This is a genomic window from Ruegeria sp. SAZD011 (assembly GCF_059612545.1).
On sequence record NZ_JBXWQU010000021.1, the window covers coordinates 1 to 57,671 of the forward strand.

Genomic DNA, 57,671 nt, shown 5'->3' on the forward strand with positions numbered 1-57,671 from the left:
ATATACAGACGATCAATCCGTCGAAACGAACCAAACCGCCCACATATCTCTTCAGTCATCCAATAATGTCAAAGAGCACTGCCACCCGAAGGCCAAAAACAAGACCGATGCGCCAATCCCTCAGCGCGCCCGCCCCGCTCATTCCTCGAATGCCGCCGTCTCTCCAGCGTGTCCGGCCGTCTCTCCGACCCGTCCGCAGCACCTCAGCGCCGCCGGTGAAGGGGGTTCTAGGCCCAACCAAAAAGAGTCGCAAGCACAAAAATACAAAAATCTCAAAAAATCTCAAAATAAGGGGAAGCCATTGATTTATCATAATTTTCTAAGAAAGCTCTGGTTCAGCCTCCTGCAAATCATCCGGCGACCCGGTAAAACAGGTGTCTTGCGGTTGTGTCACGGATGTATCCTCCTGCCCACGCCTGTGGCGCCACCATCGCTCATCCAGCGTTCCCTTGCAGTTTCGGCGATGGATCGCCCTATCTGGCCCGGCTGGTCGGGCGTTCCCCTTCTCCATGATCGATAAACGGGGCAAGGCTCGCCGTGAACGTTTCCAGGAAATCCAGAACGAGGGGAGACAGGCTTCCGGTGACCGGCCGCAAGAGCGAGAGGCGATGCGTGATCCGGGGAGCAAAGGGGCGGATCACCAGACCCCGGTCACGATACTGCTCAGCGTCCAGTGCCGAGAGCACCGCCGCTCCCTGACCCTCGGCCACAATGGTGCAGGCCGTAGTGAACTGACGCACCTCGATCCACGAGGTCAACTCTACCTCGCAATCGGTGAAAGCCTGCGCCAGACGCCGATAGAAGGGGCTGTCGCGCCGGGAATGAATGATCTTCTCGCCGCGCAAATCGTGCGGTGTGATCTCGCTGCGTTCCGCAAGCGGGTGGCCCGGCGGCAGGATACAGACGGTGCGGATCGGTATATCCGTGCTCTCGGTGGCTGGATGCCCCGAGAACCCATCCGTGAGCGCACAGTCGTATTGCTGGCCGACGATCCATTCCAGGATGCGTTCCGGCCGGTCGGGTTCCAGCGTAACGGTAACGCCCGGCCTGTCCTTCAGAAACGCGGTCAGGACCTTCGGGAGATGGCTTGTGGCGAAACCCGGCAAACAGGCGATGCGCAGATGGCCTGCGGTGCGGTCCTTGAGATTGTGGCGCAGGTCTTCGAGATGGGCGAGCCCCTCGAAGACACGATTGATCTCGGCCAGCATATAGCGCGATTCGGGAGTCGGGCGCATACTGCCGCCCTCGCGCACGAAGAGCGGGAATTCGACCGAGGCCGAGAAGTCCGCAAGCAACCGGCTCGCGGCGGGTTGCGAGATTCCCAATTGCTGCGCTGCACGTGTGATCGAGCCCGTCTGGGCCACAGCGCGAAACGCCTCCAACTGTCTGAGCTTGAAATTCAAGACTTTCCCCTTTCTTCGCGCATGCAGCAATCAGGTCATGGATCACCCAACCATAACATTATACTATGCGAATGTTCATAAAACTTTTGCTTGAGTTATTTTTTTCCCTGCGCAACCATCCGCCCGTCCATGAACCCCGGGAGGTTGATATGACTTGTAAAATCCTGACACTGAGCGCATCGGCGCTGGTCCTGACGACCGGCATGGCCTTTGCGCAAACCGAAATCCAGTGGTGGCACGCGATGGGTGGCACCAATGGCGAGCGCGTCGACAAGATCGCCGCCGACTTCAATGCCAGCCAGTCCGAGTACAAGGTCGTGCCGACCTACAAGGGCAACTATACCGAAACCATGACCGCTGCCGTGGCCGCCTTCCGCGCCAAGGAACATCCGCATCTGGTGCAGGTTTTCGAGGTCGGCACCGCCACCATGATGGCCGCGAAGGGCGCGATCTATCCTGTCGAGCAGCTGATGTCCGACGCGGGCGAGCCGTTCGACAAGTCCGACTATCTGCCGGCGGTGATCTCGTATTACCAGACCCCCGAGGGCGAGCTTTTGTCGATGCCCTTCAACAGCTCGACCCCGGTCCTGTGGTACAATGCCGACGCGCTCAAGGCCGCCGGCGTCGAGGTGCCGAAAACCTGGGACGACATGAAGACTGCCGCTCAGGCGCTGGTCGACAGCGGCATGGATTGCGGTTTCTCCTTTGGCTGGCAGTCCTGGGTCATGATCGAGAACTACTCGGCATGGCACAACATGGCCATGGGGACCAAGGAAAACGGTTTTGCCGGGTTCGACACCGAGTTCACCTTCAACAATGAAAAGGTCGCCGCGCGCCTTGACGATATCGCAGCGATGAGCAACGGCAACCTGTTCAAATATGGCGGTCGCCGGGGTGACAGCCTGCCGATGTTCACCAATGGTGAATGCGGCATGTGGATGAATTCGTCGGCCTATTACGGCTCGATCAAGGGGCAGGCGCAGTTCGAGTTCGGCCAGACCATGCTGCCGCTGGACACCGCCGTAGCGGATGCGCCGCAGAACTCGATCATCGGCGGCGCGACGCTCTGGGCACTGGCCGGGCACGATGCCGAGGAATACAAGGGTCTGGCCAAGTTCATGACCTATCTGTCCTCGCCCGAGGTGCAGGCCTGGTGGCATCAGGAGACCGGCTATGTACCGATCACCACAGCTGCCTATGAACTGTCCAAGGAGCAGGGCTTCTATGACAGCAACCCCGGAACCGACACCGCGATCCAGCAGCTGAGCCTGAACACTCCTACCGCGAATTCGCGCGGGATCCGGTTCGGCAATTTCGTTCAAGTCCGCGACGTGATCAACGAAGAGCTTGAAGCGCTCTGGGCCGGTGACAAGACGGCAGCCCAGGCACTGGACGCAGCGGTCGAACGCGGCAATGGCCTGCTGCGCAAGTTCGAACGCTCGGCCAACTGACCTGAGCCTGCAAGACCCGGCATCCGGCGGTATCAGTCCGCCGGATGCCCCGCCGTTTCCGGCCCTGAGACGACGAGACCCCGATGCTCAAACGTGTCCATTTTCCCAGCTCGCTGCTACCCTATCTGCTGGTGGCACCGCAAATCCTGATCACGCTGGTCTTTTTCATCTGGCCCGCCAGTCAGGCGGTGTATCAGTCGTTCCTGATCGAGGATGCGTTCGGCCTGTCGACCGAATTCGTCTGGTTCGAGAACTTCGAACTTTTGGTCGACGATGAGCAGTATCTGCAAAGCTTTGGCCGGACGATCCTGTTCTCGGCCGCCGTCGCGGTTCTATCCATGGGCAGCGCCCTGGTGCTGGCCGGTTTCGCCGACCGCGTGGTGCGTGGCGCGACCACCTATCGTACGCTGATGATCTGGCCCTATGCGGTGGCACCGGTGCTGGCCGGGGCGCTTTGGGTGTTCATGTTCAACCCGACACTGGGCATCTTTCCTTTCCTGCTCGATATGGTCGGGATCGACTGGAACCACTATCTGAATGGCACCCAGGCGATGATGCTGGTGATCTTTGCTGCCGCTTGGAAGCAGATTGCCTATAACTTCCTGTTCTATCTCGCCGCCATGCAGTCGATCCCGCGCTCACTGATCGAGGCGGCGGCGATTGACGGCGCCGGGCCGGTGCGCCGCTTTGTCGATCACATCTTCCCGCTGATCTCGCCCACCACCTTCTTCCTGCTGGTGATCAATGCGGTCTACGCCTTCTTTGACACGTTCGGCATCATCCATGCTGTCACCCAGGGTGGACCGGCCAACGCGACCACGATCCTGGTCTACAAGGTATACAATGACGGGTTCGTCGGTCTCGATCTGGGCGGTTCGGCGGCGCAATCCGTGATCCTGATGGTCATGGTGATTGCCATGACCGTGGTCCAGTTCCGCTATATCGAACGCAAGGTGGAATACTGATGGTCGAAAATCGCCCCATTCTGAATGTCATCACCCATCTTGTCCTGATCCTCGGCATCGTGATCGTTGCCCTGCCTATCTGGATCACCTTTGTCGCCGCCACCCATGATGCGGTGCGCATGACACAGGCGCCGATCCCGATGCTGCCGGGCGGGCATTTCTGGGAGAATTTCACCCAGACCCTCTTTGGCTCTGGCCTGAGCGGAACCGAAACTGCCCCGGTCTGGCGAATGCTACTCAACAGCCTGGCGATGGCAATGATGATCGCGCTTGGAAAGATCGCGATCTCGCTGATCTCGGCCTTTGCCATCGTCTACTTCAAGTTTCCCTTCCGCATGTTCTTTTTCTGGCTGATCTTCGTCACCCTGATGCTGCCGGTCGAGGTGCGCATCCTGCCCACATTCGAGGTGGTGGCCGATCTGGGCATGCTGAACAGCTATTGGGGGTTGTCGATCCCGCTGATCGCCTCGGCCACGGCGACGTTCATGTTCCGACAGGTCTTTTTGACCATCCCCGACGAGATGCTGGAAAGCGCCCGGATCGACGGGGCAGGCCCGCTCAGGTTCTTCTGGGATATCCTTGTTCCGCTGTCCCGCACCAATATCGCGGCGCTGTTCGTGATCCTCTTCATCTACGGCTGGAACCAGTATCTGTGGCCACTGCTGATCACCACCGATACCGACATGACCACCATCGTGATGAGCATCAAGCAGATGCTGGAGGCGGCGGAACAGTCGCCACAATGGAACATCATCATGATGACCGCGCTGCTGGCGATGCTGCCACCGGTCTTTGTGGTGATCGCAATGCAAAAGCTCTTTGTTCAGGGCCTGACAGAGACCGACAAATAGGCAGACGACCATGGCATCCATTACTCTCGACAATCTCGTAAAGGCCTATGGCGACACCGAGGTTCTGCATCATGTGGCGGGCCGGATCGAAGATGGCGAGTTCATCGTCATCGTCGGCCCGTCGGGCTGCGGCAAGTCCACGCTCTTGCGCATGGTCGCAGGGCTCGAGACCGTCACCGCCGGGCAGATCAGCATCGGCGATCGCGTGGTCAATCAGCTGGAGCCTGCCGACCGCGATATCGCCATGGTGTTCCAGAACTATGCGCTCTACCCGCATATGTCGGTGCGCGAGAACATGGCATATGGGCTCAAGATCCGGAAGATTTCCAAGGACGAGATTGCCCGCCGCGTCGAAGAGGCCGCCGATATCCTGGAACTGCGCCCCTATCTGGATCGCAAGCCGCGGCAGTTGTCGGGCGGCCAGCGGCAGAGGGTCGCCATGGGCCGCGCCATCGTGCGCAATCCGCAGGTTTTTCTGTTCGACGAGCCGCTGTCGAACCTTGACGCCAAACTGAGGGTGCAGATGCGGCTGGAAATCCGCAAGCTGCAACAGCGTCTTGGGGTGACCTCGATCTATGTCACTCACGATCAGGTCGAGGCGATGACACTGGGCGACCGGTTGATGGTGCTGAATGGCGGTTACGTGGAGCAGTTCGGCACGCCGATCGAGCTTTATGACCGCCCCGCCACGACCTTTGTCGCCGGCTTCATCGGCAGCCCGGCGATGAACTTTCTGCCTGCCACCGCCGCCGAAGGTTCCGTCACCCTGGCCAATGGCGCCCGGATCGCGGGGGCTGGCACGGCGCAGGGGGCGGTCACGCTGGGACTACGGCCCGAACACCTGTTGCCCGACGATGACGGGCCGGTGCGGGTACGTGTGGAGTTGGTTGAACAGCTGGGCGCAAACTCGCTGCTGCACGGCCAACTTGACGGAACCGAGACAGAAATGGTGGTCAGCATGCCTGGTCACATGTCGGCGGCTGCTGGATCGGTGATGAGGTTCACCCCGACGGCTGACAGCCTGCACCTTTTCGATCCCGAAACCGGAAAGCGGATCAAAGCATGAGCACGTTTGCCCAACTTTCTGGGCTTCGCGGCGGTGCAGGCGTCGTGCGCGTCATCGGGCATCGCGGTGCGCGCGGGGTGATGCCGGAGAACACGCTCGAAGGCTTCTCCTTCACGCTCGCCACCGGGGTTCAGGTGCTTGAATTCGACGTGGTGATGACAGCTGACGGCGTGCCGGTCGTGACCCATAACCATCACCTCGCCAATTCGGCGACACGCGATGCGCAAGGCCGGTGGCTTACGGGAGCGGAGCGGAAGGTCGCCGAGATGACCTTTGCCGAGATCCGGTCCCTTGATGTTGGCGGCCTCGACGGTCGGACTGCCTACGGCAAACGCTTCCCCGACCAGGCCTTTCTGAGCGGTATCCGCGTACCCAGACTGGGCGACCTGCTCGACCTATGCGCAAGCCATGGCGATAACGCACCCTATCTGCTTCTGGAACTGAAATCGGATCCTGCGCTGATGCGCGACGACGCCGCGCGGGCCGATCTGGTGGCCGCCGCGGTGACCGATGTCCGACGCTACCGGTTGGAATCACGCACAGTGATGCACAGTTTTGACTGGGCACTACTGGACGAATGCCGCAGGCAGGCGCCGGATCTGCCGACGTCTTACCTCTCACAACTGCCGGAAAACGCGGATGACCCGGGAGAGGATTCGGCCAAATCGGTCGGACCCGACTATCAAGGACTGACCACAACCTTGCCACAGACGGTCGCAGCTGCCGGGGGCCAGCTGTGGTGTCCCTATTATCTGGACGTGACGCCCGAACTGGTGTCTGAGGCCCATGATCTGGGTCTGTCGGTGCTCACCTGGACCGTCAACGAAACCGACGACATCAGGCGGTTGGTCGCGACCGGGGTCGACGGGATCGTGACCGATTACCCGGGTCGAACACAACGGATTCTGATTGATATGGGGCTGACCTGGAACTGACGGAATTCTGCAAGAATTCCGCTTCGGAAAATTCAAGAATTTTCCGGGTCGTTTTCCGATCCGGAAAACGACGAGAGACATGCCGGCCCCACGACAACGCGGAGCCGGATTCGTTTCGGTTCAGATGTCGAACTTCACACCCTGCGCCAGCGGCAGTTCAGCGGAATAGTTCACCGTGTTGGTTTGCCGACGCATATAGGCCTTCCAGGCGTCCGAACCGCTTTCGCGGCCACCACCGGTCTCTTTTTCTCCGCCAAACGCCCCGCCGATCTCCGCTCCTGAGGGGCCGATATTGACATTGGCGATACCGCAATCGGAACCGGCCGCCGACAGGAACTGCTCGGCCTCGCGCATGTTCAACGTGAACACGCAGGACGACAATCCCTGTGGCACATCATTCTGGATCGCAACCGCTTCATCGAAATCGTCATAGCCCATCACATAAAGGATAGGGGCAAAGGTTTCGGTCTTTACCGTGGCGCTCTGCCCGGGCATCTCGACGATGGCGGGCTGCATGTAAACACCGCCCGCTGGCACACCCTCGGTGACGCGAACGCCCCCAAAGACCACGCCGCCCTCTGCCTCGGCCGATTTCAGCGCTGCGGTCATGGCTTTCCCCGATGCCTCGTCCACCAGTGGCCCGATGAGCGTTCCCTCGGCCAGCGGATTGCCAATGGGCAATCCTGCATAGGCCTTCTTCAGGCGCGCGACCAACTCGTCCTTGATCGAGTTATGCGCGATCAACCGGCGCAGCGTGGTACAGCGCTGACCGGCGGTTCCCACCGCCGAGAACACGATGGCGCGAACCGCCATTTCCAGATCGGCCGAGGGGCCGACAATCATCGCATTGTTGCCGCCCAGCTCCAGAATGCACTTGCCGAACCGTGCCGCTACAATGGGCGCCACGGCACGACCCATGCGCGTCGAACCGGTGGCCGAGATGATCGGCACCTCCTCGCTCTCGACCAATGCCTTGCCCAGATCGGCCCCACCGATCAGGGTCTGCAACAGTCCCTCGGGCGCATCGCCGAACCGTGCGACCGCCCTGTCAAAGATCTTCTGACAGGCAAGCGCCGTCAGCGGGGTCTTTTCCGACGGCTTCCAGATCACCGGATCGCCGCAGACAATCGCCAGCGCCGCGTTCCAGGACCAGACGGCAACGGGAAAGTTGAAGGCCGAGATCACGCCGACCGGTCCGGCCGGGTGCCAGGTTTCCATCATCCGGTGACCGGGGCGTTCGGATGCGATGGTCAGGCCATAAAGCTGCCGCGACAAGCCGACAGCGAAATCGCAGATATCGATCATCTCCTGCACTTCGCCCAGCCCTTCGGAGGTAATCTTGCCCGCCTCCCAACTGACCAGCGCGCCCAGCGCCTCTTTCGAGGCGCGCAGTTCTTCGCCCAGCAGGCGGATCAACTCACCCCGGCGCGGCGCCGGCACACTGCGCCAGCTCGTGAAGGCCGATTTGGCCCGGTCCAGCACCGCACCCATTTCGGACAACGGCGTTTCATGTACTTCGCCCAGCACGCGCCCATCTATCGGAGAGGCGACGCGGATGCTGCCCCCGGTCAGGTCGGCGGCACCAACGCCCAGTTGCTGCAATACGGTTTCAGCGGTCATGACGATATCTTTCATGTTTCAAGCAGCCTTGTTCTGTGCAGTCAGATCGCCCGCCCGATACAGGCGGCCGAATTCGGTTTCGAGGAAATCGGCGAACTTGACCTGTTCCTGCCGGACAAACCCTTTGGCGGGCAGCGTTCCGGTCCGCATCAGGTCGACCACGCCCAGCACACCGGCGGCGGTGGTGATCTGGATCGCGCTCCAGACCTGGCCGTCGATGACGCGGGAATAGGACTTGTTGATCAGGCTCTTTTCACGCAGCTGGCCGCCGATCCGCCCCTTGGCGGTGCAATAGACCAGCACCACATCCTGATCGGTGCGCGGCAACGCCGTTTCGAAAATGTCCTTGAGCAGGTCGCGGCGGCGCTCCAGCCCCAGATCGTTCAGAAGCAGGCGCAGGATATCGCGGTGCCCCGGATAGCGGATCGAGCGGTACGAGACCGCGCGCGCCTTGCCGTCCAGCGTTTCGGGCAGCGTGCCCAGCCCGCCCGAGGTGTTGAAGCATTCGTACTCCACCCCGTCATGGCCGAGGATCTCGTAATCCTCCAGCGGCGCGGTCTTGACCAGCTGGCCATTCACGATGGCATCGCAAGGGTTGCAGTATTCGTTGATCAGCCCGTCGGTGGACCAGGTCAGGTTGTATTTCAGCGCATTGGTCGGGTAGAGCGGCAGTGCCCCCACCCGCATGTGCAGGCTGTCGATCTCGTCGAACTCAGCCGCCAGTGCCGCCCCGGCGATGCCGACAAAGCCCGGTGCCAAACCGCATTGCGGCATGAACGCGGTCTGGCTGTCCTCGGCCAGGGCGCGCACCGCATTTGTTGCGGCCACATCCTCGGTCAGGTCGAAGTAATGGGCGCCAGCGGCCTTGGCCGCCTTGGCGATGACCGGCGTCAGAAAGAAGGGCGCGGCAGAGATTACCGCATCGAACCCGCCCAGCGCCTTGGCCAGCCCGGCCTCATCCTTGGCATCCACCTGTTTGGTTGCAACCCCCATCCGGTTCAGCACCGCCAGCGCGGCCAGATCATGATCTGCCACGGTGACCGAATAATGGGATGAAGTCTTGAGCAAAGCGGCGATCATCTGGCCGATCTTTCCGGCCCCGACGACACAAATATTCCAGCGCATGGCACGTCTCCTTGATACTTCTATCAGGATGGCGTGGCGGCTGTTCGATCTGTAGGGAGCAGAGTGTCGAAACGACTCGGATATCCGTTGTTATGACGGGTTTCTTGACATTATGTCAGGTTCGATCAATCCGCCGCCCAAAGACCACAAATGTATTTGTACGCAAGATGCCGGGAATGGCCCCAACTTCGTCGACCAGAATGTCCAGATCCTCGATCCGGGGCGCCTCGGCCGAGAGCAGCAGATCGTATTCGCCATTGATCGACAGGCACAGCTTGATCTCGGGATAGGATTCGAGCCGCTTGACGATGCGCGTGGTCTCTTTCTGCTGCACTTCCAGCAGCACGACGACCTGAACCTTGCTTTCATCCTGGGGTTCGCGCAGCACCACGGAATAGCCCGCGATCACGCCGCGCGCCTCCATCCGGGTGATGCGTTCGTGCACGGTGGTGCGGGCCACGCCCAGGCGCGTGGCGATCTTGGTGGTCGATTCGCGCGCATTGTGTTGCAGCGCCGCGACGATCTGACGGTCAAGCTGGTCCATGCCACTTCCTTGCCCCGCCGGATGGGGCGGCGCAAGGATTATCACGTGTGGCTTACAGTTCCAGAATGGTGCTGCCGGTGGTCTGGCGCGCTTCAAGTGCGCGATGGGCATCGGCCACCCGATCCAGCGGGAAACGCTGGTCGATCCGGATCTTGACCTCGCCGCCCGTCACCTTGCCAAACAGACGTCGCGCCATCGCCTGACAGGCGGCATGGTCGGCAATATGGGTAAAGAGCGTCGGGCGGGTGATCTTCAGACTGCCCTTTTGACCAAGGATACCAATGCTGATTGGCGGCACCGGCCCCGAGGCATTGCCAAAGGAAATCATCATGCCCAGTGGCTTGAGGCAGTCCAGCGACCCTTCGAACGTGTCCGCGCCGATCGAATCCATTACCACGTCGGCACCCTTGCCACCGGTCAGCTCTCGTACCCGATCGGTGAAATTCTCGGTCCGGTAATTGATGACATGGGTCGCCCCATGCGCCTTGGCCAGCGCGCATTTCTCGTCGCTGCCCGCCGTGCCGATCAGGGTGATGCCTTCGGATTTGGCCCATTGGCAGGCGATCAGGCCAACGCCGCCCGCCGCAGCATGGAACAGCACGGTATCGCCCCGCGACAAAGGCATGGTGCGATGGAAGAGGTAGTCGACCGTCAACCCCTTGAGCATCATCGCGGCCGCCTGATCGAAGGAGATCTCGTCAGGCAGCGGGCAAACCTGCGCCGCCGGCATCACCCGCGCCTCGGTATAGGCCCCCGGAGGGGTGGCGGCATAAGCGGCCCGGTCGCCCGGTTTCAGATGAGTGACCCCCTCGCCCACCGCCTCGACGACACCGGCCGCCTCCATCCCCAGCGCATGGGGAAGCGCCAAGGGATATAGCCCCGTGCGCTGATAGACGTCGATAAAGTTCAGCCCGCAGGCATGATGCCGGATACGCAATTCTCCTGGCCCCGGATCCCCCACGGGCAGGTCACGCAATTGCAGAACCTCGGGGCCGCCAAAGGCCTCGATCACCACGGTTTTTGCCGTCTCGCTCATCTGGGTCCTCCCTCGTTCGGAATAACCCTAGCAGGCGCGCCCGCCGGGACAAGCCGGACGGGCGGGATTTCAGGCGACCTTGAGAACGATCTTGCCGATATGACCCGAACTTTCCATCCGCGCATGGGCGGCGGCGGCCTCGCTCAGGTCGAACTCGCTATCCATGACCGGTGCAACCCGCCCCGCGTCAAGCAGCGGCCAGACCGCTTCGCGCAGGTCGCGGGCGATATCCGCCTTGGCCAGATCGCTTTGCGGGCGCAATGTGCTGCCGGTCAGGGTCAGCCGCTTGACCATCATCAGGGCAAAGTTCAACTCGACCACAGGCCCCTGAAGGAAAGCGATCTGCACCAACCGTCCATCCTCGGCCAACGCTTTGACATTGCGAGGAATATAATCGCCGCCCACCATGTCGAGGATCAGATCGGCGCCACCCTCGGCCCGCATCACCTTGACGAAATCCTCGTCGCGATAATTGATTGCCCGCTCGGCACCCAGGTCCAGGCAGGCGCGGCATTTGTCATCCGATCCGGCCGTGGCAAAGACCCGCGCGCCAAAGGCATGTGCCAGCTGAATCGCGGTCGTGCCGATCCCGCTGGACCCGCCATGCACCAGAAACCGCTCGCCCGCCTTGAGCCCACCACGGGTAAAGACATTGGACCAGACGGTGAAGAAGGTCTCGGGCAGGCACGCGGCCTCGCGCATGCTCATGCCTTGCGGTACCGGCAGGCAATGGGCGGCGGGCGTCACCACATAATCGGCATAGCCACCACCGGGCAGCAGCGCGCAGACCTTGTCGCCCACGGCAACATCTTCTGCACCCGGCCCCACCGCGACCACTTCGCCCGAGCATTCCAGCCCTGGCAGGTCACTGGCGCCGGGTGGTGGATCATAGGCCCCCGCCCGCTGCAACGCGTCGGGCCGGTTCACGCCGGCATAGGCGACCCTTATCACCACCTGGCCGTGGCCTGGCTGCGGCATAGGGCGCTGGGCCAGTTGCAAGACCTCGGGCCCGCCGGGTCGGGTGATTTCAACCGCACGCATCATTTCTGTCATGGACTGCATTCCTCCTGATCCTTGCCAATTGCCTAGCATCCGGACGGAAGCAGGCAAACAGCAAAGGCGCCGCAGCACGATCGTTGCAACGGCGCGCCCCGATCCTGGTCGAGTCATGCTCGGGCATCACTCGGATGTCGGGAACCGGTTGACATTCATTCAGGGCCTTTTGGGGCCGGCTGGTATTGTACCACTTGCTTATGTGAAGCGTGGCGAGCCTGAGTAGATGCAGATCTGTTCGATGCCATTTCTGCATTGCCACCGCTGCCCGTTCCGGCTCGTTGTCTGATCGGGTGTACGCCTCACGATCCATATTTCCGGCGAACCGGACAGAGCGCAACGTGACTTCGGCCGGCGCCGACCTTGGTTCGGACGCACCGGCGTCAATCCCGTTTTTGCACCCAGGTACTGGCCCGACCTTATGGGTGTAAGGACACTGGCTCAGAAATCCAGGTTCTCTACACTCAACGCATTCTGCTGAATGAACTCGCGGCGCGGTTCGACGGAATCGCCCATCAGCTTGGTAAAGATGTCGTCGGCCTCGACCATGTCATTGACCCGCACCTGCAACAGGGTGCGCGCATCGGGATCCAGCGTGGTTTCCCACAGCTGTTCCGGGTTCATCTCGCCCAGACCCTTGTAGCGTTGCAGCGTCAGGCCCTTTTCGCCCTCGTCCAGGATCGCCTTGAGCAGAGTCAGCGGGCCGTGAATCGCCTGGGTCCGGTCGCGGCGCACCAGCATCGCGGGCTGGGTATAGATCTCCTGCAAGCTGCGGGTAAAGCTGCCGGTCTTGCGCGCCTCGCCCGAGCGCAGCATCGGGCCGTCCAGCGTCCGCACCTCTTCGACGCCGCGCAGGATGCGGGCCAGCCGGATACCGTGATCCTGAGTGATCCGGCCCAGCCAACCGCGCTCATACTCCAGCGCGATCAGATCGAGTCGCGCGGCAACCTTGTCGGCCACCCCTTGCAGGTCGGCATCGACAGCACCGGCGACAAAGGCACCGGCCACGGCGGCCTGTTCCAGGATGTGGCGGGGATAATGGGTCGGGAAGGCATCGAGCACGCGTTTCAACTGACGCGCCTCATCCACCACGCGGGCCAGATCCTGGCCGACGATCTCTTCGCCATTGCCCAGCTTCAGCACCGCGCCCTCGACGCCCTGCTGGATCAGATAGTCGTCCAGCGCCGCCTGATCCTTGAGATAGACCTCGGACTTGCCGCGCGCGACCTTATACAGCGGCGGCTGCGCGATATAGAGATACCCGCCCTCGATCAGTTCCGGCATCTGCCGGTAGAAGAAGGTGAGCAGCAGGGTGCGGATATGCGCGCCGTCGACATCGGCGTCGGTCATGATGACGATCTTGTGGTAGCGCAGCTTGTCGATGTTGAATTCATCCCGCCCGATACCGGTGCCCAGCGCCATCACCAGGTTGCCGATCTCCTGGCTGCTGAGCATCCGGTCGAACCGCGCCCTCTCCACGTTCAGGATCTTGCCGCGCAGAGGCAGCACCGCCTGCGTACGACGGTCGCGCCCGGTCTGGGCCGAGCCGCCGGCGCTGTCACCCTCGACCAGGAACACTTCGGTCTTGGACGGGTCCTTTTCCGAACAATCCTTGAGCTTGCCAGCGAGGTAGTTCACATCCATCGCCGTCTTGCGCCGGGTCAGTTCGCGCGCCTTGCGGGCGGCCTCGCGGGCCAGCGCGGCCTCGATGATCTTGCCGACGATCTGCTTGGCCTCGTTCGGGTTCTCCTCGAACCACTCAGCCAGTTTCTCGTTCACCAGGTTCTCGACCGCCGGGCGCACCTCGGAGGAAACCAGCTTGTCCTTGGTCTGGGACGAGAATTTCGGATCGGGCACCTTGACCGACAGCACACAGGTCAGCCCCTCGCGCGCATCATCACCGGTAAAGTTGATCTTTTCCTTTTTCGCGATGCCGCTTGATTGGGCATAGTTGTTGATGGTGCGCGTCAGCGCGCCACGAAAACCTGCGACATGGGTGCCGCCATCGCGCTGCGGGATGTTGTTGGTAAAGGGCAGCACCGTCTCGTGATAGCTGTCGTTCCACCACATCGCGATCTCGACGCCGATATCGTCGCGCTCGCCCTTGAAATAGATCGGCACCGGCATGACCGGCGTTTTCGAGCGGTCCAGATATTTGACGAACTCGCGCACGCCGCCTTCGTAGAACAGCTCGGTTTCCAGCCGCTCGGCCGGGCGCTCGTCGATCAGGATGATGCGCACACCCGAGTTCAGGAAGGCGAGTTCGCGCAGGCGCTTTTCCAGCGTCTCGAACACATAGTCGAGGTTCGAGAATGTTGTGGTCGAGGCAAGGAAGCGAACCTCGGTCCCTGTGCGGTCGCCGCACTCTCCGACCACCCGCAGATGTTCGACCGTATCGCCCCGCTCGAACCGGGCGACATGCTCCTTGCCGTGGCGCCAGATACGCAATTCCAGCCAGTCGCTGAGCGCGTTCACCACCGAGACACCCACGCCGTGCAGACCGCCCGACACCTTGTAGGAGTTGCTGTCGAACTTGCCACCCGCATGCAGCTGGGTCATGATCACCTCGGCGGCCGAAACCCCCTCTTCGGCGTGTATATCCACCGGAATCCCACGACCGTTATCGGCGACGGAAACGCTGCTGTCGGCGTGAATTCTCACCGTTACATGGTCGGCATGGCCCGCCAGCGCCTCGTCGATACCGTTATCGACGACCTCATAAACCATGTGATGCAGGCCCGAGCCGTCATCGGTATCGCCGATATACATCCCGGGCCGCTTACGCACGGCCTCCAAGCCCTTGAGAACTTTGATGGAATCGGCACCGTACTCATTTCCGGGTTGCTCGATTTCGGACATTCGCGCATTCCTTCGTATTTTTGTGATTTTATACGAAACCTGCAGGGGAATGTCACGGCCCGGGCCTGATTTTCAGCAATTGTTTCAGGCTGCTTTCGCACCCATCTGCGCCGCCTTTCGCAACCATTTTCCAACCCGGTCTCCACCGGCGCCCGTCGCGGGTGCGAAGGTGGAGAAACGAGCGGGTTTGATCCCGACAAAACCCAGGATTTGGCGAGCCAACACCTTCTTGATCGCGTTGGAATAGAACAGGCCCAACAGCATCGCAGGCGTGTCCGACGTCATCAGCACCCGCGCCGTGCGCCCTGTCAACAGCGGCGCCGGGACACCCATGAAATTGGTATTGCGCGTGTCAAAGGCCCGGCCCGGCAAGAGCGCGCGGTCGAACAGCCCCTTCAGCTTGGCCGGGATCGCCCCCCACCAGAGCGGCGTCGCCAGCACCACGTGCTCCGCCCATTCCAGATCGTTCAGAAACTCCTCCAGTTCGGGTTCCAACGGCTTGGTGTTTTCATATCCACCCTCACCGTAATCCATATCGAAGCGCATCTGGGATAAGTCATGATAGCGTACTTGGTGCCCACCGTCGCGTGCCGCCCCCGCATAGGCCTCGCACAGTGATTTCGACAGCGACGTTTGGCCCGGATGGCCGTTGAGAACGATGATTTTCCGAGTAGACATTTGCGCAGACCCTCTGCAAAAGTGACCTTGGTCAATTTAAATACGTCAAAGTTGACCGTGGTCAATATTAATTATTGACCACGGTCAACTTTTTGAAAGGATGCCCATGACCCGCCCGCCGCAGAAACGCCGCCTGGAAACCCGCGCCCGCCTGTTAGCAGAGGCCGCGCGCCTGATCCAAGCGCAGGGATATGCAGGGCTGCGGGTCGAGGACGTGGTCGAGGCCGCTGGCGTCGCCAAGGGCACGCTGTTTTCCCATTTCACCGACAAGGATGGATTGTTGGCCGTCCTGATCGGCGCCGAGGTGATGCGCCTGATCGACGACATGGAGGCCGCCACCCGCCCCCAGGACCTGCCCCAGTTGATGGAGCGATTGTCCCCCCTGCTGGATTTCGTGGCCAGTGACCGGGTGATCTTTGACTTGCTGCTGCGCTATTCCGGCTCCACCGGCGCCGAACGGGACGAGGTGGTGACAGAGGGATTTTATCGTCAAATCGACCTCTGGTCGGGTTGGATCGCCAGTATGCAGGCGACGGGCGCAATTCGCGATGACCATCCCCCCGCTCTGCTGGCCGAAGGCATTCAGGCCTTTCTCAACCAGGTCATCGCGATCCGTTTCTGTCAGGGGGATCAGGCCACCGGAACGCCCGCCGAGGCCTTGCATCCCTTTCTGGCCGCCTGGCTGATCACGTAAAGGGCAGGATCAACCCCACCACGATCAGCATGGCTCCTGCCGTCAGGTTCATCCGTCTCAATGCGCGGGGCGAGTTCAGCACTCGCCGCACCCGATCGACAAAGGCCGCCAGCATCAGGTTTCCCACCAGTGGTACCACCTGAGACACCGCCACGATGGCGACAAGGTCGGTGGTGGTGATATCGGACAGATCAAAGAAGCCCGGCAAAATCCCCATATAGAACAACACCGCCTTGGGGTTCCCCAGGATCACCACCAGCCCCGCCAGAAACCCGGCCCAGATACCAGGCCGGGTCAACCGGTTGTCACTGGCGATGGTCCGATCTGCGTTGCGAATCGTGACGATCCCCAAGGTGACAAAGACCAGCACCGCAACCACCTTCAGCACCAGCGCGATCTGGGTCGAGGCAGCCGTGATCCAGCCGATACCCAGAACCGCCAGAACAGGCCACAGGCTGTCACCCACCACGACACCTAGCGTCAGAGGCCACGCCGCCTGAAATCCGCCCGACAGGGTACGCGCCGTCAATGCCAGCCAGACCGGGCCAGGCGTCAGGAACAGCACGAAAACCGCCCCCGCATAAAGTGCCAGGTCGATCGCCGAAAGCGTCATGTTTCTACCATCTCCGATTCACCGTTATGCTCGACCAGCGCTATGGTCTGCGCTCGCGTGCCGAGTTCGGCAAACAGTTCAGGCCCGGTACCGGTCATCCAGGCCTGCGCGCCCAGGGCACAAATCTCGTCATAAAGCACCGCGCGGCGACTGGCATCCAGATGGGCCGCGATCTCGTCCAACAACAGCACGGGCGGCGCCCCCACCTGTTGGGCCAGGGCGCGCGCATTGGCCAGGATCAGCGAGACCAACAGTGCTTTCTGCTCGCCGGTCGAACAATCACTCGCGGGCACCCCCTTGGCGGCATAGACACCGTACAGGTCGCTGCGATGCGGTCCAACCAATGTGCGCCCTGCCGCCAGATCGCGAAACCGGCTTTCGGCCAATGCCTCGCGCAGATCACCCTCGCTTTCCGGCAAGGCTCCTTCGGTCTGGGTCAGTTCCAGATCGGCTACCGGAAAGGCGGTTTCGGCCTGGGTCTGTGCCGCAGCCAACGCGGTTAGGGCGCTCTGGCGCGCAGCGTGAATTCGGTGTCCAGCCGCTGCCATCTGCGTTTCCAGCGCTAGATACCAATGCGCATCGCGTACCTGTTCGCGCAGCAGACGGTTGCGCTCGCGCATGGCCTTTTCATAGGTCAGTACAGCCTCGGCATGATCGGGCTCGAAACTCATGGTCATCCGGTCCAGGAATCGCCGCCGCCCCTCTGGCCCCTCGATCCACAAACGGTCCATCGAGGGCACCAGCCAGACCATCCGCACCAACCGGCCCAGCGCCACCTGGCTGGCAGCCTTGTCGTCGATCCGCACCTGACGCGCAGCGCCGCCCTCGGACCAGGTTTCAACTTCGTGCCGCTCGCCCCCAACGACGATCTCGGCGCTCAGCTTCCAACCCAGCGCTTCGGGGCGCCGGGTCATCTCGGCGGCGCTGGCCCGGCGCATGCCGCGCCCGGGCGAGAACATCGACACCGCCTCCAGGATATTGGTCTTGCCCGCGCCGTTGGGTCCATGTATTGCCACGGGCCGCGCGTCCAGCTTCAGCCGCAGCAACCGATGCGACCGGAAATGCGAGATCGTGATTGCGGTCAGGGCCAGTGCCATGACCCCTCCCTTCTTCTGTTCGAAAATACCTCCGCCGGAGGCATCGCGCGTCAGCGCGATCAGACGCGCATCGGCATGACCACGTAGACCGCGCTCTGATCATTGCCTTCGCGCATCAGGGTCGGATCCCCCGAAGAGTTGAACAGGAACACCGCGTTTTCGCGATCCACCTGGCTGGCAATTTCCAGCAGGTATTTCGCGTTGAACCCGATCTCCAGCCGCTCGTCGCCATAGGCGACGGCCAATTCCTCTTCAGCCGCACCGCTGTCGGGTGCGTTGACCGACAGGACCAGCTTGTCCTCTTCGAGTTGCAGCTTGACCGCGCGCGAACGCTCCGAGCTGACGGTGGCGACCCGGTCCACTGCCTTGGCGAATTCCGAGGCATCCACTTCGAGCCGCCTTGTATTCGCCTGCGGGATCACGCGAGTATAGTCGGGGAAGGTGCCGTCGATCACCTTGGAGGTCAGCGTGATGTCGGGTGTGGCAAAGCGGACCTTGGTCTCGCTTACCGATACGGCGATGTCCATCTCGTCATCGTCCAGCAACTTGCGCAGTTCGCCCACGGTCTTGCGAGGCACGATGACGCCGGGCATGTCCGTCGCACCTGCCGGCAGGTCCGCGTCGATCCGGGCCAGCCGATGACCATCGGTGGCTACGCAGCGCAGCACCTTGCCGCCATCGCCATCGGCCACATGCATGTAGACACCGTTCAGGTAATACCGGGTCTCTTCCGTCGAGATGGCGAATTTGGACTTGTCGAACAGACGCCGCAGAACCGCAGCGTTGGCGGTGAAATTCGACTGGTACTCCGACGACGCCATCACCGGGAAATCCTCGCGCGGCAGAGTGGCCAGCGAGAAGTTCGAGCGACCGGCATCGACGGTCAACCGGCCAGCCGCCGCATCTGCGGTAAGGGTGACCAGCGCTCCGTCCGGCAGCTTGCGCACGATCTCGTGCAGCGTTGTGGCCGATACGGTGGTGGCGCCAGGCCGTTCAATCATCGCGGGCGCCTTGTCGACCACTTCGATATCCAGGTCGGTGGCGCGGAACTGGACCCCTTCGCCTTCGGCCTCGATCAGCACATTGGCGAGGATCGGGATCGTGTTCCGGCGCTCGACAACCGATTGCGCTTGCGCAACGGCCTTGAGCAGGGCGCCGCGTTCGATGCTGATCTTCATGTCCCTTCATCCTCCGAATGGGCCGGGAAGGGCAAACTAGCGGGTTCCCCCTTCGACACAAGGCTTTTTTGGTTTTCTCGGGCCTAACGCCAACAGCGTCAAGAGGGCGCCCCCAGATGGGGCGCGATTATGGCATGGTTGCAATTCGGGAAAAGTGCTCGCGTAGCAGAAGCCCAATGGGCTTGCTGCGCGCATAGCGAAGTGCGGGATGGCCTTGCGGCCACCCCGCCTGGCCTCACGCCTCTAGCGCGCGGCGCAGCATCTCGACGTCTTCGGCAATCTGGCCGTCGGTCAACTTCAACTCTTCGATCCGCTTAACACCGTGCATTACCGTCGTGTGGTCACGCCCGCCAAAGCGGCGCCCGATCTCGGGCAGTGACCGGCTGGTCAGCTGCTTGCACAGATACATCGCCACCTGACGCGGCCGCGCGTAAGAGCGCAGACGTTTCGGGCCGATGATATCGCTCAGGCGGATGTTGTAGTAATCCGAAACTTTGCGCTGGATCTCCTCGACCGTGATCTTGCGCTCAGAGGCGCGCAGGACATCGGCCAGGCAATCCTGGGTCAGTTCCATGTCGATCTCGCGTCCGACCAGCGAGGCAAAGGCAAAGAGACGGGTCAGCGCCCCTTCGAGGACCCGCACATTGGTCGAGATCCGATGCGCCAGAAACTCCAGCACCCCATCCGCGATGACCAGATCGGGATAGGTGCTGCGATACATCTGCACCTTGGTTTGCAGAATGCCCAGGCGCAGCTCGTAGTCGGTGGGATGCAGATCCACCACCAGGCCGCATTGCAGGCGCGATTTCACGCGATCCTCGAGATCCTTGATCTCGCCCGGCGCGCGGTCTGCCGAGATGATGATCTGCTTGTTCTGGTCCACCAGCGCATTGAACGTGTGAAAGAACTCTTCCTGAGTGCTGTCCTTGCCGGCAATGAACTGCACATCATCCACCATTAGAACATCGACCGAGCGGAACAGATGCTTGAAATCCATCATCCGGCGCTCGCGCAGCGCCTGTACGAACCGGTACATGAACTGTTCCGCCGACAGATAGAGCACATTCAGTTCGGGTCGCTTCACCTTCAGCTCCCAAGCGATGGCATGCATCAGGTGGGTCTTACCCAGACCGACCCCGCCATAGAGGACCAGCGGATTGAAGGTGACCGGGCCTCCTTCGGACACCCGACGCGCGGCGGCATGGGCCAATTCGTTCGGCTTGCCGACCACAAAGCTGTCAAAGGTGAACCGCGGGTCCAATGGCGCGGCCTGCAACCCGTCCAACGCGTCAGAGGTCTCGGAAACACGCTGGGTCGGAGCCTCGGGCGCAGCCGCTGGCACTGAGGCGGGCCGCGCCGTGCGGGCTGGTCGCATCGGCGAGTTTGCAGCAACACGAAAAGCCAGTCTCTGAACCGCCTCTCCGGCGTTGTTCAGTTCGTACAGAATCAGATCCGAGAAGTTCTGGCTGACATAGTTCCCCATGAAGTTGGTCGGAACCGTAAAGACCGCGACCCCATTCTCAAGCGCCTGAAACTCAAGCGGCTCGATCCAGGTCGTGAAATTGTTCTGCCCCACCGTCTTGAGCAATTTCTGACATAGCAGTCCCCATTTTTCTTGTGTCATCCAGCGCCTCACGCGTCCCGTTATCTGGCCGATTCCGGCCTTATTACCCATCAGTTTCGGCCAGTGGCCCGCCACGGTTCACTCAAAGCGCGCATAACAGCCCCTGCCACCCAAATCGGGCGCAAGCTGTCAAACAAGCATAGGGTTACGCATCGGCAACAGGTCATGACTGCCCCGAAAGGGCGCAGATCAAAACCTGTTACAAATACATAACACACTCAAATAGACAGGGTGGAAGCCCGAGCAGCTCGGTCCCCACAGAGATCGAAAGCGATGACAATCGTACGCTTTCGCCTTCCTTTCACGTGACCCGATGCCCGTCGGACCGTCGTGAAGGACGCCTGTCCCCCCAAGCGAGTGAATCGCTGGAACAGTGGTAGCAAGTCGGTCTGCGGAGCGGCAACGAAACTATGATGTTGACTCGGGATTCACCTGCAAAGAATCTCTCGCAGTTGCGGCACCGGGACCTCGCTGCAACAGGCACGAAAAAAGGCGCTGCAGATGCAACGCCTTTTTCCAAAACCCCTTTCGGGGATTCGGGATCAGCCTCAGCCCAGCGCTTTGACGCGCGAGGACAGGCGGGACATTTTGCGGGATGCGGTGTTCTTGTGGAACACACCCTTGCTGACGCCGCGCATCAGTTCGGGCTGGGCCGCGCGCAGAGCGGCGGTTGCCGCATCCTTGTCACCCGAGGCGATGGCCTCTTCGACCTTGCGCAGGAAGGTACGGATGCGCGAACGGCGGGCTTTGTTGATGGCGAAGCGCTTTTCGTTCTGACGGGCGCGCTTTGCTGCCTGGGGCGAATTTGCCATGTTTTCTGACCTTTACTCGGGTTCGGTTCTGTTCATGTCACGCAATGACGCCCCTCTCCCGGATCAGTCTCACCGGTGTGATTCTAGCCAGAGCGGGCCCCACGCGCATGTATGACGGCGGCATGTAACGAAAAGGGCGGCAAAAGCCAAGCCCCCATCCGCCAAAACGTCAACAGGCGGGACCGCGCCCGCCTGTTGCACTGATTCCTTGACGCAACGTCACTTGTCGCGAAACTGTGCCGCCCGTTTTTCCAGGAACGCGGCCATGCCCTCTTTCTGGTCCTCGGTGGCGAACATCGAATGGAACACGCGGCGCTCGAACAGCAGCCCCTCGCTCAGCGTGGTCTCATAAGAGCGGTTGACCGCTTCCTTGACCGCAAAGGCGCTAATCATCGACTTCTCGGCAATCTTCTGGGCCGCGCTCAGCGCCTCTTCGACCAGCTTCTTGGCAGGCACCACGCGACTGACCAGCCCGGCGCGTTCGGCCTCTTCGGCATCCATGAAGCGCCCGGTCAGATTCAGGTCCATCGACTTGGACTTGCCCACCAGCCGGGTCAGGCGCTGGGTGCCGCCAATACCGGCGATCACGCCCAGATTGATCTCGGGCTGGCCGAACTTGGCGGTGTCCGCCGCGATGATGAAATCGCACAGCATCGCCAACTCGCAGCCACCGCCCAGCGCGTAACCCGCCACTGCCGCGATGATCGGCTTGCGGATGGCGCTGACGCGGTCATTGGCGGCCGCGAACAGGTTCTCGCTATACACCTCGACATAGGTCTTCTCAGACATCTCGCGGATATCGGCCCCGGCGGCAAACGCCTTGTCGCTGCCGGTGATCACGATGCAACGCACCTTGTCATTGCCATCGGCCTCTTCCAGCGCGGTGCAAAGCTCGCCCAACAACTGTGTGTTGAGCGCGTTCAGCGCATCGGGACGGTTCAGCCTGATCAGGGCTACGTGGTCTTCAACTTCGACGATGATCGTCTCAAAGGCCATGGGGCTTTCGCTCTCGGTTGTTCCGTTTCGAAACGATTCCTTATCATGGGCGAGAGATGGTTCAAGTTATCTTTGGCATTGCGCGCAGTAGAAGGATGAGCGACCCGACTGGGTGATTCTCTGCACCGTGCCGCCGCAACCCGGACGGCGACAGGGTTCCCCCTCGCGCCCGTAGACGTCGAAACTGTGCTGAAAATATCCAAGCTCGCCATCGGCTTGCCGAAAATCCTTCAGCGAGGATCCACCCGCTTCGATCGCCTCGGTCAGCACCTGACGGATGATTGGCACCAGCGCGGCCACCCGGACGGCAGCGATCTGTCCCGCCTTGCGACGCGGCGACACCCCAGCGCGGAACAGCGCCTCGCAGACATAGATATTTCCCAGCCCCGCGACGATTCCCTGATCCAGCAGGGCGGATTTGGCTGGGGTGTTCTTGCCCTTGAACGCGGCGATCAGGTGGTTTTCGTGGAAATCGTTGCCCAGTGGCTCAGGTCCCAGCACCATCAACAGCTTGTGATCTTCGGCGGTCGCGGTCGGCATCAGGTCCATCGCGCCGAACCGGCGCGGGTCGTTGAAGGTGATGCGGGCGCCGTTGTCCATGTGAAACACCACATGGTCATGTTTCTGCGCCGCAGGGTGGGTGTGCACGAACTGCCCCAGCGGATCGCCCGACACGGTCATCCGCCCCGACATGCCCAGATGGATCAACAGCGTCTCGCCCCCCGACAGATCGGCCAGGATGTATTTCGACCGCCGCCGCAAGCGCTCCACCCGCTGACCGGTCAGCCGCTCGGCCATCCGCGCAGGAAAGGGCCAGCGCAGGTCGGGCCGGTTGACCTCGGCCCGCGCGATCACCGCCCCCTCCATCGCGGGGGCCAATCCGCGCCGCACGGTCTCGACCTCGGGCAATTCAGGCATTAGACGCTCCTCATCCAAAGGGCCGCATTGTGCCCCGGTCTCAGCACCCTATAACAGGGGCGAAATGCGAGGAACGGCAAGACCCATGTCCGACAGATCCGACAAGACCACCCATTTCGGCTTTGAAACCGTGCCCGAGCATGAAAAGGCGGGACGGGTACAGGGCGTGTTCGGCTCGGTCGCCTCGAAATACGATGTCATGAACGATGTGATGTCGATGGGCATTCACCGGGTCTGGAAAGACGCGATGATGGACTGGCTGGCGCCGCGACCGGGCCAGCGGCTTTTGGATGTGGCGGGGGGGACCGGCGATATCTCGTTCCGGTTCCTGAAACGCGCGGGCCATGGCCATGCGACCGTTCTGGACCTGACCGAGCCGATGCTGGTCGAGGGCCGCAAACGGGCCGAGGCCGACCGCATGGCCGACAGTCTCGACTGGGTGGTGGGCGACGCCATGGCGTTGCCGTTCGAGGATAACACGTTCGACGTCTACACAATCTCTTTCGGCATCCGGAACGTGACCCGCCCGCAAGAGGCGCTGAACGAGGCCTACCGCGTGCTGCGCCCCGGTGGCCGCCTGATGGTGCTGGAGTTCAGCCAGTTGCCCAATGACGGGCTGCAAAAGCTCTATGATCTTTACAGTTTCAACGTGATCCCGCGCATGGGTCAGCTGATCGCCAATGACCGTGACAGCTATCAGTATCTGGTGGAATCGATCCGCAACTTCCCCGATCAGGAAACGTTCCTGGGCATGGTCCAGGCGGCGGGCTTCGGCAATGCCAAGTACCGCAACCTGAGCATGGGCATCGCCGCGCTGCATTCCGGCTGGAAGATCTGATCCATGCGCGGCCCCCATAACATCATCCGCCTGATCCGCACGGGCGCCACGCTGGAGCGCAACGGCGCCATGGGCGCGGTGCTGGATGCGTTCGACGCGCCGCGTCCGCTCCGCATTCTGGCCCGCGCTCTTGGCAAGCCGTTCCAATGGCTGGGCTTCAAGGGTGACCCCAGCTTGCCGCCGGCCACCCGCGCACTGATGGCGATGGGACCGGCCTATATCAAGTTCGGTCAGGTGCTTTCGACCCGGCCCGACGTGGTGGGTCAGGATCTGGCCGATCAGCTGCGCGTGTTGCAGGACCAGCTGCCACCCTTTCCCCGCGCCACCGCCATGCGCGAGGTGGAGCGGGAGCTGGGCCGCCCTCTCCCCGAGATGTTCAGCGAGTTCAGCGAGCCGATTGCGGCAGCGTCCATCGCCCAGGTGCACCGGGCGCGTCTGGCCGACAGCGGCGAGGATGTGGCGGTCAAGGTGCTGCGCCCCGGCATCGAGCGCGCCTTTCGCAAGGATGTGGACGCGTTCTATTTCGCCGCCCGCATCGTCGATCTGTTTGCCCCCGGCGCCCGCCGCCTGCGCCCGATGGAAGTGATCGAGCATTTCGATGGCGTGGTGCGTGGAGAGCTGGATTTGCGGCTGGAAAGTGCGGCCGCCTCGGAATTCGCCGACAACACCAAGGGGGATGCCGGGTTCCGCCTGCCGCCGGTGCGCTGGTCGCTCTCGGCGCGACGGGTGATGACGCTGGGCTGGGCCGATGGCGTGCCGTTGGGCGACAATGCCGCGCTGGACGCCGCCGGACACAACCGGCGCGATCTGGGTGAGCGGGTGCTGCGCCTGTTCCTGCTGCACGCGCTGCGCGATGGCTATTTCCATGCCGACATGCATCAGGGCAACCTGAAGGTCGCCGCCGATGGCGATATCATCGCTTATGACTTCGGCATCATGGGTCATATCGACGAATATACCCGCCGGGTCTATGCCGAGATCCTGTTCGGCTTCATCCGCCGCGATTACAAACGCGTGGCCGAGGTGCATTTCGAGGCCGGTTACGTGCCCGCCACCCAGGATGTCGACGAGTTTGCCCGCGCCTTGCGCGCGGTGGGCGAACCGATCTTTGGCATGGATGCGACCCATATCTCGATGGGTCGGCTGCTGAGCTACCTCTTCGAGGTCACCGAACGCTTCGGCATGGAAACCCGGACCGAGCTGATCCTGCTGCAACGCACCATGGTCGTGGTCGAGGGCGTGGCCCGTTCGCTCGACCCTCATATCAACATCTGGGAGGTCGCCCGCCCGGTGGTCGAGGATTACATCAAGCAATCCATCGGACCGCGCGCGGTGCTGGCCGATCTGGGCAAGACCGCGCTGGTGGTGGCCCGCTTCGGCCCGCGCCTGCCCGATCTGGTCGAACGGGCGCTGGTGGCGCAGTCGCAGCCGGGTCTGGACGAGAAACCGGGTCGCAGCACGGCGTTCTGGCCTGCCTTGGGTGGCGCGCTGATCGGTGGCGGCGTGGTGCTGCTGGCGAGCCTGCTCATGTGAGCGAGTGACAGGCGACGCCATCGTGCTAGGCTGCGCCCATGGCTCGCACCAATCCACATCGCCCCTTTGTGCCTGATCCCGAACAGGCAGCCCTTGCGCCCGGGATCAGCGGCAATGACATCAACGGGCTGGGCGAAGCAACGTTTCGCCGCCCGCGCATGGTCTATTGGGCACCCGACCCGGACGACATCCCGCATGGGCCGCTGCAACACTATTTCTACCGGCAATCGGCAAAAGAGCCTGACTTTGCCACCAGACGCGCCGCGCGACAGGCGGTGCTGGACGCCCCCCTGCCACCACTGGCCGACACCACAGTCATTCGCGCGCCCGCGGACTGGACTGCCGCGCTCGCACAATTCGTGGACAGCGGCGCCTGTGACCTGACCGGCGTCGCCGAGATGAACCCCGACTGGGTCTTCGAAGGCCACGAAATAACGCAATCCCGCGTCATCATGATCGGCGTGGCCCATGATTACGACGCCATCGCCACCGCGCCCAAGCCAAGCGCCGGGCTTGAGGTGATGACGCAATATACTCGCGCCGCACAGGCCGCCAAAACCATCGCCGGATGGCTTCGCCTGCAAGGCTGGCAGGCCGAGCCGCTGACCGGCCCGATGACCGGCGCGCTGGCGATGATCCCGCCCGCGCTGGCCTGTGGCTTTGGCGAGTTGGGCAAGCACGGGTCCATCATCAACCCCGATCTCGGCGCCTCGTTCCGCCTGTCGGCGGTGCTGACCGACGCGCCTTTTGCTCCAACGCCGGCGCAGGATCACGGTATCGACGGATTTTGCCAGAACTGCCGCATCTGTCAGGACGCCTGCCCGCCCGAGGCGCTGCTCGCAGAGAAACAAACCGTGCGCGGCGCGCGCAAGTGGTATGTCGATTTCGACAAATGCCTGCCCTTCTTCAACCAGACCCACGGCTGCGCCATCTGTATCGCCGAATGCCCCTGGTCGCGTCCGGGCATCGGCCCGAACCTGGCCGCGAAGCTGGCCCGGAAACGAGAAAGGGACGCGACCGGCTGATCGCGCCCCTGCTTCATTTCGCCCGAAATACTCCGGGGGTCTGGGGGCAGCGCCCCCAGCCTCTCCGCTCAGAGCCGCTCGATGGCGATGGCGATGCCCTGACCGCCGCCGATGCACATGGTGATCAGACCCTTGGACCCGCCGGTGCGCTCCAGTTCATAGAGCGTTTTCAGCGTGATGATCGCACCGGTCGCGCCGACCGGGTGACCCAGCGCAATCGCGCCACCATTGGGGTTCACCTTGGCCGCATCCAGACCCAGTTCCTTGTTCACCGCCAGTGCCTGGGCGGCAAAGGCCTCGTTCGATTCGATCACGTCGAAATCACCGATGCTCAGGCCGGTGCGGGCCAGCAGGTTCTGCACCGCCGGAACCGGGCCGATGCCCATCACCTCGGGGCGGACACCGGCATGGGCATAGCCCAGAATGCGGGCCTTGGGCTTCAGCCCGGCCTTTTCCGCCGCATCCGCCGTGGCCAGCACCATCGCCGCCGCACCGTCGTTGATGCCGCTTGCGTTGCCCGCCGTCACCCGGCCATCCTTCTTGAACACCGGTTTCAGCCCGGCCAGCACCTCGACCGAGGTCGCCTTGGGGTGCTCGTCCACCTTGAAATCGACCATGTCGCGCTTGACCTTGACCTGCACGGGCGTGATCTGACCGTCGAAATGGCCCGCCGCGATGGCTGCGGCCGCGCGCTCCTGCGAGGTCATCGCGAACTGGTCCATGTCCTCGCGGCTGATCTGGTGTTCATCGGCGACATTCTCAGCGGTCACACCCATATGCCCGGTACCAAACGGGCAGTTCAGCGCACCCAGCATCATGTCGAGCGATTTGACGTCGCCCATCTTGGCGCCCCAGCGGGCCTGGGTCATGATGAACGGGCTGCGCGACATGCTTTCGGCACCACCGGCCACGGCAAACTCCGCATCCCCCAGCATCAGCGACTGCACCGCCGAAACGATGGCCTGCGCACCGGACCCGCACAGGCGGTTGACGTTCATCGCGGGCGTGCCGTTCGGGATACCCGCCTGCATCGCGGCAACCCGGCTCAGATACATGTCGCGGGGTTCGGTATTGATCACATGGCCGAACACCACATGGCCGATCTGGGCGCCTTCGACGCCCGAACGTTCCAGCGCCGCCTCGGTCACGACGGTGGCCAGGTCGATGGGCGCTGTCGAGGCTAGCGCCCCGCCAAAAGTGCCGATGGCAGTACGGGCACCGTCCAGAATCACGATATCGGTCATGTTATCCTCCTCAGGGTTTCGCCCATTATGCACCCGCAGCATGGTTTGTCGCCTGAGACGTGCCGTCACGCCCACCCTGCCGGGAATTGACAAAATAGAGCGCGCGGCGCAGAGATTCCGTCATGACGGAAAACCCCGACGATATCCTGAACCGCCTGCCCGCCCGCCTGAAAGAGGCGCGTCGCGCCCAAGGTCTCTCGCTCGAGGCGGTGGCCAATCTCAGCGGCGTCTCGCGCTCCATGGTCAGCCAGATCGAACGGGGTGAAAGCAGCCCGACCATCGCCACGCTGTGGAACCTGACGCGCGCGCTTCAGGTCGATTTCGCGGGCCTGCTCGAGGCCGCCGAAGCCGCCGACCGCATTGACACCCTGCGCGCCTCCGAGGCGCCCAGCATCGACAATATGGGCCAGGGCTGCCGCATCCGCATCCTGTCCCCGCCCGAAGATGCCGGCGGGCACGAGGTCTATGACATCAGCTTCAAACCGGGCGGCGCGCTGAACAGCCAGCCCCATGCGCGCGGCACCCGCGAACAGCTGACCGTGCTCGATGGCGCAGTGCGTGTAACCTCGGGCGCCGCGATACAGGATCTGGGCCCGGGCGATACCGCGCGCTATGCCGCTGACATTCCACACAAGATCAGCGCCACCGGCGACGGACCGGCGCGGGTGTTCCTGATCGTCAAGACCGCCTGAGCGCCGCGCAGGCGCGGGTCAGCCGCGCTCCAGCTCCTCGACCGTCATCAGGGGAAAGAAGCTGCCCGAGGACCACAGGCCGAACCAGCCATCCTCGACCGCGCCCAGATCCATCAGCCGATAGAAACTCTTGCGGTCGATCAGCGCCTCAAGCCCCGCGCGGATATGAACATATGGCGCGGGTTCCCCGGTCGCGGGGTCCTGCGCCATGCGGATCGGGTTGTCCGCCCCCGCCACCGCGCTGTCGCCCACATGGGTGGTAAAGGTCAGCACCTGATCGCACCCCTGCCCAGCCGCCTCGACATCCACCGCAACAAAAGGCGCGTCATCGACGCGAATCCCGACCTTTTCGACCGGGGTGACCAGATAGTACCGGTCCTCTTCACGCTTCAGAATCGACGAGAACAGCCGCACCATCGCGGGCCGGTTGATCGGCGTGCCCTGATAGAACCACGTCCCGTCCCGCGCGATACGCATGTCGATATCGCCGTTGAACGGTGGGTTCCACAGATGCACCGGGGCCGGCCCCTTGGATTTGATCGCCCGGGCCGAGGCAAGAAGGCCGTCCGCCGAAGGTTTCACAGGCTTTTGTCCGCTCATTGTTTTTGCCATTTGCTGTCAGCGCGATACACTCATACCCATATAGTTGCCGCGGAGGGAAAACCATGTCCGAACCTGCCGACCTGCTCGGGGAAATCGACGCGCTTGGCATCAAGCTGCAAGAAGCGCGGGCCTCGATCACCCGCCGCTTCATCGGCCAGGAGCGGGTGGTGGACCTGACCCTGACCGCGCTCTTGTGCGGTGGACATGCTCTGCTGATCGGCCTGCCGGGGCTTGGCAAGACGCGACTGGTCGAGACGTTGTCGACCGTCATGGGCCTGCATGGCAACCGCATCCAGTTCACGCCCGACCTGATGCCCGCCGATATTCTTGGCTCCGAGGTGCTGGACACCGCCGAGGACGGCAGCCGCCGGTTCCGCTTCATTCCCGGTCCGATCTTCTGCCAGCTTCTGATGGCGGACGAGATCAACCGCGCCAGCCCCCGCACCCAGTCGGCGCTGTTGCAGGCGATGCAGGAAAAAACGGTCACCGTGGCGGGCGAGAACCGGCCGCTGGGCACGCCGTTTCACGTGCTGGCGACCCAGAACCCGATCGAGCAGGAAGGCACCTATCCCCTGCCCGAGGCGCAGCTGGACCGGTTCCTGGTACAGATCGACGTCGATTATCCCGACCGCGCGACCGAGCGCGAAATTCTGCTCGCCACCACCGGCACCGAAGAGGCCGAGGCCCATCAGGTGATGACCCAGGCCGATCTGCTGGCCGCGCAGGTGCTGCTGCGGCGGATGCCGGTGGGCGAGTCGGTGGTCGAGATGATCCTCGACCTTGTGCGCGCCTTCCGTCCGGACGAACCGGGGGTCAGCGACCGGGTGCGCGACACCGTGGCCTGGGGTCCCGGCCCGCGCGCGGCGCAGGCGCTGATGCTGACGGTGCGGGCGCGGGCGCTGCTTCAGGGCCGGCTGGCGCCCAGCCCCGAGGATGTTCTGGACATGGCCCGCCCGGTGCTGAGCCACCGGATGGCGTTGAACTTTGCCGCCCGGGCGCGGGGCGACACCCTGGCCGACCTGATCGACGAGACAGCAACCAGCCTGACCCGGGCCGAGGCCGCCGCGTGAGCGTCGCCCCCGCCCTCAGGCATCGTGCCGAAACCGCCGCCGCCCCGCTGCCGCCTTTGCTGGCGCGGGCCGAGCATCTGGCGGGCACCGTGCTGCTGGGCGATCACGGGCGCCGCCGCGCCGGGCTGGGCGATGATTTCTGGCAATATCGCCCGGCCCAGCCGGGCGACAGCCGCCGCATGATCGACCATCGCCGCTCGGCCCGTGGCGACCAGCAATATGTGCGCGAGCGCGAATGGCAGATCGCGCAGTCGGTGATGCTGTGGGTCGATCAGGGCGCCTCGATGCGTTTCAGTTCGGACAAGCGGACCGAGACAAAGGCCGACCGCGCCCGGCTGCTGGCGCTGGCGGTGGCGATCCTGCTGGTGCGAGGCGGCGAGCGCGTCGGCCTGACCGGCACCACCCTGCCGCCCCGCCGCGGCAATGCCCAGGTGCACCGGCTGGCCGAAGCCTGGTCGCGCGATGCCGAGGCCGACTATGCTCCGCCCGAACACCGGGCCATGATCCCGCATGCCCGGGCGCTGTTCGTTTCCGATTTCCTCGGCGACCTCAAGGAGGTCGAGCTGGCGCTGTCCAAGGCCGCCGATCGTGGCGTGCGCGGGGTGTTGATGCAGGTGCTCGACCCCGCCGAGGAAAGCTTTCCCTATCGCGGGCGTACCCTGTTCGAAAGCGTGGGCGGTACGCTCAGACATGAAACACTCAAGGCCGGAGAGCTGCGCGAGCGCTACCTGATCCGGCTGGCCGAACGTCGCGACGCGTTGATGGTGCTGACCCGGGCGACCGGCTGGCAACTGGGCCTTCACCATACTGGCGACAGCGCGCAATCGGCGCTGTTGTGGCTGTGGCGCGCCCTGGACGGGAGAGTGCGATGACGGTTCTGGGCGGCATCGGATTTACCGCGCCCTGGCTGCTGCTGGCGCTGGTGGCATTGCCGATCCTTTGGCTGATCCTGCGCGCGGTACCGCCAGCACCGATCCGCCGGCTGTTCCCGGCAGTCAGCCTGCTCCTGGGCTTGCGTGACGACGAAAGCGTGTCGGACAGAACGCCCTGGTGGCTGCTCTTGCTGCGGGTTCTGGCGGTGGCGGCGGTGATACTGGGTCTGGCCGGACCGGTACTCAATCCCCGGCAACAGGCCGACGGAGACCAGCCTCTGCTGGTGGTGATGGATGGCAGCTGGGCCGGGGCGGCGCGCTGGACGCAACAGATCGACCTGCTCGAAGCACGGCTGACCGAGGCAGGTCGGGCCAACCGTCCGGTTGCTGTACTGCGGCTGGGTGCGCCCGAGGATCTGGTGTTTCAATCCGCCGCCGCCTGGCGCAGTCGGCTGCCGGGTCTTTCGCCGATGCCCTGGCAACCGGGTCAGGCCGAACTGGCCGCCGCCGCGCAGGCAGTCGGCGCGCAGGCGGGCGGGTTCGATACACTCTGGCTCGGCGACGGGCTGGATTACGCGGGTCGGACCGAGTTGCTCGAAACGCTCAGCGCGCGCGGCGCGGTGACCGTATATCAGTCGCCGAACCCGGTGCTGGGGCTGCGCCCGGCTACATTCGCCGATGGCGCCGTTCAATTGACGCTGCTGCGTGCCGAGCCGGGACCCGAGCGTATTCAGGCGGTACTGGCGCTGGGTCCTGATCCCGCCGGAACGGTCCGAGTGCTGAACCGCAGCGAGGCGCGCTTTGCCGCAGGTGAAACCGAGGCCCAATTGGCGCTTTCCCTGCCCTCGGAACTGCGGGCCCGCGTCACACGGTTCGAGCTTGAGGGCCAACGCGCGGCCGGGGCGGTGGCCTTGACCGATGACAGCCTGGCCCGGCACGAGGTCGCGCTATTTGCCGGACGGCAGGATCGCGAGGGGCTGGAACTGCTGTCCCCGCTGCACTACCTGACCCAGGTGCTGGTGCCCAATTCCGATTTCATCGACGGCGCCCTGTTGGATGTGCTGCCCGCCAATCCCGATATCGTGGTACTGGCAGATGTGGTGACACTGGCCACACTGGAACGGAACGCGCTGACCGAATGGGTTGAACAGGGCGGCATCTTGGTCCGCTTTGCCGGGCCGCGCATGGCGGCCAGCGATATCGGCCGCGACGAGATCGACCCGCTGCTGCCGGTCCGCCTGCGCAGCGGCGGCCGTACTGTCGGCGGCGCGATGAGCTGGGGCGAGGCCAAGACGCTGGCTCCGTTTGCCGATACTTCGCCTTTCTACGGGCTGACGATCCCTGACGACGTCACCGTTTCGACCCAGGTCATGGCGCAGCCCGATCCCGATCTGGCCGACCGGGTGATCGCCGCGCTCAGCGATGGCACGCCGCTGGTCACCCGCAAGGCGCTGGGGCTGGGGCAGGTGGTGCTGTTTCATGTCACCGCGGACGCGGAATGGTCGAGCCTGCCGCTATCAGGCCTTTATGTCGAGATGCTGGACCGGCTCGCCGTTTCCTCGGCCGCCAAAAGCGCCGATGCCATCAACCTCGAAGGTACGGTCTGGAGCCCGTTGCGGGTGATGGATGGCTTTGGGCAATTGGACGATGCCGGCAACCTGCCCGGTGTAGACGGCACCGCGCTGGCCAGCGCCGCGATCGGGCCAGAGCTGCGCCCCGGCGTCTATGCAAACGAGAGCCGGCGGCTGGCGCGCAACGTATTGGGCGCCGATAGCCTGCTGACCCCGGCGCAATGGCCCGCATCGATACCGGTGCTGGGGCTGAGCATCGCGGCAGAGCAACCGCTGGGTGGTTGGCTGTTGTCGCTTGCGCTGGTTCTGCTGGCGTTGGATGTGGGGGCCTCCTTGGCCCTGTCGGGCCGGCTCGGCCCGCTTGGCCGCGCCGCAGCACTGCTGGCCTTGCTGCTGCATGCGCCCGGGACCGAGGCGCAACAGGCCGAGGCCGACCGCTTCGCCCGCGACGCCACCCGCGAGATGGTGCTGGCCCATGTGCTGACCGGCAATCGCGCGGTGGACGATCTGGCACTGGCCGGGCTGCGCGGCCTTTCGGACACGTTGTTCTTTCGTACTTCGGTCGAACCCGCAGCCCCGTTCAGCGTCGACCTCGAACGGGACGAGCTGGCCTTTTTCCCGCTGCTCTATTGGCCCGTCACCCCCGATCAGCCGCAGCCGTCGGATGCGGCCTATGCGCGGCTCAACACCTATCTGCGGCTGGGCGGCATGATCCTGTTCGACACCCGAGATGCCGATATCGCGCGGTTCGGCGCTGGCAGTCCGAACGGGCAAAAGCTGCAACAGCTGGCCGCGCCTCTGGACATTCCGCCGCTGGAACCGGTGCCGGGGGATCATGTGCTGACCCGCGCATTCTACCTGCTCCAGGATTTTCCGGGCCGCCACGCCAGCACCGATATCTGGGTCGAGGCCGCTCCGCCCGATGCCGAACAGATCGAGGGAATGCCCTTTCGCAACCTCAATGATGGGGTCACCCCGGTGGTGATCGGCGGCAACGATTGGGCTGCCGCCTGGGCGGTCGATGACAATGGCCGCTCAATGCTGCCGGTGGGGCGCGGCTACGGGGGCGAGCGGCAGCGCGAGCTTGCCTATCGCTTTGGCGTCAATCTGATCATGCATGTGCTGACCGGCAATTACAAATCCGATCAGGTCCATGTGCCTGCGCTGCTGGACAGGTTGGGCCAATGACCGGGAACCTCTTGCTTGATCCTCTTGTTCCGCTGCCGCTGCTGATCGCGCTGGCCGTCCTGTCGCTGGCCGGGATCGCACTGGCACTGTGGCGCGGCCTGTCGGGCTGGGCCCTGCGCGGGCTGGCGGCGCTGGTGCTGCTGGCTGCGCTCGCCGGTCCGGTCTGGCAGGTCGAGGACCGAGCACCCCTTTCCGATATCGTGCTGATGATCGAGGATCAGAGCGCCAGTCAGGGCCTGTCCGACCGACCGGGCCAGACCACACGCGCCACCGACCAGCTGGCCGCCAGCATCGAGAGCCGTCCCAATACCGAGCTGCGGCGCATCATCGTCGGCGATGGCGAGGGCGATACCGGCACCCAGCTGATGGCGGCCCTGACCGAGGCGTTGAACGAAGAGCCGCGCGCCCGGATCGCCGGTATCCTCGCCCTGTCGGATGGGCAGGTACACGATCTGGATCGCGCCCCCGCCCTTCCGGCGCCGATGCATCTGCTGCTTTCGGGCCGGTCCGATGACTGGGACCGCCGCCTGATCGTGCACAACGCCCCCGCCTTTGCCATCATCGGCGAGCCGGTGACCCTGAGCCTCAGGATCGAGGATGCCGGTGCGGTTCCCGCCGGTCAGGGCGCGGTTGCAGAGCTTGAGATCTCGGTCGATGGCGGCCCGCCCGAGCGGCTGACGCTGCCGGTGGGACAGGACCTTGAGCTGCCGGTGACCCTTCCCCATGGTGGGCGCAACGTGGTGCAGTTCTCGGTCCCCGTGGCCGAGGGCGAGCTGACCGACCGCAACAACACCGCGCTGATCCAGATGAACGGCGTGCGTGACCGTCTGCGCGTGCTGCTGGTATCGGGCCAGCCGCATCCGGGCGGGCGAACATGGCGCAACCTGCTCAAATCGGACAGCTCGGTCGATCTGGTGCATTTCACCATCCTGCGCCCGCCCGAGAAACAGGACGGCGTGCCGGTGGACGAGTTGAGCCTGATCGCCTTTCCCACCCGCGAGCTGTTCCTGGAAAAGATCGACGATTTCGACCTGATCATCTTTGACCGCTACAAGCGGCGCGGCATCCTGCCGGCGATCTATCTGGACAATGTCGCCAATTACGTGAACCGGGGCGGCGCGGTGCTGGTGGCGGCGGGGCCGGATTTTGCCACCGCCGACAGCATCTATCGCACCCCCTTGTCACCGGTCCTGCCCGCCCATCCGACCGCCCGTGTGATCGAAGAGGCCTATCGCGCGCAGGTTACCGAAGAGGGCGCCCGCCATCCGGTCACCGCCGAGCTGGGCAGTGCCGACGAATGGGGCCGCTGGCTGCGCCAGATCGAGGTCACGCAGGATTCGGGCCACGTGCTGATGAGCGGGGTCGAGGGACGGCCCCTGCTGCTGCTCGACCGGGTCGGCGAGGGGCGGGTGGCGCTGCTGGCCAGCGATCACGCCTGGCTCTGGGGGCGGGGATACGAGGGTGGTGGCCCGCAGCTGGAACTGCTGCGCCGTCTTGCCCATTGGATGATGAAGGAACCCGAACTGGAGGAAGACGCGCTCTGGGCCGAGGCACAGGGCCAGACCATGCGGATCATCCGGCGGACGCTGGAAACCGAGGTCGACTCGGTCACGATCACCCGTCCCGATGGCGGTGAGGATGTGCTGCCGATGGAGGAGGTGTCTCCGGGCCGGTTCGAGGCCCTGTATCAGGGGCCCGAGATCGGCCTTTACCGGCTGCGCGAAGGCGATCAGATCGCGGTCATCGGCCTTGGGCCCGCCGCCCCGCGCGAGTTCGAGGCGACCATCGCCACCGCCGCCCTGATGGAGCCGCTGATCACCCCGCTCAAGAGCGGTGTCTTTCGCCTGGAGGACGGCTTGCCCACCATCCGCAACGTCCGCGAAGGGCGGCCCGCCGCCGGGCGCGGCTGGCTGGGCCTGACCCCGCGTGGCGCCTATGAAACCCGCGACGTGCGGCAGACGCCGCTGGCCCCGGCCTGGCTGGTGCTGCTGCTGGCCTCGGGCTTTGTCATTGCCGGCTGGCTGCGCGAAGGGCGTCGCTAGCGCCCCTCAATCCAGCCGCAGCTCTGCCCGGCTGGCCCGGCCCCGCGCATCCAGCAAGATCAGTGTTGCAAACCCCTTGCCGGGCGAGGGAACATCGAATTCGCGGGCAAAGATGCCTGTGGCCAGCGGCAACCCGTTGGCCAACAGGGTAAAGGGCGCCTGACCGCCCCGCAGCTTGACCGTGACCGGCCCGCCGTCGATGGCCAGCACCGCGCCATCGGGCGGAAACAGCAGTTCGGGCGCATCGGGCTCGATCTCGAACACCGCACCCCTCGGGCGATGGCGTTGCAGTGGCAGCGGCAATTCTGCCGTGGGCAGGATCAGCGTGTCGGGCGGCGGCGGAGGCAACGGGTCAAAGGCGGGTTTCAGCCGCCCGAACGCCTCGAACAGGACCGGTGCGGCCAGATCGCCGCCAAAGGCGCCCGGCACCGGGGTGCCGTCGGCCCGGCCCATCCAGACCCCGATCACATGGGCGCCGTCGAACCCCACCGCCCAGGCATCGCGATGCCCATAAGAAGTGCCGGTCTTATAGGCCAGCGCACCACGCCGCGCCCCGGGCGGTGGTGCCAGACCCGCAAGGATATCGCTCACCTGCCATGCGGCAGCAGGGGAAAACAGCCGCCCCGCCGGTTGACGTGCCTCGCCCAGAGCATGGCGCAGCAGCGGCCCCTGCCCGCCCTGCGCCAGACCGGCATAAAGCTGCACCAGATCCTGCAGCGTCAGACCAACCCCGCCCAGTGCAATCGCCAGCCCCGGCGTGCCGCCGGGCAGGCGCGGCGTGGCCCCGCCCCGCCGCAGCGCCGCCATCAGCCGCACCGGGCCCAGATCGTCGGTCAGCCGCACCACGGGGATGTTCAGCGACAGCTGCAACGCCTCACGCACCCGCAACTCTCCGCGGAATTCGCCGTCGAAATTGCGCGGCGCATAGCGGCCGAACATCACCGGACTGTCCTGGATCAGGGTTTCAGGATGGGCCAGCCCCAGATCGAAGGCCAGCCCATAGACAAAGGGTTTCAGGGTCGATCCGGGCGAGCGCAATGCCCGGGTCATGTCGACAAAACCCTGCCGCTCGGCGCTGTAACCCGCCGAGCCGACCGAGGCGAGGATCTCTCCGCTGCGGTGATCGGCCACCATCAGCGCCGCAGACAAACGCCCTCCGGCCTCCAGCGCGGCCTTGGCCAGCAGGTTTTCCAGGCGCGATTGCAGGCCCACCTCCAGCGTGACGTCGTGGCGCTGCGCCGTTGGGTCGACCGCGCGCAGGCGGTCGGCCAGATGCGGCGCCAACAGCGGGAAGGGGCGCTGTGCCTGTGGAACCGCTTCGCCCACCGCCGCCTGTGCCGCATCCACGCTCAACACACCCTGCGCCTGCATGCGGTGCAACACCCGGTCGCGTGCGGCCCGCGCTGCGCGCGGATGGCGGTCGGGGCGGCGTGCCTCGGGCGCTTGTGGCAGCGCCACCAGCAGCGCCGATTGCGCCGGGGTCAGGCGATGCGGTTCCTTGCCAAACCACGCCAGCGCAGCGGCGCGAACACCTTCGAGATTGCCGCCATAAGGCGCATGCGTCAGGTAGAGCGCCAGGATCTGCTGTTTGTCCAGCCGCCGTTCCAGCGCCAGCGCCACGCGTATCTGTCGCATCTTGCCCGCCCAGCGCCCGGTAGGGCCATCTTCGATCAGCCGCGCCACCTGCATCGTCAATGTCGACCCGCCCGAGACGGGGCGGCGATACCTCAGCGCCTGTCCAGCGGCGCGCAACATCGCGAGCGGATCGACCCCGGCATGATCGGCAAAGCGCTTGTCCTCATAGCGGATCAGCATGCGAGTAAAGTCCGAGTCCACCACCCCCGGCGCCAGCCGCCAGATACCATCCCCCACCTGATAGGCCCGCAACAGGGCGCCGTTGCGGTCGCGTATCTCGATCCCCGTTTCGACCAGAACCGGCGGCAGTTGGGTGGCGTCGATCCAGCGATCCGCCCCATCACGCAGCGCCGCGCCCCCCCACAGGATCAGCGCCAGCACCGCCAGCCAGCGCGCAGGCCTAGGCATCATCGACCCAGCCCTGCCAGAGCCCGGGATATTGCGTGGCGAACCCACTGCAATGCAGATCGAGATCCGCTGCAAACCCGGCGGAGGCATAATGCACCCGACCATCCGGCAACCGGGTATAGATCTGGTCCAGCCGCGCCACACAATCCAGGTCGGGCATCAGCCAGGCGGCGGCAACGCGCAATTCATCCCCCGCAAAGACCCCCAGCCGCCGTATCGGCATCAGGTTGGTCGCCGGGGTAAAGCAGAGGTCGAGATCGGTGCAATCCTCGGTTCCCGGTTGCAGCACATCGTCCATCCGCCAGCCCAGCGGCGTTGCCTCGATCCGAATCGACAGGGGGCGACCACCGCGCTCTCCGGCGACATCCGCCGACAGGCTGCGCCAGTCGGGTGCGCAGCGGATGTCATAGCTGAGCGTGGTGTCGCAATCCCCGTCGCGCCAATGGGCGTGGCCGACCATGATCCAGCCCTGCGCCACCCGCGACAGGGTGCAGCGGTCAGAGCCCTCGCCATCCAGCCGCCGCCAATGGGCGGTGGCCACCGCCTCGCGCCCGCTCATTGCCCGACACGGATGCGGCCCGTGTCGGTGCGGGCACGATAGCGGGGGCGGTACATGTCCTCGACCGAGGCCGCCGGGTGGTGGAACGCGCCCGGGCTCACCGCGCGGGTGACATAGGCCAGCGTGACGGGCCGGGTGCCGGTCAGATCGATGGCCGCGAGGAAGCGGTCGCTGCGGAACTCGGTATGGCTGGCCTCGTCCAGCGACAGCCAGTCCAGCGCCCGCACATCGCCCGAACGCAACAGCGAGGGGTTGTCGATCTCGAACCCCGCGGGCAGCGGATCGTTCACCATCAGCCGCCCGCCCGAGGCCTCGAACGGGGTCACGGTCAGCACCGTCACGAACCGCTCGCCAATGGCGAAAGCGTCGCGCTGGATGGGCGCCCCGTCCATCGTGTAGCGGGCGCGAGTGATGGTGTAGCCGGTACCACCGGCGGGCGGCGGAACCTCGGGTACACCCAGCATGGTCAGGGTGATATCGGTGGCGCCACCATCGACAGCGGTGATGTTGAGCACCTCGTCGCTGGTCCCTGCAAGCACCTGCACTAAGGGCCCATCCACCACCGCGCCATTCACCCGCAGGCCCGATTGCTCAGGCTGTTTCACCAAGGCCTGCGCCGCAAGCAGGCTCCAGGCCGCTTCCTGGGTCGACATCTCACCCGCAGGCTGGCTGATGCGGCTGATCAGGGAATCCCGGTCGATCACCGCACTGCCCGCCTCGGCGGCCAGCGTCAACAGGCCCGCCGCATCGCGCAGGCTGGTGCCGTAATCGGCCCGCCAGACGGGTGCCTCAGGCCGCTGCCCCGCGACCATGCGCGCAGCGCGGGCAAACATCGCGTCGGCCCGCGTCTGGTCGCCATACATGGCCAGCGCCGACCCCAGCTGCGCCGCGCCCAGCGGCGTGGTAAAGGCATCCGCCTTGACGTCGGCGTAATAGCGCAGATCGCCCATCGCTGCCGCGCCCTCGCGTGCCAGCACCATCAGGGCATAGGCGATATCCTCGCCCCCTTCGTCGAAATCGGGAGCATAGTTCAACCGGTTGCGCAGGTTGTCCATCGCCATGGCAAAGGCGCGGTCCGGCACTGAATAGCCCTCGGCCCGCGCCCGGCTCAGAAAGTCCGAAGCATAGGCGTCGAGCCAGAAGTCGCCGCTCTCGGCACGCCACAGGCCAAAGGCGCCATTGGCGCTTTGTCGGGTCAGGATGCGCCGGATCGCGGCGTCAATCCGCTCGGCCACCTGCGGTCCGGTGCCCAGCCCCGCCGCCTGCGCCACAGCACCAAGGTAAAGCAGCGGCATCGCCTGCGAGGTCACCTGTTCCGTGCAGCCATAAGGGTAGCGGTCGAGCATCCCTAAAAGGCCCGGCGCATCGAAACGCGCCAGCGGACCGGCGGAGAGGATGGCGCGCGCCGATCCGGGCCTGAGCCCGGTGAAGACATCACGCGAGAACAGGAAACTGTCACCCGCCCCAAGTGCAAAGCGCCGGGTCTGGGCCACCACCGGGTCATTGGCACGCACAGGCAGTCGCAACACCTGGCGCAGCTCTTGCCCGCCCGGCGTCTCCAGTTCGACCGTCAACACCGGATCGCCCAGCGCGGTGGCGGTGACCGGCACCTCGAACACGGCCTTGCCACCCTCGGTCAGGGTGAACCGGTCGGGCGCGGCGCCCAGTTGCAGGCCCGGCGCGCTGGCCAGCTTCAACGTCATTTCGCCCGGCGGGCCATCGGCATGCACCACCTCCAGCCGCACCCGGCTGCTGTCGCCGGGGGCAAGGAAGCGCGGCACCGTCGCCGTCACCACCACCGGGTCGCGCACGATCATGTCCCGCTCGGCCTGTCCCACTGCGCGGTCGGACCAGGCCACCGCCATCAGCCGCACAGTGCCGTTGAAGGCGGGCAAGGGCACATCGACCGAAGCAGCGCCATCGGCATCCACCTGCACCGGGCCACTGAACACCGCCATCAGGTCCTGGGTCGGCGGCGGCGATTGCATCCGCAGGCCACTATCTGCATCCCCGCCAGAGCGGACGGTGCCCATGGCGCCGTTCATGCCGTCGATCAGCCGGCCATAGACATCGCGCATCTCGACCCCTAGCCGCCGCTGGCCGAAATAGTGGCCCTGAGGATCGGGACTTTGGAATCCGGTGAGGTTCAGAATGCCCAGATCGACCGCCGCCAGCGTCAACCAGACCTCGTCACCCGCCTGCGCGCCCGCAACGGTCAGACGCACGGGTTGGGTGGCGCGCGGTTTGGCCACCTCGGGTGCGTCGATTGCAACCGTCAGTGCCTTGCCCACCGGTTCGACCGTCGCATGGGCCAGACCCAGCGCGCGGGCCGGGTTCTGCCCGGCGGCGACGTCCATCGGCCGGATCACCGTGGCAGTGACATAGGCGCCGGTACCCCAGTCCTCGGTCACGGTCAGCGGGATCACGCTTTCGCCTGCCGCCACCTCGACCGCCTGCCGCGCGATCACCCGGTCCGACAGCACCGTGATCAGCGCGGTACCCGCCATGCGCGGCACGATCCGCAGCCGCGCAGTGTCGCCCGGACGATAGCTGTCCTTGTCCAGCGAAAGCTCCAGCCGGTCTGGCGTCGCCGCCGCATCGGCGGCCTGATACCAGCCGGCATAGAAATCTGCAGACGCGGCGACATAGGCGCCATCCAGCCGCTCGACCAGCAATTCGTATTCACCCCATTCCACAGGCTGCGACAGGGACAGCGGATCGCTGCCCAGATCGGCCTCGCCTGTGGCGATGCGGGTGCGGCGGGTCACCGGCTCCCAGTTCCAGTTGCCGTATAGCTGGTACCACTGATACCGCGTCTCGACCCGGTTCAGCGTCCATTTCACCCGCATCGGCTGCGGCGTCAGGTCCGGGGTCAGGCCGATCACCTGGAACCCGGCCTCGGTACCCTCGCTCACCACATCCTCGAACAGCGGCTTGATGCCGATGACCGGGGTGGCCGGCGAGACCGGCACCGAGATCCGGCGTTCGACCGGTCGGGCGGCACCATCGGCCAGCCGCGCCGTCACCACCGCCTCAAGCGGTTTACCCTCGGCGTCGATCTGCGGGATCTCGACCGCCAGTCGGGCCTGCCCCGCCGCATCGGTGCGGGCATCGCCGAAATGGCTGGTGCGGGTCTGAAGCCCGGCGTCATGGCGGCCAAACCGGTATCCGGGCCAGCCCGCGATCTGGTCGGCGGCGCGCAGTTGCACCTGCCCCTCGATGCTCAGATCGGCGCCCGGCGCCCCGAACAGGTAACGCGCCTCGATGCTCAGCGGCGGGCTGTCGCCGGGCAGGATCGGCGCATCGGGCAGCGCCAGGTCAAAATCGATCCGCTCAGGCAGGAAATCCTCGACCAGCAGCGTCTGGCTGGCCAGCGCGGGTCCATCGGGATCGGTCTTGATCTCCAACCGCCAGGTGCCGCGCGGGGCGCTGGCACCGGTGGCCAGTGCAAAGACATGGCCCCCCTCCACACCGCCATCCGAGACCTTGCGCCCATATTCCACCCCGTCGGGCCGGGTGAGAATCGCGGTGAGCGGCAGACCGTCGATGGCGCGCGCAGTACCATCGCGGCTGAGTACTGTGGCATGTATGGTCTCGCCCGCGCGATAGGCGCCCCGGTCGGTGGTCAGGAACACATCGACGGGGCCAGCGGGCTTGCGCCCTTCGACGCCCCGGTCGGACAGGTCAAAGGCCGGGTCGATCAGCGACAGAAAGCCCAGATCGGTATCCCCCGCCGCTGCCAGGATCAACGCGGGTGCCGCCGCGCCCGTGCCGCGCGTCAGCCCCGGTTCGAACCGCGCCAGCCCCTGCGCGTCGGTCTGGATCCGGCCCAGCACCGCATTGGCACGCGAGATCAGCGTCAAGTCGACCCCAGCGCGCGGCGCCGCGTCGGAAAGACCGCGCACCGTCACATGCAAACCGTCATTGCCCGAGATCGAGGACAGGCCCAGATCGGACAGCACGAACCATTGGGTCGCTCCGGGGTTGTCATAGGGGTCTGCACCTGGCACCCGCGCCGTCAGCGTATAGATGCCGGCAGGCTGGCCCGAGATCGCCTCGGCCAATGGTAGGCGGGTGGTCATGTCGCGGTTGAGTGTGCTGGCCACTTGGGCACTGCCGGTCCAGACCTGTTGCGCGATATCCGCGGCGAAATACTCGTCCTCCCAATAGGACAGCGGGCGGGCGAAATACCCCTCCTGCACTGCGCGCAACAGGTTGCGGTCGCTGACCCGCCGCAACACCAGGTCAAGCGTGGTGGCGTTCACCGTCTCGACCGGTATCGCCGCATCCGCCGATTTCGGCAGCACATAGGACCGGCCCGGAAAGCGGACCGCCGGGCTGCGGTCGCGCACGTAATGGGTCAGCGTCACGTCCTTCCACAGCGCCTCACCTGAACCGGCGGGCAATCCCTCGCGCAGGGTGATGCGATAACGTTTGCCATGTTCGACACCGTCAAGGCACAGCTGGTTGCCATCGGCCTGTACCACCAGATCCCCTTCGGGCGAGTGCACGAAAGGCTCGTAATCGACCCCGCTGCGCGCCAGCGGGTCCGAGAACTGGGCGCAGATGCGCGGCTGGGCGCTGTCACTTTCAACCGTGGTCTCGACCACGCGGAACCCGTATTTGCCAATCGCCGTATCCAGAGCCGCCAGCACGTCCTCGCGTGGTTGGATGGTGCTGGCCAACCGCAGCACCGGCACCATGTCGCGGCCGCGTTCGTCCCGTTCCAGCGCCTGTGCCAGCAGGAACAACGCCGAAACCTCGGCCCCCGGACCATCGGCCCGCAAATAGGCATTGAGCGCGGCAGAGGTGGCGCGGCGCGCATGGTCGCGTTTCACGCTGCTGTCATCGCTGCGCACGCTCAGCAACAGGCGGGCATATTCCGCCCACAGATCGGCACGATCCGACAGCGACACCGCCAGCCCGGCCCAACCAGCGGCCTGTGCCCCCGCACCCGCATTGCGCATCGCGGCGATGACCTGGTCCAGTTCCATCCCGCCGGCGGCATGGCGCAGCCCAAGATCACGCGCCTGCGCGACAGCACGGGTCAGGTCGCGGTCCGGCAGAAAGGCCAGTCGCGCCGCCTGTTGCCGCGCCCGGTCACGCATCACCGCCGGACTGGGCAGTTTCACCGCCGAAAGCGCCCCCTGATACGGCGTCTGTTCGCTGACACCTCTTTTGGGGAAACAGGCGTTCGAACGCGCGTTGAAGGTGAAGGCGTTGCAGGCATTGTTTGCCGAACAGGCCCGGATGCAGGATTGCAGATCGGTGTCGAACAGGGCGTCCAGATCCTCGCCATAGAAATCCATGTCACGGGTGGCGAGATAACGAAACCCGGGCGCGGCCTCTTGCGCCGAGGCACCGGTCAGCCCGAAAAAAGCCAATTGAAGAGAAAGAACTGCAAGAAATCCAAAACGCCGCATGCCGACCTCCTGTTTGGGTCAAGGGTCGCATGGGCGCCTGACCCATTGCAAGGATTCAGGTTTGACGGGCTTAAGCTCTTTTTCACCGATCTGACGGATGCTGACGCCACTGAGCGTTGGGGACTGTTACGAATGAGCCTGGTAAACAAGCTTGCCGAAGAACGGCGCGCGCGTTTGGCCGCGGAAAGACTGTTGGAACTGAAGCAGGCCGAACTGTCGGCGGCAAACCGCAAGCTGGGGCGCCATGCATTGGCGCTGACCAAGCAGATTGGCGAGAAACAGGCCGAGGTGGCCACCGTCCGTGACGAGAACGAAAAGGTCAAATCGGACCTGACCGTCGCCAACGCCAAGATCGAGGTAGCCGAACGCCGGCTATGGCACTCGATCCAGACCATTCAGGACGGTTTCGCGTTTTTCGATGCGGACAGCAAGCTGATCGGCGCCAATACCGCCTATCTCAACGTCTTTGACGGGCTGGACGAGGTGGCGCCCGGTATCTCGTATATGCGGATCCTGCAACTGATGACCGAGGAAGGCATCATCGACACTGGCGAACTGGCCGCCGATGAGTGGCGGCAGATGATGCATGACCGCTGGATCGCCCCCACCCCCGAACCGGTGGTGATCCGCCTGTGGAACGACCAGTATGTCAAGATGATCGACCAGCGCGGCCATGGCGGCGATGTGGTCAGCCTGGCGCTCAACATCACCTCGACCGTGCGCTACGAGGCCGAACTGCGCGCCGCGCGTGAGCGGGCCGAGGCCGCGAACCGTGCCAAATCGGCCTTTCTCGCCAATATGAGCCACGAGATTCGGACGCCGATGAACGGCGTGGTCGGGATGGCCGAACTGCTCTGCGACACCGCGCTGGACGAAGAACAGCAGCTTTATGCCAGTACGATCAAGAACTCGGGCGAGGCGCTGCTGGTGATCATCAACGACGTTCTCGATTACTCCAAGATCGAGGCCGACAAGATGGTGCTTCACCCCGAACCGTTCGATCTGGAACGTTGCATTCACGAGGTCGCGATGCTGATGCAGCCCATCGTACGCGACAAGGGCCTGACGCTGCTGGTGGATTACGATCTGTTCCTGCCCACCCTGTTTGTCGGCGATCCGGGCCGGATGCGGCAGGTTCTGACCAATCTTTTGGGCAATGCAGTCAAGTTCACCGCCAAGGGTCATATCCTTATCCGCGTCACTGGCGTGCCCGACCCGGCCACCGGCCGCTGTGCCATCCATGTCGCGATCGAGGATACCGGGATCGGCATCCCCCGCGAAAAGCTGGCGCATATCTTTGGCGAGTTCAATCAGGTCGAGAACGAGCGCAACCGGCAATTCGACGGAACCGGGCTGGGTCTGGCGATCTCGCAGCGACTGATCCAGATGATGGGCGGCACCGTCTGGGTCGAAAGCGAAGAGGGGCGAGGATCCTGTTTCGGCTTCCGCGTCACCCTGCCGATGAGCGAGGAACCACAGCCGGTACTGCCAAACCTGCCAGTCCGGCTGCGGCATGTGCTGATCGTCGACGACCTGGCGGTGAACCGCGCAATCCTTGAAAAACAGTTGGCCCAGCTGGGTGTACGGGTGACCTGCTGCGCTTCAGGCACAGAGGCCCTGCACCAGATGAGCGACTGCGTCGATCTGGTGCTCAGCGATCACAACATGCCCGAGATGGACGGATTGGAACTGGCCGAAACGCTGCGTGGCGCGGGCTGGACCGAGGTGCCGATCTTCTTGCTGTCCTCCAATCCGGGAGTGGCCCATGCCGACCCGGCCAAACGCCATGTGCAGGGCATTCTGCAAAAACCGATCCCGCGGGCCGAACTGTTTGCACGATTGTCGGACATGGGGACCGGTATTGCGCCGGTGGCAGAGCACACCCCCGTCAGCGAAGCCCCGCTCAGGACAGAACTGGACGAACCCGCAGAACCCGCCGCGCGCCGCCAGATGCGGGTACTGGCCGCCGAGGACAACCGAACCAACCAATTGGTGTTCCGCAAGATGGTCAAGACGCTCGATATCGACCTGCGTTTCGCCAATAACGGGCTGGAGGCCGTAGAGCTCTGGCAGGAGTTCCAGCCGGATCTGATTTTCATGGACATTTCCATGCCCAAGATGGACGGGAAACAGGCGACCGGGGAAATCCGCAGACAAGAAACCGGAACCGGGCGCCATGTGCCCATCGTCGCGCTAACCGCGCATGCGATGGCCGGTGATGCCGAGGGGATTCTGGCCGCCGGGCTGGATCAGTATCTGACCAAACCACTGCGCAAGGCGCTCATCCACCAGCACATCGCCCAAGCCTGTCCGGCGGACGCGCTCCCGATTACACCAGAAGGCGGGGAGTGACCCCGGACGCACTCAAGCCTTGGCCGAGATGATCAGATCGGGCCCAAAGATGGTGTCAGCATGGTGATGCAGGTAGATTTTGAGCCATGGCGTGAACCGCTCGGGGTAACGTCGCACTTCGGCCAACAGGTCGTGATAGCCGATCCAGCGGATCTCCATCACCTCTTCGGGGTTCGGCACCACGTCGAGCGGTCCGCGCACATGGGCCAGGAAAACATCCACCACCTCGTTCTCGACCATGCCGCTGCCGACATCCGCATGGTACTCCAGCCGGTGACGGTATTCCGGATAGAGACCGGTGATCCCCAATTCCTCGCGCAGGCGCCGCACCGCGCAGGTCGAGGCGCTCTCGTCCCAGTCGGGATGAGTGCAGCAGGTGTTCGCCCACAGGCCCGGCGTGTGGTATTTGCCAAGCGCCCGGCGCTGGATCAGGATATCCATGCCCCGCACCGCAAACACTGAAACCGCCTTGTGTTTCAGACCCTTCTCATGCGCTTCCAGCTTGTCCACCGGAACAAGCGTATCGTCGACCCAAGCCGGAATCAGGATGCCCATACCATCCTCATGTCGTGTTCTCCCGTGACCGCGGCGCCAAGGGGCGGCCGCCCTGCCGGTCTCATGCCGACTTGCCGGACAAACCTGTGCGCGTTTCTCCCGACGATCAAGCGTGTAAAAGGCCGCAGTCTGCACTGCGGCCTTGCTGGTACTTTTGTACCTGATCGCGCTACTTATTCGGCAGCGACGCTTTGCAGATAGGCAAACACGTCCTCGCCACCCGATTTCAACTTGAATGTCATTTTCGACTTGGCCGCTGTTTCACCCAGATAGGTGTTCAGGAAGCTTTTGGGGTCCTGGGTAAAGGCGACAAAGCTTTCCTCGTCCCAGACCAGACCCTTTTCTCCGGCAGCAACAAGGCTGTCACCGTATTTGTACCCTTCATAGGTGCCCGCGGCCCGGCCGACGACGCCATACAGGTTCGGCCCGGTCTTGCCGCCTTTGACGATGGTCTCGCCCGCAGGGCTCTCGATCATGTGGCAGGACTTGCACTTGTTGAAACCCTTCTCACCCTTGGCGGCGTCACCCTCGGCGAGGGCGGGAACGGCAAGAACGCAGGCAAAGGCGGCGGCGACAAATCGTTTCATGTTGGGAACTCCACGAGATTTCTTAGCTGACCCAAATGAGAAGACAGAGCGCGCCGGAGTCAACACCACCATCGTCGGATTCAGGCACTGTGTCGCACCTTCTCACGCGCTTGTCAGCAGGATCACGCCTGATGCCAGCAGGGCAGCAGATCGCCAGGCGCCGGGCGCGCCAGATAGATGGCGCGGGCAATGGCGCGGGCCAGGCACAACGCGGCAGCGTGACCCAGCAGGGTCAGATCGCGTTCGGGCCTTGTCATCGGGCGGGCACCGGTCGAGACCGAGAAAACCAGATCGCCATCGCCCGGCGAATGGGCCGGAACCGTGGCGCGGGCGATGCCGTCATGGGCGGCCACCGCCATCCGCTGGCATTGCGCCTTGGTCAGGTCAGCATCGGTTGCAACGATGGCGATGGTGGTATTGGCCCGGTCCTGCGCCTGGGCGGCCATGGTCCGCATCTTGCGGCTTTCAAGCTGCCGACCCAGCCCGCAGGTGGGGTCGGGACCCAGCCCGCCGAACTCACCATCGATCTCGAACGGGGCGGCCCAGAAATGGCGATCGCCGGGGGTGGTGACACTGCCCATCGGGTTGGCGGCAACAAGTGCACCCACCGTGCTTCCGTCGGGCAGCACCAGCGAGGCCGAGCCAAGCCCGCCCTTGAGCATCGCGGTCAGCGCCCCGGTGCCCGCCCCGGCCGTACCAAGCGCGAAATCCCTGCCCGCGGCTTCGAACGCGACACGGCCCAGCGCACGATAAGGGTTGTCGAGCCAATCCTTGTCGCCGCCATTGAGCAGATCAAAGATGATCGCGCCGGGTACGATGGGAATGACCGCATCGGAGATGCGATAGCCCCGCCCGGCGGCCCGCAGCGCATCGGAGACGCCCGAACAGGCATCCAGCCCATAGGCCGAGCCGCCCGACAGCACCAGCGCATCGATCCGCGCCACCGATTTGTCAGGCGCCAGCAGATCGGTTTCGCGCGTGCCAGGTGCCCCGCCCATCACATGCACCGAGGCCATGAACGGCGCCTCGGCACTCAGCACGGTGGCGCCGGATTTCAACGCATCGTCCTGCGCATTGCCGACCAGCAGGCCGGGCACATCGGTGATCAGGTTGCGGGGGCCGGGAACCATGGCTTGCCTTTCCTCAGAGGCGGGCGCTCAGATACAGCGGCCGCCATCGACCTCCATCGCGACACCGGTGATCATCGAAGCCTCGTCCGAACACAGGAAACAGGCGGCGTTGCCCATGTCCTGCGGGGTCGAGAACCGGCCCAGCGGGATGGTGGACAGGAACTTGGCGCGCATCTCGGGCGTGTCCTCGCCCATGAAGGATTTCAACAGCGGGGTCTCGCCCGCCACGGGGTTGAGCGCGTTGACCCGCACACCATCCGGCGCAAGCTCTACCGCCATGGTGCGGGTCGCGGTGATCATCCAACCCTTGGAGGCGTTGTACCAGTTCAGCCGGGGTCGCGGAGAAACACCGGCGGTCGAGGCGACATTCAGGATCGCGCCCTTGCCGCGATCCTTCATATGCGGCACCAGCGACCGGGCAGTCAGATAGACCGACTTCATGTTGACGCGAAAAACACGGTCGAAATCCGCCTCGCTGACGTCTTCCAACGCGGTTGGAAGGTGCGTTACGCCGGCATTGTTGACCAGAATATCCACATGCCCGAACCTGCGCAGCGCCGCGGCCGCCATCGCATCGACCGAATTTCCGTCGGACACATCGACCTGATGGGCAAAAGCATCGCCATCCATCTGCGCGGCGGTCTCGCGCGCCGTGTCCAGGTTGATATCCGCTACCATGACACGGGCGCCCTCGGACACGAATTTCGCCACGATCCCGGCGCCGAACCCCTGCGCGCCACCGGTGACGATGGCTGTTTTTCCGTCCAGTCTCATATGGTTCACTCCCTCTTGGCCCGAGATTAGCAGCGGCGTGGACAGACGCCAGTCTATTCGTCGCCGATCTTGCCGCGCAGGGCCTTGACCTCGGCGCGCGCCTTCTTGGCGTCGAGCCGGCGCCGGACCGAGCCGCGCGTCGGCTTGGTCGCGATGCGGCGTTTCGGGGCCACCAGCGCGCGCGCGATCAGGTCGACCAGCCGGGCGCGAACGATCTCGCGGTTGCGGGCCTGGCTGCGGGTTTCGTCGCATTGCAGGACAATGGCCCCCTCGCTAGTCCAGCGGCGTCCTGCCAACCGTTTCAACCGCGCCTTGACCGGTGCGGGCAAGGAAGGCGAGCGCGCCGCCTCGAACCGCAATTCGACCGCCGAGGACACCTTGTTCACATTCTGCCCGCCCGGCCCCGAGGCGCGCATGAAGCTCTCGCTCAACTCCCAGTCCTGGATTACGATATCGTCGGTCACGTACAGCATGGCGACACCTTAGCGGGCCTCGCGGGTATGAAAAAGGCCGCCCATCGGGCGGCCTTTCGAAAGTTCAGGAAGCTGTGCCAGTGGGCCAACAGGCTCGACCGGGGCGGGTACCCGCCAAGGACTGCCTTGACCGGCGCCTGCCCCTAGGTTCCGGCACCTCTTACCAATCCCTTTCTCGACACTGGACCACCTCCTTTGCTTTGCTGTTGAACTCATCTTCAGCCTGCCACAGGAAGTGATTTGCGCCAAATGAAATCTTCAGGCGGCGGCGCGGGTCGGGGTAAGTCGTTGAACGATAACGCGGAACGGGATCAGCGCGATCAGGGCAAGTGAGAGTTTGACCAGCCAGTCGGCAAAGGCCAGCGTGACCCACAGCGGCATCGGCGTGCCCGTGTTCATGAAGGGCACCGCCTCCCACGCCCAGTTGACGGCGGCGTCGGCATCGGGCCCAAACAGGGTGATGCTGGCCGAAAAGGCGATGGTAAAGAACAGCGCGGTGTCCAGCGCCGAGCCGATCAGGGTCGACACCAGCGGCGCCCGCCACCAGCGCCCGCCCCGGAACCGGTTGAACACCGCCACATCGGTCAGTTGCGCGATCAGGAACGCGGTGCCCGAGGCGACCGCGATCCGCAGCGGCACGGCGGTATAGGTATAGCCGTCGCCTTGCAGCATGATCTGGCTGCCGATCAGCGAACAGATCACCCCGGTCACAAAACCGGCAAACACCACGCGCCGCGCGGCCTCGGTTCCATAGACGCGGTTCATCACATCGGTGACCAGAAAAGCCAGCGGATAGGTGAAGGCACCCCAGGTCAGCAATCCGTCGAGGATCAGGAACTGGACGAGGATGTTCGACGCCACCACGATGGCGGCCATGGCAAGAATGCCGGGAAGGAATGCGCGGGTCATGTTTCGGGGTCCGTTTTGACAAGGGTGCGGCGACTTGGTCCGCCTGTGTCGCGGACAAGCCGGGCGTTTAGCCCGCAACACCCCGTCCTGTCAATCCGGCAGCAGGTATTCGACCAGCTCGGTCCGTTGCAGCATCAGGAAATTGTCGTCGGACACCATCGTCGCGCGCAGCCGCCCCTGCCCGTCGCGCCAGACCGACAGACCTTCAAGGTTGTCATGGCTGGAAATGCGGCTTTGAAACAGGGTCTCTTCGCCAGCGACCCCGTTGGCTGTCACGTTCCAACGGCGCAGGCGCGAGCGGAACCCGATGGCGCCGGTATCCCGCTCCAGCACATAAAACCGCCCGTCAGGTCCGAAATCGGCGGCCACCGGCAGGAAGTCGCCACGCTGCTCCAGGTGAAACGCCGTGCTCCAGGCCCGCCCGTCCCAGCGATAGACCGGGATCGAACCATCGGCGGTGCGGCTGCTTTCAGGCAGGGTATAGAGCCGCCCGCGCGCGTCCATCGCCAACCCCTCGAAGGCGCCGTTGCGAGCCATTTGGCGAAACGCGTCCGGACGCGGCAGAACCTCGGCCCGGCCATCGGGGCGCATGTATCGCGCCACCCGCGCCACGCCTTCGAACGAGATGTAGATCACCCCGTCCGGCCCGATCGCCAGCCCCTCGCTGTCGCCGACCCGGCCCTTGAGTACCTTGTTCTTGCTCGACCTGACCTTGTGCACCGTGTCGATCTCGACGCCGGTGATCTGGTCACCGTCGCGCTGCACCCTCGCTGTCAGGATCGTGGCGCGGTCGGACAGTACGGTCATGCCGATACCGTCCGACGCCATTTCGATGGCCGAAAAACCGCCGAACCAGGGTTGCGACCCCCGCCAGGTGAAACTGCCCAGATGCTGTGCCTCGCCCCGGTCCACGGCAAGGCCGGGACCGGACAGCACCAGCCCCGCCGCTATTGCGAACGCAAGACGGAGGCGCATTGCTTCGGCAGGTCGGCCAGCACGTATTCGCGGCGTTTCTTGGGCGGTGGCGCATTGGGGTCACGCGGCTTCGGCGGCGGCGGGTTCAGGATATTGTTCACCCATTCCTGCGCCTCCGCACAGCCATCCCCCTGCGGCGGCGGGGTCTGATCGACACAGCCGCGCGAGCCGCGCGGACAACTCAGCCGCACATGGAAATGATAGTGATGCCCCCACCAGGGCCGGATCTTGCGCAGATAGGACCGGTCGCCCTTTTCGTTGTTGCACATCCAGACCTTGGCACCGGGAAAGACGAAGATGCGCGCCACCCGCTTGTCGCGCGCTGCCTCGCGCATGATCGCATGATGCTGGCGGGTCCAGCTGTCATTGACATAGGCGCCCTTGGCCCGGCGCAGCGAGATCGAGGAAATCTTCTCGCGATGCTGACCCGACAGACGCAGATTGTTGGCCTGCAACATCCAGATGTCGATATCCAGCCCCAGCTGGTGGCTGCGATGCCCGGTCAGCATCGGCCCACCGCGCGGCTGGCTGATATCGCCGATGTAAAGCCCGCTCCAGCCTTTCTGCCGGGCGGCAAAACCGCTCAGGTCGCGAATGAAGTCGATGGTCTCGGGGTGGCCCCAGTTGCGGTTGCGGCTCAGCCGCATCGCCTGCCAGGTGGGGCCGGTCTCGGGCAGTTGCTCCAGCCCGGCCGCGCAACCCTTGGCATAGCTGCCATAGGCGGCGGGTTTCTGCCGAGAGGCCTGCTTTTGCGCCCCGAAAAGCTCTTTGGCCAATGGCTCGGCCTGCGCCGGAGCGGCACCCAGCACCGGACTCAGCATCAATAGAAGAACGGCAATGATCTGAATAAACACTATTTCTGGTCCCCTTTTGGATTCACCCAAATCAACAGGATCAGTCCCAGAATAAACAAGCCGACGACCGGTGAAACCCCCAAGCGCGCAGACCCGGTTGCCGCCGTGGCCGCCCCGATCAACGCAGGCGCAAGAAACGCGGTCGCCCGGCCCGACAAACCATAAAGCCCAAAGCTTTCGGTTGGGGTCGCCGGATCGGTATGTCGCACCATCATCGACCGGCTGGCCGCCTGAACGATACCACCGAACCCGCCGATCAGCACACCGCAAAAGAAGAAGACGAAATCGGGCAGGCTCGAACCTTCGGCCAGCGGGATACCGAAAACCTGCGTGCGGTCCATGCCCACGATGGTGGCGCAGACCAGGATCAGCACCAGGATTGAACCGACAATGACCGGCTTGGGCCCCAGCCTGCGATCGGCCAGCCCGCCCAGCCAGCTGAACGCCGCCGCCGAAATGGCCGCGATGATGCCGAACACGCCGATCATCGTGATCTCCCAACCCAGTACCAGCCGGGCATAGACCCCGCCAAAGCCGTAAAGCCCGTTGAGCGCGTCGCGATAGAACATAGACGAGGCCAGATAGCTGGCCAGGCTGCCCCGGTGGCGCAGGTTCTTGACCGATTGCACCACCAGCGCCACCGCCTGCCCGAAACTGCCGTGCCGGCCGCTGCCGCGGGGTTCGCGCACCCAGAGGAAATAGGGGATCATGAAGATCACGAACCAGAGCGCGGTGAACGGGCCGACGGCGCGGGTTCCCTCGCGGGTCGCGGGGTCGAGTCCCAATATTGGATCGAGGCCGATCAGCGTCTTGCCATTGCCCTGCTCGACAAAGAGCAGCAGCATGATGAACAACGCCACCACGCCGCCGAGATAGCCAAAGGCGAAACCCGAGCCCGAGATCTGGCCCACTTCCTCTTTGGTGCCGAGAGAGGGGAGCTGCGCGTTGATGAAGATCAGCGCATATTCGGCGCCGATGAAACCGATGCCGAAACTGGCCATCATCCACCACAGGTTGCCACCGGTCGGATCCATGTACCACAGGCCCCAGGCGCCCACGACATACATGCCGCAGAACAAGGTGATCCAGGTCATGCGGCGGCCCGAGATATCGGCCATCGCCCCCAGGAAAGGCGCGCCGAAACCGATGATCAGCCCGGTGATGGTCAGGCATTGCGACCAGACTACCTGCGCCTGCGCCTTGGCAGCCTCGTCCGCCAACCCTTGGCCCATGAAATAGTCCGCCGCCACCGCGGCAAAGAACGGGCTGAACACGAAGGTCACAAGAAGCGTGTGATAAGGCTGGCTGGCCCAGTCGAAGAAATACCAGCCCCAGATACGCTTGCGCGCCGAGATATCCGCCATGCCTGTCCCCGTTCAAATTGTTTGTGTAATTGCTTCGGTTATGGCGGCTGGTTCGGGGGCGAGGCAAGTCTTTCCTGCGCCGGACCGCGTGAACCCTTGCGTCTTTGCCCTGCTGCTCTTAGGTCTGTCCGCGGTTCGTGCGCGAGGAGGCCCCATGCAGTCGCTGTTTCAAATCCTGATGCTGATCCTGGATGTGATCTGGTTCTTCATCCTGGCGCATGTAATCATGAGCTGGCTGATTAACTTTCAGGTGCTGAACATGCGACAGCAGCTGGTGGCGCAGATCTGGTACGGGCTGAACCGGGTGCTGGAGCCGATCTATGGCCCGATCCGCCGGATCCTGCCGCCGATGGGCGGGCTGGACCTGACGCCTCTGGTCGTATTGCTGGCAATCATGGCGCTGCGGATCGTGCTGATCAACAACGTCGCTCTGTTCTATTGAGTGCGGCGAGGGGGCGCTGCCCCCTCTTGGCCTGACGGCCAATTCACCCCCGAGGTATTTTCGAACAGAAGAAGACGGGCGCCGGTGCTCTTGTTCCCGGCGCTTTTGCGCGTGTAAGGTGGTTCCAAAGAGCAAAGTGCAAAAATCAGGACAGGCCACCCCCAGATGTTCGACGCCGCACCGCTGTTGCGAGATGTGTTTGGATTCGACGCCTTCCGCCCCGGACAGGAAGAGATCGCGCGGGCCGTGGCCGAGGGCGAGAACGTGCTGGCGATCATGCCCACGGGGGGCGGCAAATCGCTTTGCTTCCAACTGCCGGCACTGATGCGCGACGGGGTGACGGTGGTGATCTCACCGCTGATCGCCCTGATGCGCGACCAGGTACGCGGCTTGCAGGAGGCGGGTGTCGAGGCGGGGGCCTTGACCTCGGGCAACACAGCTGAAGAGACCGAGGCTGTCTGGGAGGCGCTGGACGCGGGGCGGCTGAAGCTCCTTTACATGGCCCCCGAACGGCTCGCCTCGGGCGCGGCGATGGGGATGCTGCGGCGGATCGGGGTGAGCCTGATCGCGGTGGACGAGGCCCATTGCGTCAGCCAGTGGGGCCACGATTTCCGCCCCGACTACCTGCGCATCGGAGAGCTGCGCCGGGCGCTGGGCGTGCCGCTGGCCGCCTTCACCGCCACGGCGGACGCCGAGACACAGGCCGAGATCGTCGCGAAACTGTTCGACGGAGAAGCGCCGCGCAGCTTTCTGCGCGGGTTCGACCGGCCCAATATCCACCTCGCCTTTGCCGCCAAGGACAGCCCGCGCCGCCAGATCCTGGATTTCGCGGGCGCCAGGCGCGGCCAGTCGGGCATCGTCTATTGCGGCACCCGCGCCAAGACCGAGACGCTGGCGCAAGCCCTGCGCGAGGATGGCCATAGCGCCTGTCACTATCACGGCGGTATGGAGGCCGAGGACCGCCGCATCGTCGAGACCCGCTTTGCCCGCGAGGACGGGCTGATCGTGGTAGCGACAGTGGCCTTTGGCATGGGCATCGACAAGCCGGATATCCGTTGGGTCGCCCATGCCGATCTGCCGAAATCCATCGAGGCCTATTATCAAGAGATCGGCCGCGCCGGGCGCGATGGCGGGCCGGCCGAGACGCTGACCCTGTTCGGCCCCGACGACATCCGCCTGCGCCGCAGCCAGATCGACGAAGGCTTGGCCCCGCCCGAGCGCCGCGCCGCCGACCATGCCCGGCTGAACGCGCTTCTGGGTCTGGCCGAGGCTATGACCTGCCGTCGACAGACCCTGCTGGGTTACTTTGGCGAGACCGAGATCACCTGCGGCAAATGCGATCTGTGCGACAGCCCGGCGGAACGGTTCGATGGCACCACCGCAGTGCGCATGGCCTTGTCGGCGATGCTGCGGACCGAGGAATGGTTCGGCGCGACCCATCTGATCGACATTCTGCTGGGCAACCAGACCGACAAGATCCGCGAACGCCGCCATGACCAGTTGCCCACCTACGGCGTCGGCACCGAATGGAACCGCGCCCAGTGGCAGGCGATCTTTCGCCAGATGATGGGCCGCGACCTGGTGCGCCCCGATCCCGAACGCCATGGCGCGTTGCGGATGACCGAGGCGGCGCTGCCGATCCTGCGCGGCGAGGCCGAAATCGAGTTGCGCAAGGATACGGTGCGCAAGGCGGCGCGGCGTCCGGCGGTCAAGGCCATGGTCAATGACGAGGACGCGCCGCTGCTGTCCGCGCTCAAGGCCAAGCGCCGCGCTCTGGCCGAGGCGGCGCGGGTCCCGGCCTATGTGATCTTTCCTGACCGCACCCTGATCGAGATGGCCGAGAAGCGCCCCGCGTCGCTGGACCAGATGGCCCGGATCGGTGGTATCGGTGCCAAGAAGCTGGAGCGCTACGGCGCCCTGTTCCTGGAGGTGGTGAGCGGTGCGGCCGAAGCGCTGCACCCCGCCCGCCGCAAGCTGGCCGGTCGGCAGACCGGCAACATCTATGACCGGCTGCTGGCGGTGCAGGCCGATCTGGCGCGCGGCCCCGACGGAATCGACAAGCCGCTCAGCTGTTCGGCATCGCAACTGGCCAAGGTGGCGCAGATGCGGCCCGACGACCGGCACGGGCTGGAGGTGCTGTTGGGCGACCGGCGCTGGGAACGTTTTGGTGAGGCCTTTCTGGACGTGCTGGGCCAGGCGTCCTAGATACGTGCGGAACCAAGGACGAGGGGGCAGGACATGCTGGTGGTGATCTCTCCGGCCAAGCGGCTGGATTGGGCGGAACGTGACATAGCGGCGACCGAACCCGCCTTTCAGGACGATGCGGTGCGGCTGGCCAAGACCGCGCGCAACCTGACGCTGGGCGATCTCAAGAAACTGATGGGGCTGAGCGACGATCTGGCCCGGCTCAACCGCGACCGGTTCCGCGAATTCGCCGATGCGCCCGGCGCTGATGTGACCCGCCCTGCCGCGCTGGCCTTTGCCGGGGACACCTATCAGGGGCTCGAAGCGGCCTCGCTCGACCCCGAGGAAATGGTCTGGGCGCAACAGCATCTGCGCATCCTGTCGGGGCTATACGGCCTGTTGCGCCCACTGGATGCGATCCAGGCCTATCGGCTGGAAATGGGCAGCCGGTTGAAGACGCGTCGGGGGACCTCTCTCTATGACTATTGGGGCGATCAGCTGTCCAGAACGCTGAATGCGCAGGCGGATGAGATCGGTACCGATGTGCTGGTCAACTGCGCCAGCCAGGAATATTTCGGCGCCGTGGATCCCAAGGCGCTGAAACTGCGGGTGATCACGCCGGTGTTCATGGAGGACAAGGGCGGCGCGCCCAAGATCGTGAGTTTCTATGCCAAGAAGGCGCGCGGGGCGATGGCCCGCTATATCGTGCAACGCCGTCTGACCGATCCGCAGGCGCTGAGTGAATTCGACAGCGGCGGATACCAGTTTAACGCAGAGATGTCCGAACCCGACAAACCGGTGTTCCTGCGCCCTTATCAGGGCTGATTTTCTCTCGACCTCTTGCGCGGCGC

Annotated in this window: 48 protein-coding genes; 19 read left to right on the forward strand and 29 right to left on the reverse strand. The window is 64.3% G+C overall.

Annotated features, from left to right (window positions below; genetic code table 11):
• Positions 1–520: hypothetical protein (locus AC2FLM_RS07330; protein ID WP_496856897.1), on the forward strand; the 520-nt coding region annotated here is incomplete at its 5' end.
• Here AC2FLM_RS07330 and AC2FLM_RS07335 read toward each other — a convergent pair.
• On the reverse strand, positions 474–1,403 hold the full coding sequence (locus AC2FLM_RS07335) for a LysR substrate-binding domain-containing protein (RefSeq protein ID WP_234169381.1): 930 nt from the start codon (positions 1,401–1,403) through the stop codon (positions 474–476). The two genes, AC2FLM_RS07330 and AC2FLM_RS07335, sit on opposite strands and share 47 nt — an antisense overlap.
• A 149-nt stretch (positions 1,404–1,552) precedes the next feature.
• On the opposite strand from AC2FLM_RS07335, the gene ugpB reads away from it, so the two are divergent.
• From ugpB to AC2FLM_RS07360, 5 genes are all read left to right on the forward strand, one after another.
• Entirely contained in the window at positions 1,553–2,854 is a 1,302-nt protein-coding gene (gene ugpB / locus AC2FLM_RS07340; RefSeq protein WP_234145224.1) for a sn-glycerol-3-phosphate ABC transporter substrate-binding protein UgpB, read from the forward strand.
• Positions 2,855–2,937: 83 nt separating this feature from the next.
• Positions 2,938–3,819 (forward strand): sn-glycerol-3-phosphate ABC transporter permease UgpA, encoded by an 882-nt coding sequence (gene ugpA / locus AC2FLM_RS07345; protein WP_234169379.1) that lies wholly within the window; start codon positions 2,938–2,940, stop codon positions 3,817–3,819.
• Positions 3,819–4,670 (forward strand): sn-glycerol-3-phosphate ABC transporter permease UgpE, encoded by an 852-nt coding sequence (gene ugpE / locus AC2FLM_RS07350; protein WP_234145226.1) that lies wholly within the window; start codon positions 3,819–3,821, stop codon positions 4,668–4,670. Before ugpA ends, ugpE begins: the two co-directional genes overlap by 1 nt.
• A gap of 10 nt (positions 4,671–4,680) precedes the next feature.
• Positions 4,681–5,736 (forward strand): sn-glycerol-3-phosphate import ATP-binding protein UgpC, encoded by a 1,056-nt coding sequence (locus tag AC2FLM_RS07355; protein WP_496856900.1) that lies wholly within the window; start codon positions 4,681–4,683, stop codon positions 5,734–5,736.
• Positions 5,733–6,671, forward strand: coding sequence for a glycerophosphodiester phosphodiesterase (locus AC2FLM_RS07360; RefSeq protein ID WP_496856902.1), 939 nt, complete (start codon positions 5,733–5,735; stop codon positions 6,669–6,671). Before AC2FLM_RS07355 ends, AC2FLM_RS07360 begins: the two co-directional genes overlap by 4 nt.
• 120 nt (positions 6,672–6,791) lie before the next feature.
• On the opposite strand, the gene amaB is transcribed toward AC2FLM_RS07360, so the two are convergent.
• The 7 genes from amaB to AC2FLM_RS07395 form a co-directional block, all read right to left on the reverse strand.
• Positions 6,792–8,306 (reverse strand): L-piperidine-6-carboxylate dehydrogenase, encoded by a 1,515-nt coding sequence (gene amaB, locus AC2FLM_RS07365; protein ID WP_496856904.1) that lies wholly within the window; start codon positions 8,304–8,306, stop codon positions 6,792–6,794.
• Between the two features lie 3 nt (positions 8,307–8,309).
• Positions 8,310–9,416 (reverse strand): saccharopine dehydrogenase family protein, encoded by a 1,107-nt coding sequence (locus AC2FLM_RS07370; protein ID WP_496856906.1) that lies wholly within the window; start codon positions 9,414–9,416, stop codon positions 8,310–8,312.
• 115 nt (positions 9,417–9,531) lie between these two features.
• Entirely contained in the window at positions 9,532–9,960 is a 429-nt protein-coding gene (locus tag AC2FLM_RS07375; protein ID WP_496856908.1) for an Lrp/AsnC family transcriptional regulator, read from the reverse strand.
• Between the two features lie 52 nt (positions 9,961–10,012).
• On the reverse strand, positions 10,013–10,996 hold the full coding sequence (locus tag AC2FLM_RS07380) for a quinone oxidoreductase family protein (protein ID WP_496856910.1): 984 nt from the start codon (positions 10,994–10,996) through the stop codon (positions 10,013–10,015).
• 69 nt (positions 10,997–11,065) lie between these two features.
• Positions 11,066–12,049: an NAD(P)H-quinone oxidoreductase gene (locus AC2FLM_RS07385; RefSeq protein WP_496856912.1), complete on the reverse strand. Its 984-nt coding sequence runs from the start codon at positions 12,047–12,049 to the stop codon at positions 11,066–11,068.
• Between the two features lie 441 nt (positions 12,050–12,490).
• Entirely contained in the window at positions 12,491–14,908 is a 2,418-nt protein-coding gene (gene gyrB, locus AC2FLM_RS07390) for a DNA topoisomerase (ATP-hydrolyzing) subunit B (RefSeq protein ID WP_234145232.1), read from the reverse strand.
• Between the two features lie 84 nt (positions 14,909–14,992).
• Positions 14,993–15,586, reverse strand: coding sequence for an NAD(P)H-dependent oxidoreductase (locus AC2FLM_RS07395; RefSeq protein ID WP_496856915.1), 594 nt, complete (start codon positions 15,584–15,586; stop codon positions 14,993–14,995).
• A 106-nt stretch (positions 15,587–15,692) separates the two neighbouring features.
• On the opposite strand from AC2FLM_RS07395, the gene AC2FLM_RS07400 reads away from it, so the two are divergent.
• Positions 15,693–16,280, forward strand: a complete 588-nt coding sequence (locus AC2FLM_RS07400) for a TetR/AcrR family transcriptional regulator (protein ID WP_496856917.1) — start codon at positions 15,693–15,695, stop codon at positions 16,278–16,280.
• On the opposite strand, the gene AC2FLM_RS07405 is transcribed toward AC2FLM_RS07400, so the two are convergent.
• From AC2FLM_RS07405 to mutM, 7 genes are all read right to left on the reverse strand, one after another.
• Positions 16,273–16,893, reverse strand: coding sequence for a LysE family translocator (locus tag AC2FLM_RS07405; protein ID WP_496856919.1), 621 nt, complete (start codon positions 16,891–16,893; stop codon positions 16,273–16,275). The genes AC2FLM_RS07400 and AC2FLM_RS07405 overlap by 8 nt on opposite strands.
• Positions 16,890–17,990 carry a DNA replication/repair protein RecF gene (gene recF, locus AC2FLM_RS07410; protein ID WP_496856921.1) on the reverse strand — a complete coding sequence of 367 codons (1,101 nt, stop codon included), beginning with the start codon at positions 17,988–17,990 and terminating at the stop codon, positions 16,890–16,892. Before recF ends, AC2FLM_RS07405 begins: the two co-directional genes overlap by 4 nt.
• Positions 17,991–18,049: 59 nt before the next feature.
• On the reverse strand, positions 18,050–19,168 hold the full coding sequence (gene dnaN, locus AC2FLM_RS07415) for a DNA polymerase III subunit beta (RefSeq protein WP_234145237.1): 1,119 nt from the start codon (positions 19,166–19,168) through the stop codon (positions 18,050–18,052).
• A gap of 235 nt (positions 19,169–19,403) precedes the next feature.
• Positions 19,404–20,792, reverse strand: coding sequence for a chromosomal replication initiator protein DnaA (gene dnaA, locus AC2FLM_RS07420; protein ID WP_234220709.1), 1,389 nt, complete (start codon positions 20,790–20,792; stop codon positions 19,404–19,406).
• Positions 20,793–21,340: 548 nt separating this feature from the next.
• The gene (gene rpsT / locus AC2FLM_RS07425) at positions 21,341–21,604 is read right to left on the reverse strand and encodes a 30S ribosomal protein S20 (protein WP_011045919.1); all 264 of its coding nucleotides are present in this window, start codon (positions 21,602–21,604) and stop codon (positions 21,341–21,343) included.
• 219 nt (positions 21,605–21,823) lie between these two features.
• Positions 21,824–22,600: an acryloyl-CoA hydratase gene (gene acuK / locus AC2FLM_RS07430; RefSeq protein ID WP_234140375.1), complete on the reverse strand. Its 777-nt coding sequence runs from the start codon at positions 22,598–22,600 to the stop codon at positions 21,824–21,826.
• A 66-nt stretch (positions 22,601–22,666) separates the two neighbouring features.
• Positions 22,667–23,518: a bifunctional DNA-formamidopyrimidine glycosylase/DNA-(apurinic or apyrimidinic site) lyase gene (gene mutM, locus AC2FLM_RS07435; protein WP_234140373.1), complete on the reverse strand. Its 852-nt coding sequence runs from the start codon at positions 23,516–23,518 to the stop codon at positions 22,667–22,669.
• A gap of 85 nt (positions 23,519–23,603) precedes the next feature.
• Here mutM and ubiE point away from each other — a divergent pair, with 85 nt between their 5' ends.
• From ubiE to AC2FLM_RS07450, 3 genes are read left to right on the forward strand one after another with little or no spacing between them, the layout of a single operon-like run.
• Positions 23,604–24,356, forward strand: coding sequence for a bifunctional demethylmenaquinone methyltransferase/2-methoxy-6-polyprenyl-1,4-benzoquinol methylase UbiE (gene ubiE, locus AC2FLM_RS07440; RefSeq protein WP_496856924.1), 753 nt, complete (start codon positions 23,604–23,606; stop codon positions 24,354–24,356).
• 3 nt (positions 24,357–24,359) lie between these two features.
• Entirely contained in the window at positions 24,360–25,889 is a 1,530-nt protein-coding gene (gene ubiB, locus AC2FLM_RS07445; protein WP_496856926.1) for a 2-polyprenylphenol 6-hydroxylase, read from the forward strand.
• Positions 25,890–25,927: 38 nt separating this feature from the next.
• Positions 25,928–26,914, forward strand: a complete 987-nt coding sequence (locus AC2FLM_RS07450; RefSeq protein WP_496856928.1) for a 4Fe-4S dicluster domain-containing protein — start codon at positions 25,928–25,930, stop codon at positions 26,912–26,914.
• 68 nt (positions 26,915–26,982) lie between these two features.
• On the opposite strand, the gene AC2FLM_RS07455 is transcribed toward AC2FLM_RS07450, so the two are convergent.
• On the reverse strand, positions 26,983–28,158 hold the full coding sequence (locus AC2FLM_RS07455) for an acetyl-CoA C-acyltransferase family protein (protein WP_496856929.1): 1,176 nt from the start codon (positions 28,156–28,158) through the stop codon (positions 26,983–26,985).
• A 122-nt stretch (positions 28,159–28,280) separates the two neighbouring features.
• On the opposite strand from AC2FLM_RS07455, the gene AC2FLM_RS07460 reads away from it, so the two are divergent.
• Positions 28,281–28,850: a helix-turn-helix domain-containing protein gene (locus AC2FLM_RS07460; RefSeq protein ID WP_496856931.1), complete on the forward strand. Its 570-nt coding sequence runs from the start codon at positions 28,281–28,283 to the stop codon at positions 28,848–28,850.
• A gap of 18 nt (positions 28,851–28,868) precedes the next feature.
• On the opposite strand, the gene AC2FLM_RS07465 is transcribed toward AC2FLM_RS07460, so the two are convergent.
• Positions 28,869–29,450 carry a DUF1285 domain-containing protein gene (locus tag AC2FLM_RS07465; RefSeq protein WP_496856933.1) on the reverse strand — a complete coding sequence of 194 codons (582 nt, stop codon included), beginning with the start codon at positions 29,448–29,450 and terminating at the stop codon, positions 28,869–28,871.
• Between the two features lie 65 nt (positions 29,451–29,515).
• Between AC2FLM_RS07465 and AC2FLM_RS07470 the strand changes: the two genes are divergently transcribed.
• The 4 genes from AC2FLM_RS07470 to AC2FLM_RS07485 are packed head-to-tail and all read left to right on the forward strand — an operon-like array spanning position 29,516 to position 36,196.
• Complete coding sequence (locus AC2FLM_RS07470) at positions 29,516–30,523, forward strand: AAA family ATPase (RefSeq protein ID WP_234220717.1); 1,008 nt, start codon at positions 29,516–29,518, stop codon at positions 30,521–30,523.
• Positions 30,520–31,395: a DUF58 domain-containing protein gene (locus AC2FLM_RS07475; RefSeq protein ID WP_234220718.1), complete on the forward strand. Its 876-nt coding sequence runs from the start codon at positions 30,520–30,522 to the stop codon at positions 31,393–31,395. Before AC2FLM_RS07470 ends, AC2FLM_RS07475 begins: the two co-directional genes overlap by 4 nt.
• The gene (locus tag AC2FLM_RS07480; RefSeq protein WP_496856935.1) at positions 31,392–34,154 is read left to right on the forward strand and encodes a DUF4159 domain-containing protein; all 2,763 of its coding nucleotides are present in this window, start codon (positions 31,392–31,394) and stop codon (positions 34,152–34,154) included. The genes AC2FLM_RS07475 and AC2FLM_RS07480 overlap by 4 nt, the downstream gene beginning before the upstream one ends.
• Complete coding sequence (locus AC2FLM_RS07485; RefSeq protein ID WP_496856937.1) at positions 34,151–36,196, forward strand: hypothetical protein; 2,046 nt, start codon at positions 34,151–34,153, stop codon at positions 36,194–36,196. The genes AC2FLM_RS07480 and AC2FLM_RS07485 overlap by 4 nt, the downstream gene beginning before the upstream one ends.
• A gap of 6 nt (positions 36,197–36,202) precedes the next feature.
• On the opposite strand, the gene pbpC is transcribed toward AC2FLM_RS07485, so the two are convergent.
• Genes pbpC through AC2FLM_RS07500 form a run of 3 tightly spaced genes read right to left on the reverse strand, consistent with a single transcriptional unit; the run spans position 36,203 to position 44,221 of the window.
• Entirely contained in the window at positions 36,203–38,242 is a 2,040-nt protein-coding gene (pbpC, locus tag AC2FLM_RS07490; protein ID WP_496856939.1) for a penicillin-binding protein 1C, read from the reverse strand.
• Complete coding sequence (locus AC2FLM_RS07495) at positions 38,232–38,798, reverse strand: putative glycolipid-binding domain-containing protein (protein ID WP_496856941.1); 567 nt, start codon at positions 38,796–38,798, stop codon at positions 38,232–38,234. The genes pbpC and AC2FLM_RS07495 overlap by 11 nt, the downstream gene beginning before the upstream one ends.
• Positions 38,795–44,221, reverse strand: coding sequence for an alpha-2-macroglobulin family protein (locus tag AC2FLM_RS07500; protein WP_496856942.1), 5,427 nt, complete (start codon positions 44,219–44,221; stop codon positions 38,795–38,797). The genes AC2FLM_RS07495 and AC2FLM_RS07500 overlap by 4 nt, the downstream gene beginning before the upstream one ends.
• Positions 44,222–44,353: 132 nt before the next feature.
• Between AC2FLM_RS07500 and AC2FLM_RS07505 the strand changes: the two genes are divergently transcribed.
• Positions 44,354–46,573, forward strand: coding sequence for a response regulator (locus AC2FLM_RS07505; RefSeq protein ID WP_496856943.1), 2,220 nt, complete (start codon positions 44,354–44,356; stop codon positions 46,571–46,573).
• Positions 46,574–46,585: 12 nt separating this feature from the next.
• Here AC2FLM_RS07505 and idi read toward each other — a convergent pair whose 3' ends face one another.
• The 9 genes from idi to AC2FLM_RS07550 all read right to left on the reverse strand — a co-directional run bounded on the left by idi (position 46,586) and on the right by AC2FLM_RS07550 (position 54,194).
• The gene (gene idi / locus AC2FLM_RS07510) at positions 46,586–47,128 is read right to left on the reverse strand and encodes an isopentenyl-diphosphate Delta-isomerase (protein ID WP_234220724.1); all 543 of its coding nucleotides are present in this window, start codon (positions 47,126–47,128) and stop codon (positions 46,586–46,588) included.
• A gap of 173 nt (positions 47,129–47,301) precedes the next feature.
• On the reverse strand, positions 47,302–47,715 hold the full coding sequence (locus tag AC2FLM_RS07515; RefSeq protein WP_496856944.1) for a c-type cytochrome: 414 nt from the start codon (positions 47,713–47,715) through the stop codon (positions 47,302–47,304).
• A gap of 122 nt (positions 47,716–47,837) precedes the next feature.
• A complete protein-coding gene (locus AC2FLM_RS07520) occupies positions 47,838–48,845 on the reverse strand; it encodes a P1 family peptidase (protein ID WP_496856945.1) in 1,008 nt (335 codons plus the stop codon).
• A gap of 27 nt (positions 48,846–48,872) precedes the next feature.
• Positions 48,873–49,619 carry an SDR family oxidoreductase gene (locus AC2FLM_RS07525; protein ID WP_496856947.1) on the reverse strand — a complete coding sequence of 249 codons (747 nt, stop codon included), beginning with the start codon at positions 49,617–49,619 and terminating at the stop codon, positions 48,873–48,875.
• Between the two features lie 53 nt (positions 49,620–49,672).
• Positions 49,673–50,092: an alternative ribosome rescue aminoacyl-tRNA hydrolase ArfB gene (gene arfB / locus AC2FLM_RS07530; protein ID WP_496856949.1), complete on the reverse strand. Its 420-nt coding sequence runs from the start codon at positions 50,090–50,092 to the stop codon at positions 49,673–49,675.
• A gap of 258 nt (positions 50,093–50,350) precedes the next feature.
• Positions 50,351–51,001: a queuosine precursor transporter gene (locus tag AC2FLM_RS07535; protein WP_496856951.1), complete on the reverse strand. Its 651-nt coding sequence runs from the start codon at positions 50,999–51,001 to the stop codon at positions 50,351–50,353.
• 90 nt (positions 51,002–51,091) lie between these two features.
• Positions 51,092–51,976 (reverse strand): esterase-like activity of phytase family protein, encoded by an 885-nt coding sequence (locus AC2FLM_RS07540; protein ID WP_496856953.1) that lies wholly within the window; start codon positions 51,974–51,976, stop codon positions 51,092–51,094.
• Positions 51,949–52,797: a penicillin-insensitive murein endopeptidase gene (gene mepA / locus AC2FLM_RS07545; protein ID WP_234140451.1), complete on the reverse strand. Its 849-nt coding sequence runs from the start codon at positions 52,795–52,797 to the stop codon at positions 51,949–51,951. Before mepA ends, AC2FLM_RS07540 begins: the two co-directional genes overlap by 28 nt.
• 32 nt (positions 52,798–52,829) lie before the next feature.
• On the reverse strand, positions 52,830–54,194 hold the full coding sequence (locus AC2FLM_RS07550) for an MFS transporter (protein ID WP_234140338.1): 1,365 nt from the start codon (positions 54,192–54,194) through the stop codon (positions 52,830–52,832).
• Positions 54,195–54,348: 154 nt separating this feature from the next.
• Here AC2FLM_RS07550 and AC2FLM_RS07555 point away from each other — a divergent pair, with 154 nt between their 5' ends.
• The 3 genes from AC2FLM_RS07555 (at position 54,349) to yaaA (ending at position 57,645) form a co-directional block, all read left to right on the forward strand.
• Positions 54,349–54,636, forward strand: coding sequence for a YggT family protein (locus tag AC2FLM_RS07555; protein ID WP_496856955.1), 288 nt, complete (start codon positions 54,349–54,351; stop codon positions 54,634–54,636).
• A 165-nt stretch (positions 54,637–54,801) separates the two neighbouring features.
• On the forward strand, positions 54,802–56,841 hold the full coding sequence (recQ, locus tag AC2FLM_RS07560) for a DNA helicase RecQ (RefSeq protein ID WP_496856957.1): 2,040 nt from the start codon (positions 54,802–54,804) through the stop codon (positions 56,839–56,841).
• Positions 56,842–56,874: 33 nt separating this feature from the next.
• On the forward strand, positions 56,875–57,645 hold the full coding sequence (yaaA, locus tag AC2FLM_RS07565; protein WP_496856959.1) for a peroxide stress protein YaaA: 771 nt from the start codon (positions 56,875–56,877) through the stop codon (positions 57,643–57,645).
• Positions 57,646–57,671 lie beyond the last annotated feature (26 nt).

Excerpts from the sequence above, each read along its gene's own strand:
- ugpB (WP_234145224.1), top strand. The coding sequence starts at position 1,553 with ATGACTTGTAAAATCCTGACACTGAGCGCATCGGCGCTGGTCCTGACG.
- ugpA (WP_234169379.1), top strand. The coding sequence starts at position 2,938 with ATGCTCAAACGTGTCCATTTTCCCAGCTCGCTGCTACCCTATCTGCTG.
- ugpE (WP_234145226.1), top strand. The coding sequence starts at position 3,819 with ATGGTCGAAAATCGCCCCATTCTGAATGTCATCACCCATCTTGTCCTG.
- AC2FLM_RS07355 (WP_496856900.1), top strand. The coding sequence starts at position 4,681 with ATGGCATCCATTACTCTCGACAATCTCGTAAAGGCCTATGGCGACACC.
- AC2FLM_RS07360 (WP_496856902.1), top strand. The coding sequence starts at position 5,733 with ATGAGCACGTTTGCCCAACTTTCTGGGCTTCGCGGCGGTGCAGGCGTC.
- amaB (WP_496856904.1), bottom strand. The coding sequence starts at position 8,306 with ATGAAAGATATCGTCATGACCGCTGAAACCGTATTGCAGCAACTGGGC.
- AC2FLM_RS07370 (WP_496856906.1), bottom strand. The coding sequence starts at position 9,416 with ATGCGCTGGAATATTTGTGTCGTCGGGGCCGGAAAGATCGGCCAGATG.
- AC2FLM_RS07375 (WP_496856908.1), bottom strand. The coding sequence starts at position 9,960 with ATGGACCAGCTTGACCGTCAGATCGTCGCGGCGCTGCAACACAATGCG.
- AC2FLM_RS07380 (WP_496856910.1), bottom strand. The coding sequence starts at position 10,996 with ATGAGCGAGACGGCAAAAACCGTGGTGATCGAGGCCTTTGGCGGCCCC.
- AC2FLM_RS07385 (WP_496856912.1), bottom strand. The coding sequence starts at position 12,049 with ATGACAGAAATGATGCGTGCGGTTGAAATCACCCGACCCGGCGGGCCC.
- gyrB (WP_234145232.1), bottom strand. The coding sequence starts at position 14,908 with ATGTCCGAAATCGAGCAACCCGGAAATGAGTACGGTGCCGATTCCATC.
- AC2FLM_RS07395 (WP_496856915.1), bottom strand. The coding sequence starts at position 15,586 with ATGTCTACTCGGAAAATCATCGTTCTCAACGGCCATCCGGGCCAAACG.
- AC2FLM_RS07400 (WP_496856917.1), top strand. The coding sequence starts at position 15,693 with ATGACCCGCCCGCCGCAGAAACGCCGCCTGGAAACCCGCGCCCGCCTG.
- AC2FLM_RS07405 (WP_496856919.1), bottom strand. The coding sequence starts at position 16,893 with ATGACGCTTTCGGCGATCGACCTGGCACTTTATGCGGGGGCGGTTTTC.
- recF (WP_496856921.1), bottom strand. The coding sequence starts at position 17,990 with ATGGCACTGGCCCTGACCGCAATCACGATCTCGCATTTCCGGTCGCAT.
- dnaN (WP_234145237.1), bottom strand. The coding sequence starts at position 19,168 with ATGAAGATCAGCATCGAACGCGGCGCCCTGCTCAAGGCCGTTGCGCAA.
- dnaA (WP_234220709.1), bottom strand. The coding sequence starts at position 20,792 with ATGACACAAGAAAAATGGGGACTGCTATGTCAGAAATTGCTCAAGACG.
- rpsT (WP_011045919.1), bottom strand. The coding sequence starts at position 21,604 with ATGGCAAATTCGCCCCAGGCAGCAAAGCGCGCCCGTCAGAACGAAAAG.
- acuK (WP_234140375.1), bottom strand. The coding sequence starts at position 22,600 with ATGGCCTTTGAGACGATCATCGTCGAAGTTGAAGACCACGTAGCCCTG.
- mutM (WP_234140373.1), bottom strand. The coding sequence starts at position 23,518 with ATGCCTGAATTGCCCGAGGTCGAGACCGTGCGGCGCGGATTGGCCCCC.
- ubiE (WP_496856924.1), top strand. The coding sequence starts at position 23,604 with ATGTCCGACAGATCCGACAAGACCACCCATTTCGGCTTTGAAACCGTG.
- ubiB (WP_496856926.1), top strand. The coding sequence starts at position 24,360 with ATGCGCGGCCCCCATAACATCATCCGCCTGATCCGCACGGGCGCCACG.
- AC2FLM_RS07450 (WP_496856928.1), top strand. The coding sequence starts at position 25,928 with ATGGCTCGCACCAATCCACATCGCCCCTTTGTGCCTGATCCCGAACAG.
- AC2FLM_RS07455 (WP_496856929.1), bottom strand. The coding sequence starts at position 28,158 with ATGACCGATATCGTGATTCTGGACGGTGCCCGTACTGCCATCGGCACT.
- AC2FLM_RS07460 (WP_496856931.1), top strand. The coding sequence starts at position 28,281 with ATGACGGAAAACCCCGACGATATCCTGAACCGCCTGCCCGCCCGCCTG.
- AC2FLM_RS07465 (WP_496856933.1), bottom strand. The coding sequence starts at position 29,450 with ATGAGCGGACAAAAGCCTGTGAAACCTTCGGCGGACGGCCTTCTTGCC.
- AC2FLM_RS07470 (WP_234220717.1), top strand. The coding sequence starts at position 29,516 with ATGTCCGAACCTGCCGACCTGCTCGGGGAAATCGACGCGCTTGGCATC.
- AC2FLM_RS07480 (WP_496856935.1), top strand. The coding sequence starts at position 31,392 with ATGACGGTTCTGGGCGGCATCGGATTTACCGCGCCCTGGCTGCTGCTG.
- AC2FLM_RS07485 (WP_496856937.1), top strand. The coding sequence starts at position 34,151 with ATGACCGGGAACCTCTTGCTTGATCCTCTTGTTCCGCTGCCGCTGCTG.
- pbpC (WP_496856939.1), bottom strand. The coding sequence starts at position 38,242 with ATGATGCCTAGGCCTGCGCGCTGGCTGGCGGTGCTGGCGCTGATCCTG.
- AC2FLM_RS07495 (WP_496856941.1), bottom strand. The coding sequence starts at position 38,798 with ATGAGCGGGCGCGAGGCGGTGGCCACCGCCCATTGGCGGCGGCTGGAT.
- AC2FLM_RS07500 (WP_496856942.1), bottom strand. The coding sequence starts at position 44,221 with ATGCGGCGTTTTGGATTTCTTGCAGTTCTTTCTCTTCAATTGGCTTTT.
- AC2FLM_RS07505 (WP_496856943.1), top strand. The coding sequence starts at position 44,354 with ATGAGCCTGGTAAACAAGCTTGCCGAAGAACGGCGCGCGCGTTTGGCC.
- idi (WP_234220724.1), bottom strand. The coding sequence starts at position 47,128 with ATGGGCATCCTGATTCCGGCTTGGGTCGACGATACGCTTGTTCCGGTG.
- AC2FLM_RS07515 (WP_496856944.1), bottom strand. The coding sequence starts at position 47,715 with ATGAAACGATTTGTCGCCGCCGCCTTTGCCTGCGTTCTTGCCGTTCCC.
- AC2FLM_RS07520 (WP_496856945.1), bottom strand. The coding sequence starts at position 48,845 with ATGGTTCCCGGCCCCCGCAACCTGATCACCGATGTGCCCGGCCTGCTG.
- AC2FLM_RS07525 (WP_496856947.1), bottom strand. The coding sequence starts at position 49,619 with ATGAGACTGGACGGAAAAACAGCCATCGTCACCGGTGGCGCGCAGGGG.
- arfB (WP_496856949.1), bottom strand. The coding sequence starts at position 50,092 with ATGCTGTACGTGACCGACGATATCGTAATCCAGGACTGGGAGTTGAGC.
- AC2FLM_RS07535 (WP_496856951.1), bottom strand. The coding sequence starts at position 51,001 with ATGACCCGCGCATTCCTTCCCGGCATTCTTGCCATGGCCGCCATCGTG.
- AC2FLM_RS07540 (WP_496856953.1), bottom strand. The coding sequence starts at position 51,976 with ATGCGCCTCCGTCTTGCGTTCGCAATAGCGGCGGGGCTGGTGCTGTCC.
- mepA (WP_234140451.1), bottom strand. The coding sequence starts at position 52,797 with ATGCTGAGTCCGGTGCTGGGTGCCGCTCCGGCGCAGGCCGAGCCATTG.
- AC2FLM_RS07550 (WP_234140338.1), bottom strand. The coding sequence starts at position 54,194 with ATGGCGGATATCTCGGCGCGCAAGCGTATCTGGGGCTGGTATTTCTTC.
- AC2FLM_RS07555 (WP_496856955.1), top strand. The coding sequence starts at position 54,349 with ATGCAGTCGCTGTTTCAAATCCTGATGCTGATCCTGGATGTGATCTGG.
- recQ (WP_496856957.1), top strand. The coding sequence starts at position 54,802 with ATGTTCGACGCCGCACCGCTGTTGCGAGATGTGTTTGGATTCGACGCC.
- yaaA (WP_496856959.1), top strand. The coding sequence starts at position 56,875 with ATGCTGGTGGTGATCTCTCCGGCCAAGCGGCTGGATTGGGCGGAACGT.